This is a genomic window from Amycolatopsis sp. NPDC104819, from assembly GCF_055583145.1.
The window spans coordinates 223,445-280,800 of sequence record NZ_JBVJON010000009.1 but is presented as its reverse complement, the minus strand read 5'-3'; the positions used below and the strand labels follow the sequence as shown (position 1 = coordinate 280,800).

General features: G+C 72.2%; 47 protein-coding genes (2 of these 47 running past the window's edge). 22 read left to right on the top strand and 25 right to left on the bottom strand.

What is annotated here, in order from left to right; all coding sequences use genetic code 11:
• On the top strand, positions 1-302 hold the end of the coding sequence (locus tag ACZ63E_RS29435; protein WP_465339359.1) for an adenylate/guanylate cyclase domain-containing protein. Its footprint begins 1,189 nt before the window's first position; only the last 302 of its 1,491 coding nucleotides appear in the window; its start codon lies beyond the left edge, outside the window; its stop codon occupies positions 300-302.
• Here the strand turns inward: ACZ63E_RS29435 and ACZ63E_RS29430 are convergent.
• Positions 299-1,294: a zinc-dependent alcohol dehydrogenase gene (locus ACZ63E_RS29430; RefSeq protein ID WP_465339466.1), complete on the bottom strand. Its 996-nt coding sequence runs from the start codon at positions 1,292-1,294 to the stop codon at positions 299-301. The genes ACZ63E_RS29435 and ACZ63E_RS29430 overlap by 4 nt on opposite strands.
• A gap of 217 nt (positions 1,295-1,511) precedes the next feature.
• Between ACZ63E_RS29430 and ACZ63E_RS29425 the strand changes: the two genes are divergently transcribed.
• Positions 1,512-3,467 carry a DNA/RNA non-specific endonuclease gene (locus ACZ63E_RS29425; RefSeq protein ID WP_465339358.1) on the top strand — a complete coding sequence of 652 codons (1,956 nt, stop codon included), beginning with the start codon at positions 1,512-1,514 and terminating at the stop codon, positions 3,465-3,467.
• A 5-nt stretch (positions 3,468-3,472) separates the two neighbouring features.
• Here ACZ63E_RS29425 and ACZ63E_RS29420 read toward each other — a convergent pair whose 3' ends face one another.
• Complete coding sequence (locus ACZ63E_RS29420; protein WP_465339357.1) at positions 3,473-4,138, bottom strand: GntR family transcriptional regulator; 666 nt, start codon at positions 4,136-4,138, stop codon at positions 3,473-3,475.
• Positions 4,139-4,160: 22 nt separating this feature from the next.
• Here ACZ63E_RS29420 and ACZ63E_RS29415 point away from each other — a divergent pair, with 22 nt between their 5' ends.
• Positions 4,161-4,577, top strand: coding sequence for a VOC family protein (locus tag ACZ63E_RS29415; RefSeq protein WP_465312258.1), 417 nt, complete (start codon positions 4,161-4,163; stop codon positions 4,575-4,577).
• Here ACZ63E_RS29415 and ACZ63E_RS29410 read toward each other — a convergent pair.
• Positions 4,557-5,567 carry a TerC family protein gene (locus ACZ63E_RS29410; RefSeq protein ID WP_465339356.1) on the bottom strand — a complete coding sequence of 337 codons (1,011 nt, stop codon included), beginning with the start codon at positions 5,565-5,567 and terminating at the stop codon, positions 4,557-4,559. The two genes, ACZ63E_RS29415 and ACZ63E_RS29410, sit on opposite strands and share 21 nt — an antisense overlap.
• Before the next feature lie 213 nt (positions 5,568-5,780).
• Between ACZ63E_RS29410 and ACZ63E_RS29405 the strand changes: the two genes are divergently transcribed.
• Positions 5,781-6,956: a GAF domain-containing protein gene (locus ACZ63E_RS29405; RefSeq protein WP_465339355.1), complete on the top strand. Its 1,176-nt coding sequence runs from the start codon at positions 5,781-5,783 to the stop codon at positions 6,954-6,956.
• Positions 6,957-7,046: 90 nt separating this feature from the next.
• Positions 7,047-8,861, top strand: coding sequence for a flavin-containing monooxygenase (locus tag ACZ63E_RS29400; protein ID WP_465339354.1), 1,815 nt, complete (start codon positions 7,047-7,049; stop codon positions 8,859-8,861).
• Here the strand turns inward: ACZ63E_RS29400 and ACZ63E_RS29395 are convergent.
• From ACZ63E_RS29395 to ACZ63E_RS29375, 5 genes are read right to left on the bottom strand one after another with little or no spacing between them, the layout of a single operon-like run.
• Positions 8,858-9,895, bottom strand: a complete 1,038-nt coding sequence (locus ACZ63E_RS29395; RefSeq protein WP_465339352.1) for an acyl-CoA dehydrogenase family protein — start codon at positions 9,893-9,895, stop codon at positions 8,858-8,860. The genes ACZ63E_RS29400 and ACZ63E_RS29395 overlap by 4 nt on opposite strands.
• A complete protein-coding gene (locus ACZ63E_RS29390) occupies positions 9,892-10,827 on the bottom strand; it encodes an acyl-CoA dehydrogenase family protein (RefSeq protein ID WP_465339350.1) in 936 nt (311 codons plus the stop codon). Before ACZ63E_RS29390 ends, ACZ63E_RS29395 begins: the two co-directional genes overlap by 4 nt.
• Positions 10,824-11,954 (bottom strand): acyl-CoA dehydrogenase family protein, encoded by a 1,131-nt coding sequence (locus ACZ63E_RS29385; protein WP_465339348.1) that lies wholly within the window; start codon positions 11,952-11,954, stop codon positions 10,824-10,826. The genes ACZ63E_RS29390 and ACZ63E_RS29385 overlap by 4 nt, the downstream gene beginning before the upstream one ends.
• Positions 11,954-12,799, bottom strand: coding sequence for an enoyl-CoA hydratase (locus ACZ63E_RS29380; RefSeq protein WP_465339346.1), 846 nt, complete (start codon positions 12,797-12,799; stop codon positions 11,954-11,956). The genes ACZ63E_RS29385 and ACZ63E_RS29380 overlap by 1 nt, the downstream gene beginning before the upstream one ends.
• Positions 12,796-14,319: a FadD3 family acyl-CoA ligase gene (locus tag ACZ63E_RS29375; protein ID WP_465339345.1), complete on the bottom strand. Its 1,524-nt coding sequence runs from the start codon at positions 14,317-14,319 to the stop codon at positions 12,796-12,798. The genes ACZ63E_RS29380 and ACZ63E_RS29375 overlap by 4 nt, the downstream gene beginning before the upstream one ends.
• 82 nt (positions 14,320-14,401) lie before the next feature.
• Here ACZ63E_RS29375 and ACZ63E_RS29370 point away from each other — a divergent pair, with 82 nt between their 5' ends.
• From ACZ63E_RS29370 to ACZ63E_RS29360, 3 genes are read left to right on the top strand one after another with little or no spacing between them, the layout of a single operon-like run.
• A complete protein-coding gene (locus ACZ63E_RS29370) occupies positions 14,402-15,547 on the top strand; it encodes an acyl-CoA dehydrogenase family protein (RefSeq protein ID WP_465339344.1) in 1,146 nt (381 codons plus the stop codon).
• Complete coding sequence (locus ACZ63E_RS29365; RefSeq protein WP_465339342.1) at positions 15,544-16,314, top strand: SDR family oxidoreductase; 771 nt, start codon at positions 15,544-15,546, stop codon at positions 16,312-16,314. Before ACZ63E_RS29370 ends, ACZ63E_RS29365 begins: the two co-directional genes overlap by 4 nt.
• Positions 16,315-16,322: 8 nt before the next feature.
• On the top strand, positions 16,323-17,474 hold the full coding sequence (locus tag ACZ63E_RS29360) for an acetyl-CoA C-acetyltransferase (protein WP_465339341.1): 1,152 nt from the start codon (positions 16,323-16,325) through the stop codon (positions 17,472-17,474).
• Positions 17,475-17,930: 456 nt separating this feature from the next.
• On the opposite strand, the gene fgd is transcribed toward ACZ63E_RS29360, so the two are convergent.
• The 7 genes from fgd to ACZ63E_RS29325 are packed head-to-tail and all read right to left on the bottom strand — an operon-like array spanning position 17,931 to position 23,957.
• Positions 17,931-18,935 carry a glucose-6-phosphate dehydrogenase (coenzyme-F420) gene (gene fgd / locus ACZ63E_RS29355; protein WP_465312270.1) on the bottom strand — a complete coding sequence of 335 codons (1,005 nt, stop codon included), beginning with the start codon at positions 18,933-18,935 and terminating at the stop codon, positions 17,931-17,933.
• A 6-nt stretch (positions 18,936-18,941) separates the two neighbouring features.
• Positions 18,942-19,997: an NAD(P)H-dependent flavin oxidoreductase gene (locus tag ACZ63E_RS29350; protein ID WP_465339340.1), complete on the bottom strand. Its 1,056-nt coding sequence runs from the start codon at positions 19,995-19,997 to the stop codon at positions 18,942-18,944.
• Positions 19,994-20,725: a CoA-transferase subunit beta gene (locus ACZ63E_RS29345; RefSeq protein WP_465339339.1), complete on the bottom strand. Its 732-nt coding sequence runs from the start codon at positions 20,723-20,725 to the stop codon at positions 19,994-19,996. Before ACZ63E_RS29345 ends, ACZ63E_RS29350 begins: the two co-directional genes overlap by 4 nt.
• Positions 20,722-21,585 carry a CoA transferase subunit A gene (locus tag ACZ63E_RS29340; protein ID WP_465339337.1) on the bottom strand — a complete coding sequence of 288 codons (864 nt, stop codon included), beginning with the start codon at positions 21,583-21,585 and terminating at the stop codon, positions 20,722-20,724. Before ACZ63E_RS29340 ends, ACZ63E_RS29345 begins: the two co-directional genes overlap by 4 nt.
• Positions 21,575-22,315, bottom strand: coding sequence for an enoyl-CoA hydratase family protein (locus ACZ63E_RS29335; RefSeq protein ID WP_465339336.1), 741 nt, complete (start codon positions 22,313-22,315; stop codon positions 21,575-21,577). The genes ACZ63E_RS29340 and ACZ63E_RS29335 overlap by 11 nt, the downstream gene beginning before the upstream one ends.
• The gene (locus ACZ63E_RS29330) at positions 22,315-23,193 is read right to left on the bottom strand and encodes an SDR family oxidoreductase (protein ID WP_465339335.1); all 879 of its coding nucleotides are present in this window, start codon (positions 23,191-23,193) and stop codon (positions 22,315-22,317) included. The genes ACZ63E_RS29335 and ACZ63E_RS29330 overlap by 1 nt, the downstream gene beginning before the upstream one ends.
• Positions 23,190-23,957, bottom strand: coding sequence for an SDR family oxidoreductase (locus ACZ63E_RS29325; protein WP_465339333.1), 768 nt, complete (start codon positions 23,955-23,957; stop codon positions 23,190-23,192). Before ACZ63E_RS29325 ends, ACZ63E_RS29330 begins: the two co-directional genes overlap by 4 nt.
• A gap of 601 nt (positions 23,958-24,558) precedes the next feature.
• Here ACZ63E_RS29325 and ACZ63E_RS29320 point away from each other — a divergent pair.
• The gene (locus ACZ63E_RS29320) at positions 24,559-24,738 is read left to right on the top strand and encodes a hypothetical protein (RefSeq protein ID WP_465339332.1); all 180 of its coding nucleotides are present in this window, start codon (positions 24,559-24,561) and stop codon (positions 24,736-24,738) included.
• Between the two features lie 6 nt (positions 24,739-24,744).
• Here the strand turns inward: ACZ63E_RS29320 and ACZ63E_RS29315 are convergent, their stop codons facing one another.
• On the bottom strand, positions 24,745-25,149 hold the full coding sequence (locus ACZ63E_RS29315) for a winged helix-turn-helix transcriptional regulator (RefSeq protein ID WP_465339331.1): 405 nt from the start codon (positions 25,147-25,149) through the stop codon (positions 24,745-24,747).
• 117 nt (positions 25,150-25,266) lie between these two features.
• Between ACZ63E_RS29315 and ACZ63E_RS29310 the strand changes: the two genes are divergently transcribed.
• Complete coding sequence (locus tag ACZ63E_RS29310; protein WP_465339465.1) at positions 25,267-26,142, top strand: SDR family oxidoreductase; 876 nt, start codon at positions 25,267-25,269, stop codon at positions 26,140-26,142.
• Here ACZ63E_RS29310 and ACZ63E_RS29305 read toward each other — a convergent pair.
• The 7 genes from ACZ63E_RS29305 to ACZ63E_RS29275 all read right to left on the bottom strand — a co-directional run bounded on the left by ACZ63E_RS29305 (position 26,111) and on the right by ACZ63E_RS29275 (position 41,380).
• On the bottom strand, positions 26,111-27,325 hold the full coding sequence (locus tag ACZ63E_RS29305; RefSeq protein WP_465339330.1) for a lipase family protein: 1,215 nt from the start codon (positions 27,323-27,325) through the stop codon (positions 26,111-26,113). The genes ACZ63E_RS29310 and ACZ63E_RS29305 overlap by 32 nt on opposite strands.
• Positions 27,326-27,369: 44 nt before the next feature.
• Positions 27,370-28,338 (bottom strand): alpha/beta hydrolase, encoded by a 969-nt coding sequence (locus ACZ63E_RS29300; RefSeq protein WP_465339329.1) that lies wholly within the window; start codon positions 28,336-28,338, stop codon positions 27,370-27,372.
• Between the two features lie 11 nt (positions 28,339-28,349).
• Entirely contained in the window at positions 28,350-29,927 is a 1,578-nt protein-coding gene (locus ACZ63E_RS29295) for an acyl-CoA carboxylase subunit beta (protein WP_465339328.1), read from the bottom strand.
• Positions 29,927-36,169 (bottom strand): SDR family NAD(P)-dependent oxidoreductase, encoded by a 6,243-nt coding sequence (locus tag ACZ63E_RS29290; RefSeq protein WP_465339327.1) that lies wholly within the window; start codon positions 36,167-36,169, stop codon positions 29,927-29,929. Before ACZ63E_RS29290 ends, ACZ63E_RS29295 begins: the two co-directional genes overlap by 1 nt.
• The gene (locus ACZ63E_RS29285; protein WP_465339326.1) at positions 36,166-37,899 is read right to left on the bottom strand and encodes a fatty acyl-AMP ligase; all 1,734 of its coding nucleotides are present in this window, start codon (positions 37,897-37,899) and stop codon (positions 36,166-36,168) included. Before ACZ63E_RS29285 ends, ACZ63E_RS29290 begins: the two co-directional genes overlap by 4 nt.
• Before the next feature lie 92 nt (positions 37,900-37,991).
• The gene (locus ACZ63E_RS29280) at positions 37,992-39,389 is read right to left on the bottom strand and encodes an MFS transporter (protein WP_465339325.1); all 1,398 of its coding nucleotides are present in this window, start codon (positions 39,387-39,389) and stop codon (positions 37,992-37,994) included.
• Entirely contained in the window at positions 39,386-41,380 is a 1,995-nt protein-coding gene (locus ACZ63E_RS29275; RefSeq protein ID WP_465339324.1) for an MMPL family transporter, read from the bottom strand. The genes ACZ63E_RS29280 and ACZ63E_RS29275 overlap by 4 nt, the downstream gene beginning before the upstream one ends.
• Positions 41,381-41,626: 246 nt before the next feature.
• Here ACZ63E_RS29275 and ACZ63E_RS29270 point away from each other — a divergent pair, with 246 nt between their 5' ends.
• The 9 genes from ACZ63E_RS29270 (at position 41,627) to ACZ63E_RS29230 (ending at position 51,168) form a co-directional block, all read left to right on the top strand.
• Complete coding sequence (locus ACZ63E_RS29270) at positions 41,627-42,856, top strand: PucR-like N-terminal domain-containing protein (protein ID WP_465339323.1); 1,230 nt, start codon at positions 41,627-41,629, stop codon at positions 42,854-42,856.
• Positions 42,857-42,926: 70 nt separating this feature from the next.
• Complete coding sequence (locus ACZ63E_RS29265; protein WP_465339322.1) at positions 42,927-43,274, top strand: aldose epimerase family protein; 348 nt, start codon at positions 42,927-42,929, stop codon at positions 43,272-43,274.
• A complete protein-coding gene (locus ACZ63E_RS29260; protein ID WP_465339321.1) occupies positions 43,223-43,633 on the top strand; it encodes an aldose epimerase family protein in 411 nt (136 codons plus the stop codon). Before ACZ63E_RS29265 ends, ACZ63E_RS29260 begins: the two co-directional genes overlap by 52 nt.
• 2 nt (positions 43,634-43,635) lie before the next feature.
• The gene (locus tag ACZ63E_RS29255) at positions 43,636-43,845 is read left to right on the top strand and encodes an aldose epimerase family protein (protein ID WP_465339320.1); all 210 of its coding nucleotides are present in this window, start codon (positions 43,636-43,638) and stop codon (positions 43,843-43,845) included.
• Positions 43,846-43,921: 76 nt separating this feature from the next.
• Complete coding sequence (locus ACZ63E_RS29250) at positions 43,922-46,216, top strand: P-loop NTPase fold protein (RefSeq protein ID WP_465339319.1); 2,295 nt, start codon at positions 43,922-43,924, stop codon at positions 46,214-46,216.
• A gap of 49 nt (positions 46,217-46,265) precedes the next feature.
• Positions 46,266-47,003 (top strand): transporter substrate-binding domain-containing protein, encoded by a 738-nt coding sequence (locus ACZ63E_RS29245; RefSeq protein WP_465339318.1) that lies wholly within the window; start codon positions 46,266-46,268, stop codon positions 47,001-47,003.
• 163 nt (positions 47,004-47,166) lie between these two features.
• Positions 47,167-48,750, top strand: a complete 1,584-nt coding sequence (locus tag ACZ63E_RS29240; protein WP_465339317.1) for an AMP-binding protein — start codon at positions 47,167-47,169, stop codon at positions 48,748-48,750.
• Positions 48,751-49,188: 438 nt separating this feature from the next.
• On the top strand, positions 49,189-50,280 hold the full coding sequence (locus tag ACZ63E_RS29235) for a J domain-containing protein (protein ID WP_465339316.1): 1,092 nt from the start codon (positions 49,189-49,191) through the stop codon (positions 50,278-50,280).
• Positions 50,281-50,562: 282 nt separating this feature from the next.
• Entirely contained in the window at positions 50,563-51,168 is a 606-nt protein-coding gene (locus ACZ63E_RS29230) for a LysE family translocator (protein WP_465339315.1), read from the top strand.
• A 43-nt stretch (positions 51,169-51,211) separates the two neighbouring features.
• Here ACZ63E_RS29230 and ACZ63E_RS29225 read toward each other — a convergent pair whose 3' ends face one another.
• Positions 51,212-53,671 (bottom strand): M14 family zinc carboxypeptidase, encoded by a 2,460-nt coding sequence (locus tag ACZ63E_RS29225; protein WP_465339463.1) that lies wholly within the window; start codon positions 53,669-53,671, stop codon positions 51,212-51,214.
• A 196-nt stretch (positions 53,672-53,867) separates the two neighbouring features.
• Between ACZ63E_RS29225 and ACZ63E_RS29220 the strand changes: the two genes are divergently transcribed.
• A complete protein-coding gene (locus ACZ63E_RS29220; RefSeq protein ID WP_465339314.1) occupies positions 53,868-54,530 on the top strand; it encodes a DUF998 domain-containing protein in 663 nt (220 codons plus the stop codon).
• Between the two features lie 76 nt (positions 54,531-54,606).
• Positions 54,607-55,626: a hypothetical protein gene (locus ACZ63E_RS29215; protein ID WP_465339313.1), complete on the top strand. Its 1,020-nt coding sequence runs from the start codon at positions 54,607-54,609 to the stop codon at positions 55,624-55,626.
• 45 nt (positions 55,627-55,671) lie between these two features.
• Here the strand turns inward: ACZ63E_RS29215 and ACZ63E_RS29210 are convergent, their stop codons facing one another.
• Positions 55,672-56,229 carry an ester cyclase gene (locus ACZ63E_RS29210; RefSeq protein ID WP_465339312.1) on the bottom strand — a complete coding sequence of 186 codons (558 nt, stop codon included), beginning with the start codon at positions 56,227-56,229 and terminating at the stop codon, positions 55,672-55,674.
• 81 nt (positions 56,230-56,310) lie between these two features.
• On the opposite strand from ACZ63E_RS29210, the gene ACZ63E_RS29205 reads away from it, so the two are divergent.
• Positions 56,311-57,356 carry the 5' portion of a cytochrome P450 gene (locus ACZ63E_RS29205; RefSeq protein WP_465339462.1) on the top strand. 259 nt of this gene lie beyond the right edge of the window, so 1,046 of the gene's 1,305 nt are visible here — the first part of the coding sequence; the start codon lies at positions 56,311-56,313; its stop codon lies off the right edge, out of view.

Here is a 57,356-nt window from a genome sequence, read left to right as displayed (position 1 = left end):
CGATCGCCCGCCGGCTGGCCGCCGAGGTGCCCGACGGCCCGGCCGGCATCGGCGTCGCGACCGGCGACGCGGTCGCGGGCAACGTCGGCGACCCGCGCCGGTTCGAGTACACGGTGATCGGCGACCCGGTCAACGAAGCCGCCCGGCTCACCGAGCTCGCGAAGAACGCACCAGGCCGGCTGCTGGCCTCGTGGACGGCGGTTTCCTCGGCGGCGGAAGAAGAAACGGCCCGGTGGGTCGCGACCGAAGACGTCACACTGCGCGGCCGCAGCCGCCCGACGACCCTCGCCTCACCCCGCTAACGCAGCGGGTCGACGTGCACCTTCGGTGCGGCGAACCGCTCACCGCCGAGCACCGCGGCCACGCCGTCCAGCCCGACGGTCGCCCCGACCAGCGGCCGCGGGTCGATCGTGCCGGCGGCGTAGGCGGTGATCGTGTCGGCCAGCCCGGGTGACGCGGACAGCACGCCGACCGCCGTGACGTCCTTCATCACCAGGGCGCGGGTGTCGATCGTGCTCGGCCGCGCGGACAGTCCGATGTAGACGATCCGGCCGGCCGGCTCCACCACCTCGACCGCGAGCGCGGGCAGCTCGGCCGCGCCCGAGGCGTCGACCACCGCGTCGAAGGGCAGGTCCGGGAGGGTCTCGCGGGTCCACGTCTCCGCGAAACCGAGGCCGCGGGCGAACGCGAGCGGCTCCTGGCCCAGCAGGTGCACCTCGGCGCCGGCCGCCCGCAGGAACAGCGCGGTCAGCAGCCCGATGGTGCCGGGGCCGAGGACGAGCACGCGGTCACCCTCGCCGGCGTTCGTCGCCCGCGCGGCCCGCAGCGCGTTGCCACCCGGCTCGACGAGCGCGCCGAGCACGGCGTCGACTTCGTCGGGCAGCGCGTGGAGGGACCACGCGGGGACGGCGAGCCGTTCGGCCAGCGCCCCGGCCCGGCCGCCCCGGATCCCGACCTCCTGGCGGTTTTCGCAGGTGTGCTGGTGCCCACGCCGGCAGCGGCGGCAGGTCCGGTCGCCGAGCATGGTGTCGCCCATGACACGGCGGCCGAGCCACCCGGGGTCCACCCCGGCGCCGGCCGCGGACACCCGGCCCGCCCACTCGTGCCCCAGCCGCATCGGGAAGGCGGCGTGCCCCTCGCGCAGGTAGGCCATCTCGCCGGTGAAGAACTCGACGTCGGTGCCGCAGACGCCGGCGCGTTCGACGTCGACGACGACCTCGCCCGGCGCGGGCTCGGGCGAGGGCACCTCGAGGACCTCGCCCCGCCGGGGCCCGGTGAGCACGAAGGCACGCATGGAAGACATACCCGCATGCTCGCACCCCGGTGGTGCGCCCCGCACATCGTGGCGGCGGACGGTTATTTTCCCCATTCTTCGAAATGGCGCAAGAACAACGCCGGGTGCCCTGAAAAGAAACTCCCTCCGACACGCGGGAAATCGTGTAACGCGCTCCGGGCGAACCCGACTAACGCGATGTTTCCGCACCGCCGGAAAAGCCACCCGGGGAGGCACCGTGGACGTGCAGACCGAACGACCGTCCGAACAGCAGGAGGCCGTCGCCGGCCGCGCCGCGCGCCGCACCGGGCAGCGGCAGGCGAAGATCGCGCTGCTGCGGGAAAAGGGCGGGATCGCCCTCGCCGACGAGCCGAGCCGCGTGGCCACCCGGATCGACCGGCTCGGCCGGTACTACCCCGACGTGCGGCCGGTCAGCCCCGCGGCGATCGCCGCCGGCGACCCGGCCGCGATGACCGCCGCGGGCGCGATCCTCGAACGGATCATCCTCACCAACGACCTCCTCGGCATCGGGTACCTCGAAGGCGGCGTCACGGCCTCGGCCGCCGTCGGCCGGGTGAACATCCGCGACGAACGCGGCCGGCTCGTCGGCTACGGCACGGGATCGCTCGTTTCACCGGACCTGCTGCTGACCAACCACCACGTGCTCCCCGACGCCGCGACCGCCGGGTTCAGCCTCATCGAGTTCGACTACCAGGACGGCGTCGACGGCCTGCCCCGGCCGGTGCGGGCGTTCGGCTTCGACCCGGACCGCTTCTTCGTCGCCGACGAAGACCTCGATTTTGCGCTCGTGGCGGTGAAGGCGGCCGCCGACGAGCTGAGCCCCTTCGGGTTCAACCGGCTGATCGGGACCGAGGGCAAGGCGATCGTCGGCGACTTCGTCACGATCATCCAGCACCCCCAGGGCCTGAAGAAGCAGGTCGCCCTGCGGGAGAACCGGATCGTCGACGTCCTCGAGCAGTTCCTGCACTACGAAACCGACACCGAACCGGGCTCGTCGGGCTCGCCGGTGTTCAACGACCAATGGGAGATCGTCGCGCTGCACCACGCCAGCGTCCGCGCCGACGGCCACGCCGAGTTCGGCAACTTCCTCAACGAGGGGATCCGGGTCAGCAGGCTGCTGGGATTCCTGCAGGGCAAGCAGTTCCCGCCCGCGCAGCAGGCCCTCGTCGACCGGCTCTCCACCCGCCCCGAACGCGCGAAGCCGGCCCGGCCGGTGGTGGAGGCGGCGGGCCCGCAGGTGCTCACCCTCACGATGCCGGTCGACATCCGGCTGCGCGCCGAGGCGCCCGCCGCCGTCGCGAGCCCGGCGACCGGCCGGATCGACCCGGACTACTCGAACCGCGAGGGATACGACCCGGACTTCCTGCCCGGGCACACGGTTCCGCTGCCCGAGCTGTCCGACACGATGGTGGCGCTGGCGGCGACCAACCGGCAGGCGGCGAGCGAGCCGCGCTACGTCCTGCCCTACCACCACTTCAGCCTCGTCATGAACAAGGAGCGGGGGCTGGCGTTCTTCACCGCGGTCAACATCGACGGGCGCCACAGCCGGGCACTGCACCGCGAAGCCGACCACTGGTCACTCGACCCGCGCGTGGCCGTCACCGAGCAGATCGGCGAGGAGATCTACCGGGACAACCCGCTCGACCGCGGGCACCTCGTGCGCCGCCTCGACCCGGCGTGGGGCACGACCGAGGCGATCGCCCAGCTCGGCAACGACGACACGTTCCACTTCACGAACTGCTCACCGCAGCACAAGGACTTCAACCAGAACAAGACGACGTGGGCCGGGCTCGAGGACTACGTGCTGAAGAACGCCGACACCGCCGACCTCAAGGTCACGGTGGTCACCGGCCCGGTGCTGGCCGCGGACGACGACGCCTACCGCGGAGTGCGGCTCCCCCGGCAGTTCTGGAAGGTCGTCGTGATGGTGAAGTCCGACGGCACCCTGTCGGCGACGGCGTACCTGCTGAGCCAGGAGGAGCTGATCAAGGGCCTGGAGGCCGCGACCGAGTTCAGCTACGGCGCCTACCGCACGTACCAGGTGCCGGTCCGGCGGATCGCCGACCTCACCGGACTGTCGTTCGGGGAGCTGCCCGCCGCCGACCCGCTGACCGGCCTGGAGTCGACGAACGAGGCCAACGAGATCCGGGACCTGGCCGACCTGGTGCTCTGACCTGGTCAGTCCGGCGCGCGGCCGGCGAGGATGTCGAAGGCGTGGCGGCGGTGCTCGGCGAACAGCTCGAGCGCCGCCTCCTTCTCCCGCGCCCGCAGCGCGTCGGCGAGCTGCCGGTGTTCGGCGGGGATGCCCGCCAGGTACCCCTCGGTGTCGACGCCGATGCGGGTCAGCAGGAACAGGTGCACCTGCGAGCGGATCGCCTCCCAGGCCTCGCGCAGGCGCCGGTGCCCGGAGGCGGCGTAGACCGCGTCGTGGAAACCCAGGTCGCAGCGGACCATCTCGTGCTCGTCGGCCGCGCGCTCCATGCGCCGCACGGCGTCGTCGATCGTGGCCAGCTCGGCGTCGGACGCGCGCTCGGCCACCAGCGCGACGGCGAGCTGTTCGAGCGCCGCCCGCAGGCTGTCCAGCTCGGCGACGTCCTCATCGGACAGTGCGGTGACCGTGGTGCCGCGGTGCCATTCGCCGCGCACCAGGCCTTCGCGCTCCAGCCGCAGCAGTGCCTCCCGCACCGGCCCGCGGCTGACTCCCAGCGCCGCCGCCAGCTCCACCTCCCGCAGCTGGCTGCCGGGCGGGTAGACCCCGTCGAAGACGGCGTCGCGGATGCGGTCGGCGACCTCGTCGGCGAGCCCCCGCCGGCGGGCGGGCGTGACCTGGGCCGTTCTGCTCATGTCGGAATGTTAACATCAGGACATGAGCATCCCCCGCTTCCACCTGGCCGTGCCGGTCGACGACCTCGACGCCGCCCGCCGCTTCTACGGCGAAGTCCTCGGGCTCGAGCAGGGCCGCAGCGCCGAGCGCTGGGTCGACTGGAACCTGCACGGCCACCAGTTCGTCACGCACCTGGCGGCGAGCGCGCCCGAGCGGGCCCACAACCCGGTCGACGGCCACGACGTGCCGGTGCCGCACTTCGGCCTGCTGCTCACCGTCGAGGAGTTCCACACCCTCGCCGAGCGCCTGCGCGCCGCCGGGACGCGGTTCGTGATCGAGCCCTACCTGCGGTTCGAGGGACAGCCCGGCGAGCAGTGGACGATGTTCCTGCTCGACCCGGCCGGGAACGCCCTGGAGTTCAAGGCCTTCGCGGACGACTCACAGGTCTTCGCCGTCTGAACGGCTTGAGGTGTCGGACGCCCGCAGCGAGCCCGGGTGTGCCTTCGCGGCCGGGTCGTTGCGGGTCTTGATGAGACTGGCGACCGTCACGACGGCCAGGACGCCGATGATCACCGCGAGGCTCACCGGCGTGGCGATCTCCGGGACCCGCTCGTCGATGTCGACGTGCGCCCAGTGGAGGATGAGCTTCACGCCGATGAACGCGAGGATCACCGCGAGCCCGGCGGAGAGGTACACGAGCCGGTCGAGCAGGCCCTTCACCAGGAAGTACAGCGCCCGCAGGCCCAGCAGCGCGAACGCGTTCGCGGCGAACACGATGTAGGGCTCTTCGGTCACGCCGAACACGGCCGGGATCGAGTCGAGCGCGAACAGCAGGTCCACCCCGCCGATCGCGACCAGAACCACCACCAGCGGCGTGACCGCCCGGCGGCCCGCCACCGTGGTCGTCAGCCGGCCGCCGTCGTAGCTGTCGGAGACCGGCAGCAGCCGCCGCGCGGTGCGGACCACCAGGTTGGTCTCGATGTCGGGGTCGGCGTCACGGTGGCGGAACAGCTGCACGCCGGTGTAGATCAGCAGCAGGCCGAACAGCAGGAACATGAACGAGAACAACGCCAGCAGCGTCGCGCCGAGCGCGATGAAGATCGCCCGCATGACCAGCGCCAGCACGATGCCGAAGGTGAGCACCTTGTGCTGGTGCTCCTCGGGGACGGCGAACGTCGTCATGATGATCACGAACACGAACAGGTTGTCGACCGACAGGCTCTTCTCGACGATGTAGCCGGCGAAGTACTCGGCGCCGAACTCACCGCCGTGGGCCAGCGTCAGCCAGACTCCGAAGGCGACGGCGACGAGGATGTACCCCACCGACCACGCGACCGCCTCCCCGAACCCGACCCGGTGCGGCCGGAGCGCGGCGACCACGAGGTCGATCGCGAGCAGCGCCAGGATCACGCCGATGGTGAGAACCCAGGTGCCGACGCCGATACCCATCCGCTCCCCTACTTCGGTCGTTTGTCCCGATTGTACGGAAGGTCCGGATCACGCGCCGGTGCCGTCCACTGTGGACCGCCGCGGTGACGGTGGGTGCGGCCCGGTCACGGACCGTACAGTCGGTTGCCGCTGGCCGCCACTCCGGACGTTGCGCCGAGGTTGCCCCACCCCCGTACCTGCGGGTTACCGTGGAGGGCGGCCCTGGAGGTGGCGGTGGACGAAGGAGTCTGCGCGGTCCGGCCCGGCTCCGACGTCGCCGGGCACGCCCGGCTGCTGGCCGGCATCCACGACGCCGTCCTCGCCGGACGGCCGCCCGAGACCGCCCCGCGGCGGCTCGTCGCCCGCTCCTGGCGCCGCGTCGCCGCGCAGGGTGTGGACCCCGACCGGCCGCCCGCGCCCGACCCGGTCGACGCCGCCGAGGTCGAACGGCGGCGGACCCGCAGCCGGCTGCGCGAAGTCCTGCCGGAGCTGCGGGGCGCGCTGACGTCGGTCGCCGAGGACGCGCACCACCTGATGGTCGTCACCGACGCCGACGGTGTTGTGCTGTGGCGCGAAGGGGCGCGCCGGGTGCGGCACCGGGCCGACTCGCTCGGCTTCACCGAAGGCGCCACCTGGTCCGAGCCCGCGATCGGCAGCAACGCGATCGGCACCGCGCTCGCCGAGGCGGCGCCCGTGCAGATGTTCGCGGCCGAGCACTTCGTGCGCTCGCACCACACCTGGGCCTGCACCGCCTACCCCGTGCACGACCCGCGCACCGGCGAGCTGCTCGGGATTGTCGACGTCAGCGGGCCGGCCGAGACGGTCCACCCGATGACCGTCGCGCTGGTCGGGACGTCGGTGCGGCTCGCCGAGGCCGTCCTGCGGCAGCGTCACGAAATGCGGCTGGAAGGTCTCCGGCAGCTGTCCGGGCACGTGCTCGGGGGCGGGCCCGGGCTCGTCGTCGACGACCACGGCTGGGTCGCGGCGCAGAGCGGGGCCCCCGGGATCGACCGGGTCGCCGTTCCCCGCCAGGGTGTGCCGGTCGCGGTCCGCGGCGTCGGGGCGTGCGAACCCGAGCCGGTGCCCGGCGGCTGGCTGCTGCGGCCGAGCCGCGGCGAAGCACTGCGGCTGACACTCGAACTCGATCCGCCGCGCGCGATCGTCGAAGGCTCGATGCGGTGGACGCACCCGCTCGGCCGCCGCCAGGCGGACCTGCTGCGGCTGATCGCGACCGCCGGGCCGGCCGGGGTGTCGGCCGCGCAGCTGTCGGAGACGCTCTACGGCGACCGCACGCACCTGGTGACCGTGCGCGCCGAGCTGTCCCGGCTGCGGAAGGTCGTCGGCGGCCTGCTGCTCGCGCGGCCGTACCGGTTCGCCGACGGCGTCGACGTCGTCCTGATGCAACCCTAGGGCAACCCTTTCCCCGGGCCCGGCCTGCGGTGTTGGCTGCGCAGAACGCGCCGCCGACGAAGACGGTGCCCGAGACGGGGAGGTCCGCTCATGACCCAGACCCTCGAACCGGCCGCGGCGGTCGGCGCCCGGCAGCGCGTCGAAGGCTGGCTCGCCGACTTCGAGGCCGCGCTCGCGGCCCGTGACGCCGACCGGGCCGCCGCCCTCTTCGCCACGACGTCGTTCTGGCGCGACCTCGTCGCGTTCACCTGGAACCTCAAGACCGTCGAGAACCGTGACGGCGTGAAGGACCTCCTCCTCGCCACGATGGACACCGCCGACGCGACCGGCTTCCACCCCACCGACGAGCCCACCGAGAGCGACGGGGTGGTCGAATCCTGGATCGGCTTCGAGACCGCCGCCGGGCGCGGGCGCGGCCACCTGCGGCTCACCGACGAAGGCGCGTTCACCTTCCTCACGACGTTGCACGAGCTCAAGGGCCACGAGGAGCCGCTCGGCACGACCCGGCCGAAGGGCGCCGAGCACGGCATCCACCGCGACCGCGTCACCTGGGCGGAGGCGCGGCGAGCGGAGGCCGAGGAGCTGGGGACGACCACCCAGCCCTACGTCGTGGTCATCGGCGGTGGACAGGGCGGGATCGCGCTGGGCGCCCGGCTGCGCCAGCTCGGCGTGCCGCACGTCGTCGTCGACCGGCACGCCCGCCCCGGCGACCAGTGGCGCGGGCGGTACAAGTCACTGTGCCTGCACGACCCGGTCTGGTACGACCACCTGCCCTACCTCGACTTCCCGCGCACCTGGCCGGTGTTCGCGCCGAAGGACAAGATCGCCGACTGGCTCGAGATGTACACGAAGGTCATGGAGGTGAACTACTGGTCGTCGACGACCTGCAAGAGCGCCTCCTACGACGAAGAAGCGAAGGAATGGACGGTCGTCCTCGACCGCGACGGCGAAGAAGTCGTGCTCAAGCCGAAGCAGCTGGTCTTGGCGACCGGCATGTCGGGCAAGGCGAACGTTCCCGTGCTGCCCGGTCAGGACCGCTTCCGCGGCGACCAGCACCACAGCTCCCAGCACCCGGGGCCGGACGCCTACCGCGGCAAGAAAGCCGTCATCGTCGGGTCCAACAACTCGGCGTTCGACATCTGCGGCGCGCTGTGGGAGGCCGGCGCCGACGTCACGATGGTCCAGCGCAGCTCGACGCACATCGTGCGGTCGGACTCGCTGATGGACCTCGGGCTCGGCGACCTCTATTCGGAGCGCGCGCTCGCCGCGGGCATGACGACGCAGAAGGCCGACCTGACCTTCGCCTCGCTCCCCTACCGGATCATGCACACGTTCCAGCAGCCGGTGTACGCCGCGATCAAGGACCGCGACCAGGAGTTCTACGACCGCCTCGAAGCGGCGGGCTTCCGCCACGACTGGGGTGACGACGACTCCGGCCTGTTCATGAAGTACCTGCGCCGCGGCTCCGGCTACTACATCGACGTCGGCGCGGCCGACCTGGTGGCCAACGGCGACGTCAAGCTGGCGCACGGCCAGGTCACGTCGCTGACCGAGACGTCGGTGGTCCTCGAAGACGGCACGGAGCTGGAGGCGGACCTGGTCGTCTACGCGACGGGCTACGGCTCGATGAACGGCTGGGCGGCGGACCTGATCAGCCAGGAGGTCGCCGACAAGGTCGGCAAGGTCTGGGGCCTGGGCTCGGACACGACGAAGGACCCGGGCCCGTGGGAGGGCGAGCAGCGCAACATGTGGAAGCCCACCCAGCAGGAAGGGCTCTGGTTCCACGGCGGGAACCTGCACCAGTCCCGGCATTACTCGCTGTACCTGGCGCTGCAGTTGAAGGCGCGGGCGGAGGGACTGCCGACGCCGGTCTACGGGTTGCAGGAGGTGCACCACCTGGCCTAGGACAACAGCGCGCTCACGGGGTCGCCGAACAGCAACGCGGTCCCGTGGGCGCGCTTGAAGTACAGGTGCGCATCATGCTCCCAGGTGATCGCTATCCCGCCGTGCAGCTGGATCATCTCCGCCGTCGCGTGCGAAAACGCTTCGCTGCACACGACTTTCGCCGTGATCACGGCTTCCGCGTCCCCGTCCACCAACGCCGCGTACAGCGCCGAGCGGGCCGCCTCGATGTGGACGTGCACGTCCGCCATCCGGTGCTTCAGTGCCTGGAAAGACCCGATCGGACGGCCGAACTGGCGGCGTTGCTTCGTGTACTCCACCGTCAGTTCCAGCGCACGGGCGGCCGCGCCGACCTGCTCGGCCGCGACGGCGATCGTCGCCGTGTCCCGCAGCTTCCGCAAAGGGAAGCCGTTGGTGTCCAGGCGCCGGGCCGGTGTTTTCTCGAAGTCCACCACCGCCAGCCGCCGGGTCGGGTCCAGCGTCGTGACGCGCTCCCGGCGGACGCCCTCGAGCGGCACCTCGAACAGGCCGATCCCGTCCGGGGTGCGGGCCAGCGCAAAGAGCGTGTCCGCGATGTCGCCGTCCAGCACGTAGTGGGCGCGGCCGTCGAGTCCGGTGTCGGACGCGGTCAAGCCCGGCGAGCAGTCTTCGTCGGACCACGCCAGCGCGGCGAGGGTCGTGCCCGCGGCGATCCCCGGCAGCAGGCGCTCGCAAGCTTCGTCGTTTCCCGTGCGCAGCAACGCTTCGCCGCACAGCACCGCGGAGCCGACCATCGGGGCGGGGGTGAGCGTGCGGCCGAGTTCTTGCAGGACAACACACGCTTCGGCCAGGCCGGCGCCCGCGCCGCCGTAGTGCTCGGGGATCGTGAGCGCCGCGACGCCGATCTGCTCGCACAGCGTCGACCAGAGCTTGTCGTCGTACCCGAGCGGTGAGTCCATGGCGGCCCGGACCGCCTCCGGGTCAGACCGGCGGGTCAGCAGCGACCGCACCGCGTCCCGCAGGGCCTGGGCTTCCTCGGTCTCCAGCGGATCGGTCATCGCAGCTCCGCCAGGACTCGCGCCCGGTGGAACGCCCCGGTTCCCCAGGCGCCGACCAACGCACGGACCTTCGTCAGACGGAGGCCCAGGTCGTGTTCGGCGGTGTAGCCGATGGCGCCGTGCACCTGCAGGGCCGTGCGCGCGGCGAGGTACGCGGCGTCGCCCGCCATCACCTTCGCCGCTGAGACGTCACGGGCGAACGTGTCGCCGGCGACGGCCGCGCCGTACAACAGCGGCCGGGCGAGTTCGAGCTGCGTCACGACGTCGGCGAGCAGGTGCTTGACCGCCTGGTATTCGCCGATCGCGCGGCCGTACTGGCTGCGCTGCTTGGCGTAGGCGACCGACGCGTCGAGGAGCCACTGACCCGCCCCGAGCAACTGCGCGGCCACGGCCAGGACACCCCGGTCGAACGCGACCGGATCCGCCGCGGTGGGCCGGGTCGTCCCGGTGATCCGGAACAGCCGCCGGGCCGGGTCGACCGACCGGACGAGCTCGGTCCCGACGCCGGACACCTCGCCCTCGTTGAGGTCGAGGACCACCCCGGCAACGTCGGCGTCCAGAGCGAGCGGCACCTCCGGCGGCGCGACGACCGTGGCCAGCAGGTCACCCTCGGCGAGTGCGGTGAGCCGGTCCCCGGTCAGCACGGAAGGCGCGACGGCCGCCGTTTCGACCAGCGGGCCGGGCACGGCGTGGTACCCGAGCGCTTCGAACGCGACCACCAGGTCGACCGGGGTGCCGCCGAGCCCGCCGTGGTCTTCGCCGACGAGCAGCGCGGGCACCCCGAGGTCGGCCAGTCCGCGCAGGAGCTTCAGGCCGCGGTCGTGGTCCCCGGCCGCCCAGGCGCGGGTGGCGGCCGCGGTGTCGGCGTTGTCCAGGAAGTCGTGCAGGGACGCGGAGAACTGGCGCTGCTCCGGCGACAGCTGGAACCTCATCGGCGCGCCTCCCTCGGCAGTTTCAGCAGCCGTTCGGCGATCGTGGTGCGCTGGATCTGGTCGGTGCCGCCGTAGATCGGCCCGGCCAGGGAGAACAGGTAACCGTCGACCCAGTCCGCGTTCGTCTCCGCGGCCGGGCCGAGCACGTCCAACGCCGTCTCGTGCAGCTCGACGTCCAGGTGGGACCAGAACAGCTTGTTCACACTGGACTCCGGGCCCAGCTCACCGCCGTCGGCGAGGCGGCTCACCGTGCCGAACGTGTAGAGCCGGTACGCGCGGGCGCCGATCCAGGCGTCGGCGACGCGGTCCTGTGTGGACGGTGGACGGTCCTTCGCCCGCCAGAGATCCACGAGCCGGTCGGCCGCGGCGACGAACCGGCCCGGGCTGCGCAGAGACAGGCCACGCTCGTTGTTCGCCGTGGTCATCGCGACCCGCCAGCCCTGCCCCGGCTCGCCGATGACGTCCTCGTCCGGCACGAAGACGTCGTCGAGGAAGATCTCCGCGAACCCCGGCTCGCCGTCCAGCTGCGGGATCGGCCGGACGGTGACGCCGTCGGCACGCAGGTCGAGCATGAAGTACGTCAGGCCGTGGTGCCGCTGCGCTTCCGGGTCGGTCCTGAACAGCCCGAACGCACGATCGGCGAAGGAAGCCCGTGAGCTCCACGTCTTCGCACCCGACAGCCGCCAGCCGCCGTCGGCTCGCACCGCCGTGCTCCGCAGGGCCGCGATGTCGCTGCCCGCCTCGGGTTCCGACCACGCCTGCGCCCACACCTCGTCGCCGCGGGCCATCGCGGGCAGGATCCGGTCACGCTGCTCCTGCGTCCCGTGCGCGAACAGCGTCGGGCCGAGCATGAAGATCCCGTTCTGGCTCACCCGCCCCGGCGCCCGCGCGGCGTAGTACTCCTCCTCGAACAGCAGCCACTGCAGCATCGACGCGTCCCGGCCGTGGTACTCCCGCGGCCACGCCACGACCGACCACCGCGCGTCGGCCAGCTCGGCCTCCCACTCCCGGTGCGCCGCGAAGCCTTCGGCCGTGTCCATCGACGGCAACTCCCGGACGTGCTCGGAAAGCCACGAACGCGCTTCGGCCCGGAAGGCCGCGGAGGCCTCGTCGATGTCGAGGTCCATCAGGCCCCCCTGTTCGCGTCGCGCATCGACCGCGCCGACTGCCCGCCGAGGGAGTCTTCCGACGTCTCCGCGTTGTGGGCGTGCGCCAGGTGGTGCAGCCCGAACACGGAGTCCATTCCGGACCGCATGCCCATCAGGTCTTCGGCCTGGTTGACGGCTTTCTTCGCCAGCGCGAGACCGAACTGCGGCATCCCGCCGATCTTCTCCGCCAGCTCCAGCGTGTGCTGTTCCAGCTCGGCGCGCGGGACGATCCGGTTGATCATCCCCCATTCCTTGGCCTGCTGGACGGTGAAGCGCTCGCCCGTGAACAGCACCTCCTTCGCCGCCCGCGGGCCGAGCACCCACGGGTGCGCGAAGTACTCGACACCGGGAATCCCCATGCGCACCACCGGATCGGCGAAGAACGCGTCGTCGGAGGCGACGATGAGGTCGCAGACCCAGGCGAGCATCAGCCCGCCCGCGATGCACGCGCCCTGCACACTCGCGATCATCGGCTTCGGGAGCTCCCGCCAGCGGCGGCACATGCCGAGGTAGACCTCGGACTCGCGGGCGAACCGCTGGTCACCGCCGGCCCGGTCGGTGTGGTCCCACCACAGCACCGCGCGCCGGTCGAACGGCTGGTCCACGTCCCGGCCCGGGGTGCCGATGTCGTGCCCGGCCGAGAAGTGCTTGCCCTCCCCCGCCAGTACGATCACCTTGACCTCGGCGTCGTTCACCGCGCGGGTGAAGGCGTCGTCGAGGGCGTACGTCATCGCCGAGTTCTGGGCGTTGCGGTACTCGGGCCGGTTCATGGTGACCACGGCGACCGGCCCGCGGCGCTCGTAGCGGACGACGTCCTCGCTCATTTCGTCTCCTCACTGAGCAGCCGCTTCAGCACCTTGCCGGAAGCGTTGCGGGGCAGCTCGTCCAGGAACTCGACGAACCGCGGGGTCTTGTAGTTGGCGAGCCGCTCCCGGCAGAACGCGATGACGTCGGCCGAGGTCAGGCCGTCGCCGACGACGAACGCCTTGCCGACTTCGCCGAGCCGCTCGTCCGGCACACCGATCACGGCGACATCGCGCACGCCGTCGAGCTCGGTCAGCGTGTGTTCGACTTCGGCCGGGTAAACGTTGAAGCCGCCGCAGATGTACATGTCCTTGAGCCGGCCGGTGATCGTGAGGTACCCGTCGGCGTCGAGCTCGCCGACGTCGCCGGTGTGCAGCCAGCCGTCTTCGTCGACGGCCTTCGCGGTGGCTTCGGCGTCGTCGAGGTACCCGAGCATCACGTTGGGTCCGCGGACGACGACCTCGCCGGGCGACCCGTGGATCTCGACCTCGAACCCGGCGGTCGCCCGGCCGGACGTCCTCGCGACCAGCTCGGCGTTGTCGCCTGGCCGGCACATCGTGACGACAACGGCTTCGGTGAGCCCGTACGCCGTCAGGACGATCTCGAAGCCCAGCTCCGCGCGCATGCGCCGGACGAGCGACGCGGGCACGGTCGCCGCGCCGGTGACCGCGAGCCGCAGCGACGAGACGTCCCGGTGAGGCTCGCGCAGCAGCGACTGGAAGATCGTCGGCGCCCCCGGGAGCACCGAGATGCGCTCGCGTTCGATGACGTCGAGGGCCGCACGGACGTCGAAGACCGCCTGCGGGATGATCGTCGCGCCGGTGAGCAGGCCGACCACGATCCCGGCCTTGTAGCCGAAGCTGTGGAAGAACGGGTTGATCACCAGGTAGCGGTCGTCGGCGGTGACCTGGCCGCAGTCCGCCCAGGCCGCGGCGACGTCGACCACCTGGCGGTGCGCCGACAGCACGCCCTTCGAGCGGCCGGTCGTGCCCGAGGTGAAGAGGATGTCGCTGACGTCCTCGGGCCGGACGGCGTCGGCGCGGGTCTCGGCGTCGGCCAGGGGCACGCGGTCGGCTTCGGCGAGGAACTCGTCCCAGCCCAAGGTGCCTGCGACCGCGCGGTGAGGCTGTTCGAGCGGCACGCGGACCACGGTGTCCGGCAGGTCAGCGCCGGTCGCGACGATCGCCGCGTGGCGGTCGGCGCCGAGGAAGTCGGCCGCCACGACCAGGGCCTTCGCCCGGCTCCGGACCAGCAGGTCCACGGTCTCCGCGGCGGTGAACCGGGTGTTGACCGGGATCAGCGTCGCGCCCGCGTAGAGCGCGCCCAAAGCGGTCAGGACCCAGTGGTGGGTGTTCGGGAGGGTGATGGCGACGCGGTCGCCGGGCTCGACGCCGCGTGCGACGAACGCTCGCGCGACCGACTGAACACGTTCCAGAAGATCGTCGAAACCGAGGCGAAGGGGGCCGTCGACGAGCGCCTCGGCGGAGCCGAACTTCGCTGCGGCATCGCGGACGACGGCCGGGATCGTGGTCTGTCCCACCTCACCCTCCTCTGGACCGACAAACTAGAACGTGTTCTCATTACCCTAGGTGCCGGACCGGCCCGGCAGCAAGGAGGCGTGTGTGGAACCGACGCGATTCCGCCGCGAGGTCGCGGGCTGGCTCGCGGACAACCTGACCGGCGAGTTCGCGGAACTGCGCGGCCTCGGCGGGCCGGGACGCGAGCACGAGGCGTTCGACCTGCGCCTGGCCTGGGAACGCCACCTCGCCGCCGCGGGCTGGACGTGCGTCGGCTGGCCTCGCGAGTTCGGTGGGCGTGGCCTGTCCCTCGACGAGCAGGTCGCCTTCCACGAGGAGTACGCCGCCTCGGGCGCGCCGGCGCGGGTCAACCACATCGGCGAGCAGCTGCTCGGGCCGACCCTCATCGCGTTCGGCACCCCTGAGCAGCGGAAACGGTTCCTGCCGCAGATCGTCGCCGTCGAGGAGCTCTGGTGCCAGGGCTACTCCGAGCCCGGCGCCGGTTCCGATCTGGCCGCCGTCTCGACGTCGGCCGTCCTGCGTGACGGCGAGTGGGTGGTGAACGGCCAGAAGATCTGGACGTCCCTGGCTCATGTGGCCGACTGGTGTTTCGCCATCGCCCGCACCGCACCCGGGTCGCAACGCCACCACGGCCTGTCGTATCTGCTGGTGCCGCTGCGCCAGGACGGCGTCACCGTGCGGCCGATCCAGCAGCTGACCGGCACCTCGGAGTTCAACGAAGTCTTCTTCGACGACGCCCGCACGTCCGCGGAGCTGGTCGTCGGCGAGCCCGGCGACGGCTGGAAGATCGCCATGGCCACGCTCGGCTTCGAGCGCGGCGTCTCGACTCTCGGCCAGCAGATCGGCTTCCGCCGCGAGCTCGACGACATCGTCGCCGAAGCGAAGCGCACCGGCACCTACGACGACCCCCTGCTGCGCACCGACCTCACCCGCGCCCGCATCGGCCTGCGCGTGCTGCGCGCGCACGCGCTGCGGACGCTCGGCCGTCCCGCCGGGCCGGAGGTCGCCGTCGGGAAGCTGCTGTGGGCGCAGTGGCACCGCGGGCTCGGCGAGCTGGCGATGCGCGCGCGGGGCGCGCGGTCCCTGGTCGCCGCCGGCGCCGAGCTGGACGACGCCCAGCGGCTTTACCTGTTCACCCGCGCGGACACGATCTACGGCGGGTCGGACGAAATCGAGCGGAATATCATCGCCGAGCGGGTGCTCGGCCTGCCGAGGGAGGCACGCCCGTGATCCCGCAGTACCCACCCGGCCACGACCTGCTGTCCGGGAAGGTCGTCGTGGTCACCGCCGCGGCGGGCACCGGCATCGGCTCGGCCGTGGCCAAGCGATGCCTGGAGGAGGGCGCGAGCGTCGTCGTCTCCGACTGGCACGAACGGCGGCTCGGCGAAAAGGCGGCCGAACTGGCCGCGCTCGGCAAGGTGCACGCGATTCCCTGCGACGTCACGGCCGAGGACCAGGTCCAGGCGCTCATCACCGGCGCGGTGGAGCACTTCGGACGCCTCGACGTGATGGTCAACAACGCCGGGCTCGGCGGGACGAAGTCCGTGCTGGACATGGCCGACGACGAGTGGTCGCGGGTCCTCGACATCACGCTCGCCGGGACCTTCCGCTGCACCCGCGCGGCGCTGAAGCAGTTCGTCGCCCAGGGCGGCGGCGGGTCGATCGTCAACAACGCGTCGGTGATCGGCTGGCGCGCCCAGGCCGGGCAGGCGCACTACGCGGCCGCGAAGGCCGGGGTGATGGCGCTGACGCGGTGTTCGGCGCTCGACGCCGCCGAGCACGGCGTCCGGATCAACGCCGTCGCGCCGAGCCTGGCCATGCATCCGTTCCTCGCCAAGGTGACCAGCGACGAGCTGCTGGAAGACCTGACCAAACGCGAAGCGTTCGGCCGCGCCGCCGAGCCGTGGGAGGTCGCCAACGTGATGGTCTTCCTCGCCAGCGACTACGCGAGCTACCTCACCGGCGAAGTCGTCTCCGTCAGCAGCCAGCACCCCTAGGAGCCCCCGTGCCCGAAGCCTTCCTCCTCGACGCGGTCCGCACGCCGGTGGGACGCCGCGGCGGCGCGCTGTCCGGCTGGCACTCCGCCGACCTCGCCGCGCACGTCATCCGGGCGGTCGTCGAACGCGCCGGCGTCGACCCGGACCTCGTGGACGACGTCATCCTCGGCTGCACGGACACCCTGGGCCCGCAGTCCGGGAACATCGCGCGCACGGCGTGGCTGGCCGCGGGGCTCCCGGACCACGTGCCCGGCGTGACGATCGACCGGCAGTGCGGGTCGAGCCAGCAGGCCGTGCACTTCGCCGCGCAGGCCGTCATGTCCGGCACGCAGGACCTGGTGCTGGCCGGCGGGGTGCAGAACATGAGCCGCATCCCGATCAGCGCGGCGATGCTGGCCGGACGCGAGTACGGCTTCGACGACCCGTTCTCCGGCTCGAAGGGCTGGCAGGAGCGCTACGGCAGTGTCGAGGTGTCGCAGTTCCGCAGCGCCGACATGATCGCCGCGCACTGGGAAATCAGCCGGTCCGCCATGGAGGAATACGCGCTGCGCAGCCACCAGCGCGCGCTCGCGGCGATCGACGAAGGCCGCTTCGACGCCGAAATCGTCCCGGTCGACGGCTTCCGGCAGGACGAGGGCCCGCGTCGCGACACGACGTTGGAGCGGATGCGTGGTTTGAAGCCACTGAGCGAAGGCTCCCGGCTGACGGCGGCGGTGGCCAGCCAGATCTCCGACGGCGCGAGCGCGGCGCTGGTCGCGTCCGACCGCTTCGTCCGCGAGCACGGCCTGACCCCGCGGGCACGCATCCACCACCTGTCGGTGCGCGCGGCCGACCCGGTGTGGATGCTGACCGGCCCGATCCCGGCCACCGCGCAGGCGCTGCGGAAGGCCGGGCTGGGCGTCGAGGACATCGACCTGTTCGAGGTCAACGAGGCGTTCGCGAGCATGGTCCTGGCCTGGCTGGACGAAACCGGCGCGGACCCCGACCGGGTCAACGTGAACGGGGGCGGGATCGCCCTCGGCCACCCGATCGGGGCCACCGGCACCAAGCTCCTGGCGACGCTCCTGCACGAGCTGGAACGCCGCGGCGGCCGCTACGGCCTGCAGACGATGTGCGAAGGCGGCGGCACCGCCAACGTCACCATCATCGAACGGCTCTAGCTCAGCCACCGCCCCGGCTTGGCTGCCCAGGGCGCGGCGGCCGCGCGGGCACCGCTTCCCGCGGCACGTCATGAGTGACTCATTCATGCCATCAGACGCCAGGGTGCCGGCAAAGTCGGGGCGAACGTGGCCGGCGAGCCGCTGCGATGTCGTGAATGACTCATTCACCTCGTCAGAGGTCATGAATGAGTCATTCATGACCTTCCCGGGCCGCTACCGCGACCTCCGGTGTGATGTACCTGGCCGTCCGCGCTACGAGCCGACCGGCGGATCCGACTTTGCCGGCAACCTGCCATCAGACGCCATGAATGGGTCACTCACTACGGGAGCAGCGCACGGAAAGGCATCCTCACCGGCGATCGGGGCCCTGCCGAAGTGTCGCGAATGACCCATTGCAGACGCCAGACGTCCCCAATGGGTCATTCGCGACTCTGTCCGTGCGGAAGGGGGCGCCCCTCAGCCGAGGGCGCGCAGCTTCGGCAGCACGTCCTCGGAGAACTGGCTCAGGAACCGCTCCTGGTCGTGCCCCGGGCCGTGGAAGACGAGGTGGTTGAGCCCCGCGTCCAGGTACGGCTTGATCTGCGCCACGGCCTCGTCCGGGTCCGACGCCACGATCCACCGCTTGGCCACCTGCTCGATCGGCAGCTCGTCGGCCAGCCGTTCCATCTCGTCGGCCGAAGTGACGCTGTGCTTCTGCTCCGCCGACAGCGACAGCGGCGCCCAGAACCGCGTGTTCTCCAGCGCCTTCTCGTGGTCGCGGTCGTAGGACAGCTTGATCTCGATCGTCCGGTCGACGTCCTCGACGGTCTTCTCGGCCGCCTCCGCGCCTTCCTTGACCGCCGGCATCAGCTTCTCGGTGTAGAGGTCCATGCCCTTGCCGGACGTGCAGATGAACCCGTCGCCCGCGCGGCCCGCGTACTTGGCCACCACTGGCCCGCCCGCGGCGATGTACACCGGAACCGGCTGCTCCGGGCGGTCGTAGATGCGCGCGTCGACCAGCTTGTAGTACTCGCCGTCGAAGTTGACGTTGTCGCTGGTCCACAGCTCGCGGATCAGCTTGATCGACTCACGCAGCCGGGCGAAGCGCTCCTTGAACTCCGGCCACTCCCGCCCCGACACGGCGATCTCGTTCAGCGCCTCGCCGGACCCCACGCCGAGGATCACCCGGCCGCCCGACAGCAGCGACATCGTCGCGAACGCCTGGGCGATCACCGCCGGGTTGTACCGGAACGTCGGGGTCAGCACGCTCGTGCCGATCTGCACCCGCTTCGTGCGCTCGGCGACCGCCGGCATCCACGCCAGCGCCCACGGCGCGTGCCCGCCTTCGTGCCGCCACGGCAGGAAGTGATCCGACACCCAGACCGAGTCGAGGCCGGCCTCTTCGGCGCGCACGGCGTATTCGACCAGGTCCCGCGGTCCGAACTGCTCCGCGGAAGCCTTGTAACCGACCTTCAGCGCCACCCTCGCTCATCCTCCCGTTTCCCGGCCGAGGCGGCGAAGGATCTCACCTGCCCCGGCCACTGTGCCCTCGACGATTTCGGCCACCGTGGGCAGGTCGTGGATCATGCCCACCACCTGTCCCGACGCTAGCACTCCCGCGTCCGTCCGGCCGTCGACGAGCCCCGCGCGCAGCAGCATCGGGGTGTTCGCCGCCATGACCAGCTGGCTCCACGTCAGTGCGTTGCCGTGCTTCATCGCCAGGCCTTCTTTGACCATCGCAACCGGGGACAGTCCGGTGATATTCCGGAAGCGGAGCGCGTTTTTCGCCGCCTGCGCGAGCCCGCGCAGCCGGCCGGTGCGCTCCAGCTTGTCGACCAGGTCGGTGCGCAGGACCCGGTGCGGCAGGCCGTCGACGCGCCGGGTGACCACCGTCCCGGTGAGACCCTGCTCGAGGTAGACGCGCTTGACCTCGTCCGGGACGGTGCTCTCCTTGCTGAGCAGGAACCGGGTGCCCATCGCGACACCGGCCGCGCCGTAGGCCAGCGCGGCGGCGAGGCCGCGCCCGTCGAAGAACCCGCCCGCGGCGACGACCGGGATGTCGACGGCGTCCAGCACGCTCGGCAGCAGCAACGTGGTCGCCACTCCCCCGGTGTGCCCGCCGCCTTCGCCGCCCTGGACGATGACGGCGTCCGCACCCCAGGCCGCGACCTTCTCGGCGTGCCGGGCGGCCCCGACCGACGGGATCACGACGATCCCGTGGTCGCGCAGCTTCGCGATCATCTCCTTGCGCGGCGCGAGCGCGAACGACGCGACCTTGACACCCTCGCGGATCAGCAGGTCGACGCGGTCGCCTGCGTCGGCCGCGTCGGCGCGCAGGTTGACGCCGAACGGTTTCTCCGTCCGTTTCTTGACCTCCGCGACCGCCGCTTCCAGCTCGGGGTAGGTCATCGTGGCCGACGCCAGGATGCCGAGCGCGCCCGCTTCCGCGGTCGCCGACACCAGCCGCGGCCCGGCGACCCAGCCCATCCCCGTCTGGACGACGGGGTGGTCGATCCCGGTGAGCTCGGTCAGCGCCGTCTTCACGTCGGGACTTCCTTGTCGCGCAGGCCTTTCGGGTCCAGCACTTCGCGGACGATCCGCAGTTCTTCGTCCGTGGGCTCACGGCTCGTTTCCGCATCGCCGAAGTCGATCTCGAACGCGGTCGCCGCCGTGACCTCCTCGCGGGTGACGCCGGGGTGCAGCGACACCGCCCGCATCGAGTGGTCCGGCGTGCCGAAGTCGAACACGCCGAGATTCGAGACGACCCGGTGCACGTCGTGGAACTTCTCGGCCGACGGGCCCGCCTTCGCGGCGTTGTCGTACCCCACGCCCGACACGACGTCCACGGTGTCCACGAAAACCCGGGGGCTGTGCCGGGGAACCCAGTAGCTGGTGCGGTGGTTGACGGTGTTGCCCGGCGCGCCGCGCACCCCGAGCAGCTGCTTCTTCGGCCGGGTGTGATCGCCGATGGCGGAGATGTTCTGGTTGCCGTACCGGTCGACCTGGTTGGCGCCCATCACGACGTGCCGCCGTCCGTGCGGGACGATCGTGTCGAGCATCTTGCGGAACGGTTGCCAGCCCTCGACTTCCCCGCCGGTCGTGACCAGAAACGCCTCGCCGTCGGACATGAGCAGGTCGGGTTCGAAGGTCAGCCGGGCGAGCTTCGCGCCCAGCTGCGGGACCAGGCCCATCGGGCTGACGACGATCTCGCCGTCGCCGCGGAACAGCTCGGCCACCGCCACGACGGCGATCTCGGCCCGGGTCGCACTCATGCCGCCTCCGCTTCGAACTTGTCCACTTCGGACAGATAGCGCGGCTCGTCTCCGGACAGGAACCGGTCGACGAACCCCAGCCACGCCTCGGGATCCTTCGCACAGGCGGCGTAGTGGCGCTGGAACCGTTCGTCGCGGCCGTAGTCCGGTACGGCGGTGGTGAAGTGCGCGCCGCGCGGCGCCTCGACGACACCGTCCACGCTGCCGCGGTTGAGCAGCAGCGACTGCACCGGCCCGCCCGCCATCAGGTCCGGAGTCTCGACGACTTTTTCGACCGAGACGAACCGCTTCGCCGCGGCCAGGCAGAACAGGTCGTCGAAGTACGGGTCCGGGCCGAGGTACTGGGCGTTGCCGCGGGCGTCGGCCCGGTTGAGGTGCACCAGCGCGACGTCCAAGTGCTGCGCGGGCACCGCGACCAGCTCCTCACCGTCGGCGTAGGGCGACCGGACGGTCCGCAGGTCCGGGTTGGCCCGCATCACCTCCGAGCCGAGCCCGGCCCGCATCGGCAGGAACGGAAGCCGTTGCGCCGCAGCGGAAAGCGCCGCGCCGAACATGCCCTCGTCGTACTCGGTGACGGCGATCGCGCCGGTCTCGCGGGCGCGGCCGAACCACGGGTCGTACGGGATCGAGTCGAGCGTGACGAACCCGAACACGACCCGCTTCACCTTCCCGGCCGCGCACAGCAGGCCGACGTCGGGACCGCCGTAGGAGACCACGGTCAGGTCCTTCACGGGCGTGCGCAGGAGCGCGCGGACCAGCGCCATCGGCTTGCGACGGGAGCCCCAGCCGCCGATGCCGATCGTCATGCCGTCGCGGATCTCCGCCACGGCGTCGTCGGCGGTCGTGCGCTTATCGGCCATTCAAGAACTCCTCGCGGGCTTCGTCGGACGCGCCGAGCAGGTTGAGCTCGAAGGTGAAGCCCTGCTCGAAGCGGTAGCTGCGGTGCACCTGCTGGGTGTCGATGCCGTTCAGGGCCTCCTTGGCGGCCCGGATCACCCGCGGGTCCTTCTTCGCGATGTCGCGGGCGACGGCCATGGCCGCGTCGTCGAGCCCGGCACGCGGCACGACCTCGTAGACCGAGCCGTGGGCGTGCAGCTCGGCGGCGGTGATGCGCCGGGCCGTGAAGTAGAGCGTGCGCATGAGGTGCTGCGGCACCAGCCGCGCCAGGTGTGTGGCGGCCCCGAGCGCGCCGCGTTCGACCTCGGGGACACCGAAGGTGGCGTCGTCGGAAGCGATGACGACGTCGGCGTTGCCGACCAGGCCGATGCCGCCGCCGAGGCAGAACCCGTGCACCGCCGCGACGACTGGCACCGCGCAGTCGTAGACCGCGCCGAAAGCGGCGTAACAGCCCTTGTTCGCGCCGACGAGCGCGTCGTACCCGGCGCTGCGCTGGATCTCCTTGATGTCGACGCCGGCGTTGAAGCCCCGGCCTTCCGCGCGGAGCACGACGACGTGGACGTCCTGGTCGTCACCGGCCTTCTTGAGCGCGTCGGCCAGGTCGAACCACCCCTGCACGGGCAGCGCGTTGACCGGCGGATAGTCGACGGTGATCACTTCGACGTGGCCGTCGCGCTTGGTGAGGATGCCCATCAGCTCGCTCCGTAGACGGGTTCGGGCTCGGGCGCACGCTCGAGTAGGTCCTTCACGACCGGGCCGAGCTCGGCCGGGTCCCACCGGCCGCCCTTGTCGACGGCCGGGCCGTGCCGCCAGCTCTCCGCCACGGAGACCCTGCCACCCTCGACCTCGAAGACGCGCCCGGTGACGTGCGCGGACTCTTCGCTGCCCAGCCAGACGACCAGCGGCGAGACGTTTTCCGGCGCCATCGCGTCGAAGCCTTCGTCGGGACGGGCCATCGACGCGAACACCGCCTCGGTCATCCGGGTCCGCGCGGCCGGCGCGATCGCGTTGACGGTGATGCCGTACCGCGCCAGCTCGGCTGCCGCCACGACGGTGAGCCCGGCGATCCCGGCCTTCGCCGCCGAGTAGTTGCCCTGGCCGACGCTGCCCAGCAGCCCCGCGCCCGAGCTCGTGTTGATGACGCGCGCGCTCGGCGTCCGCCCGGCTTTGGCTTCGGCGCGCCAATGTTCGGCGGCGTGCCGCAAGGGCGCGAAGTGTCCCTTCAGGTGGACGCGGACCACCGCGTCCCACTCGTCCTCGCCGAGGTTGACCAGCATGCGGTCCCGGACGAAGCCCGCGTTGTTGACCAGCACGTCGAGGCGGCCGAAGGTGCCCAGCGCCGTCCCGATCAGGTCTTTCGCCCCGGCCCAGTCGGCGATGTCGTCGGTGTTCGCGACGGCCTTCCCGCCCAGCGCCTCGATCTCGGCGACAACTCCGGCGGCCGCGTCCCCGTCCACGTCGTTCACCACGACCGGCGCGCCTTCGGCGGCGAAGGCGAGCGCGTGGGCCCGCCCGATGCCGCGGCCGGCGCCGGTCACCACGGCCACGCGGTCCTGGCACAACCTGCTCACGAATCCTCCTGGTGGTTGACGTCGGCCGCGGCGAGGAACGCCGGGACCTCCCCGCCGCCGTGGACGCGCAGGGTGGCGCCGGAGACGTAGGAGGCGAGGCCGGACGCGAGGAACGCGGCGCAGGCGCCGACCTCCTCGGGCTCGGCGAGGCGGCCCAGCGGCACGGTCTTGCCGACCGCCTCGATCGCGGCTTCGCCGCCGTAGTGCAGGTGGGCCTGCTCGGTGCGCACCATGCCGACGTCCAGGGCATTGACCCGCACCTTGGGCGCCCACTCGACGGCGAGGCTGGCGGTGAGGTTGTCGAGCCCGGCCTTGGCGGCGCCGTAGGCCGCGGTCCCCGGCGAGGCGCGGGTCCCGCTGACACTGGAGATCATGACGATGGAGCCACCGCCGTCCTGGCGCTGCATGACGGCGTTGGCTTTCTGGGAGACTAGCAGCGGGGCGAGCAGGTTCAGCTGGACGATCTTCTCGTGCAGCCGCGCCGACGCCTCCGCGGCGGGCGCACACGGGGCGCCGCCGGCGTTGTTGACCACGACGTCGAGGCGGCCGTGGCGTTCGACGATGCCGTCGATCAGGGCGGCGACCTGGGCTTCGTCGCGGACGTCACACCGGACGAACTCGGCGTCGGTGGGGGTTTCGTGCCGGGCGCAGGTGACGACGCGGGCGCCGTGGGCGAGGAAGACCTCGGTGATGCCCCGGCCCACGCCGCGGACGCCGCCGGTGACGAGCACTACGGCGCCGGTCAAGCCCAGATCGGTCTGCACAGCTCAAAACTAGAACACGTTCTCACTTTGGGCAAGGTCGGCGGATCGGCGGCGGCTGAGATCATGGACGCATGGACAAGCAGTGGCCGCCCGCGCCATCCAGCGCCACGGACTGGCTGCGAGATCTGTGCGGCGACGGCCTGACCGGTTTCTCGCCACCGCCGATGCCCGACGCGGCATGGGTTCTCACCACGATGTACGAACACGAGCAAGGGCCGACCGGCACGACACACCACGAGTACCGCCAGGCGCGCTTGGCCGCGGGGGAGGTCGAGCCGATCGCCCTTGGAGGCATCAACCTCGAAGCCACCACCGTGACGACGGGCGGCGGACTGGGCCGCGCCGAGCACCCCGGACCCGGCTGGCGACGGCTGCGCTGGGCGGAGCTCGCGGAGCGCGTCGGCGACCCCGTCGTTCCCCCGGGGACAGCTACCCGGCCATCGGTGCTTCCCGTCGGCCAAAAGGGACGGCAGCTGGCCACTCGACATCATCCCGCCCACCGAAGGAAGCCTCGACCGGGAAACGTGGACACGGCTCGTCGACGTCTTCGCCGAGCACAGTCCCGCCGGGCCGGACCGGACGCCTCGGCGACGCCGGATTCTTGTACGACAACCCCGAGACCGGCTTCAGTCCCTCGAACTTCTGGGCCGAGGACCGCTCCTGGTGCCTGGGCACCGACTACGACCTGTGGGGAACCAAGGTCGCCGGCCCGCCGACCCTGATCGAGGCACTGCTGAACGACCCGCAACTCGAAGCGGTACGACTCCCCTGGGCGGACTAGAACGCGTTACGACTCACTCTTCGCGGCGTCGTACCTCGCGTTGGCTTCCACAACCTCAGGCATCTGCCCCTCGACATCCTCGATGAGCGACAGCAGCAGCGCCGCAGTCCGGCGGCCCCGCGGAGTCAAGCTGTACTCGACCTTAGGCGGGATAGTCGGCTGAGCCTCGCGGTGCACAAAACCGTCGCGCTCAAGGGCCTGCAGGGTCTGGGCGAGCATCTTCTCGCTCACCCCCGACACGCGGCGGCGTAACGCATTGAACCGGAGCGTGCCGTCGTGGAGGGCGGCCATCGCCAGGATCCCCCACCGGCCGGTGATGTGCTCGAGCGTCGCGCGGGAGGTGCAGGCCTGCGCGAAGACGTCGAACATCACCTGCCCGTGCTCGTCCAGCCACTCCGGCGCCTCGCTCATGGGTCAACGGTACCTCGCGACCCCGGGAAACCCAGGTGAGGATGCTCACTAGAAGTTTGCACTTTCTCAAAGTTAGTACACTCTATGGGTAAGCAGTCCAGCAGCGAGGAGAAGCAGATGATCGTGGTCACCGGCGCCACCGGCCAGCTCGGCCGCCTGGTCGTGGAAGGCCTGCTGAAGAAGGTCCCGGCCGCCGAGGTCGTCGCGGCCGTGCGCGACCCGGAGAAGGCCGCCGAGTTCGCCGCGCGCGGGGTGCAGGTGCGGCGTGCCGACTACGACGACCCCGCGAGCCTGGCCGCGGCCTTCGCCGGCGCGGACAAGGTCCTGCTGATCTCCAGCAGCACCCCCGGCCAGCGGCTCGCGCAGCACGAAGCCGTCGTCACGGCCGCTCGCGAAGCCGGCGTCCGGCACCTCGCGTACACGAGCGTCCTGTTCGCCGACACGACGAAGCTGTTCGTCGCGCCGGACCACAAGGCGACCGAGGAGGTCATCCGCGCGTCCGGCCTGCCGTTCACCTTCCTGCGCAACGGCTGGTACACCGAGAACTACGCGCAGACGATCAGCCAGGCCCTCGCGGTCGGCTCCTTCGCCGGCGCCGCGGGTGACGGCCGGCTGGGCGCCGTCCCGCGGGCCGACTTCGCCGAGGCGGCCGTCGAGGTTCTGACCGGCGAGGGGCACGAGGGCCGGGTGTACGAGCTGGCCGGCGACGAGCCGTTCGGGTACGCCGACCTCGCCGCCGCGGTGACGGCCGCGGCGGGCACCGAGGTCACCTACCAGGACCTGCCCGTCGAGCAGTACCGCAAGGTCCTCCTCGGCGCCGGCCTGCCCGAGCCGGCCGCGGCGATGCTGGCCGACGCCGACCGCGGCATCGCGGCCGGCGAGCTGTCCTCGACGTCGGGCGACCTGAGCCGGCTCATCGGCCGGCCGACGACACCCCTGGCCGAGGCCGTCGCCGCGTTCGTCAGCAGTTCGACGGCGCCTGCGCCCCGCTGAACCGCTTGACGATCCACTGGTGCGCGTCCGCGTTCCCGGCGAGGATGCCGGTCGCGTGGTCGGAGACGTACGTCTGCCACTGCTCACGGACACCGGCCGCGCAGTAGGTCCGGTGCAGCGTCTCCGCCTGTGGCGTGTTGACGATTTCGTCGGTGCTCGCGTGGTACTGGAACACCGGCACCCGCGGCGGGCTGGCGCCGAGCTTGTTCTGCGCCAGCCGCGCCTGCCACTGCGGCGTGCTCAGCGGGTTCGTCGTGGTGTAGTCACTGATCTTCTTGAACGAGTAGTTCAGCAACAGCTCGGCGACGCAGGCGTTCTTCTTCGCGTCGCCGAGCTGCTGCCGTCCGGTCGCGTTCAAGAACGAATCCAGCTTCAGGTCCGGGTACGCGGCGTCGAGCCCCACCGCGGCGAAGGCCAGGAACCCGAACCCGACGTACCCGTCGAGTCCCTTGGCGACTTCGGTCAGGTCGGCCGGGACACCGCCGGCGACCACGCCGACGACGTTCAGCTCGGGCGCGTAGGTGGGCTGCTTCTCCCCGGCCCACATCGATCCGCCGCCACCCTGCGAGTACCCCTGGAAGATCACCTTCGCCGACTTCGCCAGCTTCGCGGCCGGCAGATTCTGTGCGGCTCGCACGGAGTCGATCACGGCCGGGCCCATGGACTGGCCGGTGATGTAGGTGGGCACCGTCGTCGGCGAGTAACCCTCGTAGTCGGTCACCGCGACCGCGTACCCGCTGGACAGTGAGTCGTTGATCGCCGGCTGGTCGTAGAGCGTGCCGCGTTCCATCGCCTTCGACGCGGTGCACTTGAACGCCGGGCCCTGCGTGCCCACCGCGTACCCGACGATCGGCGCCGCGGCCGGGTCCTTGCCCTTCGGCACCAGGATCGTCCCGGTCACCGCGTCCGGGCGGCCCTGCGCGTTGGTCGAGAGGTACATGACCTGCCACGCGTCGGCGTTGGCGGCGTTGAGCAGCGGCACCGACGGGCGCCAGCGCAGGACGTCACCGGGTTTTCCGGCCGGCAGCGGTGACGGCGGTGTATAGAACGAGTCGTCGAACGGACCGGGCAGGATCGGGGCCGCCGCCGCGCCGGCGGGCGGGCTCGCGGCCACCACTCCCAGCGCCGCCAGCGAGACGCCGAGGAGCGCCGACAGCACGCGTCGCAAGGGGACAGACTTCACCACAACCTCCATCGGGGAAAGGGCTCTCTCATTCAAAGGAAGGCTCAGGCGGGAAGGCCGAGCGCGCCGGCCAGTACCGGCCACGAGTTGTGCAGGGCCCGCTGCCAGTACGGCCAGCTGTGCGTGCCCGGCCCGTAGTAGTCGACGGTCGCCGGGATGCCGGCCTGCCGCAGCTTGTCGGTGAAGCTCTGCGAAGACAGCAGCGCCGACGGCTCCAGCACGTCGCTCTGCCCGGGCGGGTCGAGCGGCCCGGTCTGGCCGTTGCCGCAGGAGAGGTAGAGCGCGGTGCCGCGCAGGTCCTGGACGTGGTCGTAGGGGTTGTGCGACGACCAGATCGGCTGCATCCCGAAGGAGTCGCCCCAGAGGTTCAGGTAGTTGAAGATCCCGGCGCGGGCCAGGATGCCGCCGATCCAGACCGGGATCCCCGGGAAGAGCGTGTTCGGCACCCCGCTGTAGGACGCCGCCGCGCCGAACATCCCCTTGTGCTGGAAGGCGTACGCGAGCGCGCCGTACCCCCCGATCGACAGCCCGGCGATCGCCCGGCGGGTGCCGCCGTGGTACCCGCGCTCGACGATCTGGCGGACCTCCGCGGTGTGGAAGGTGTCCCAGTCGGGTTTGCTCGACAGCCCGAAGTTCCACCACTTCGTGTACATCCCGGCCGGGCCGTCGGTCGGCATGACGACCAGCGCGTCCTTGGTCGCGGTGAACGCCTTCACGTCGGTGAACTGGTCCCACGACTTGTAGTCGACGGGCTCGCAGCAGCCGTGCAGCAGGAACAGCACCGGCCAGGTCCGCGTGGGCTGCGTGGCCCAGCCGCTCGGCACGATCAGCCGGACCATCCCGGTGGTGCCGAGGGCGGGCGAGTCGATCTTCAGGTCGACGGTCCGGGCGTCGAGCCAGGTCTCCTGGACGACCTTCGCGCCGTCGTCGGCCACGGCGGGGCTCGCCTGGGCGGCAGTGACACCATTGGCGAGCAGGACCACGACGGCCAGCATCAGCAGGGTGGCTCTCATCGAAGTCTCCTTCACAGGGGGATGTTTCCGTGTTTCCTGGCCGGCAGGGTCTGCCGTTTGGTGCGTAACGTCCGCAGGGCGCGGGCCACCAGCAGGCGCGTCTGCGACGGCGTGACGACCTGGTCGACGTACCCGCGTTCGGCCGCCAGGTACGGGCCGGCGTGGCGCTTGCGGTACTCCTCGGTGAGCCGCCGGTGCGCGGCGGCGCGCCGCTCCGGCGGCAGCTCCGCCAGCTCCCGCCGGTAGAGCACCTGCACCGCGCCCTCCGCGCCCATCACCGCGATCTCCGCCGTGGGCCACGCCATGGTGACGTCGGCGCCGAGGTGCTTGGAGCCCATCACCGCGTACCCGCCGCCGTAGGCCTTGCGGACGACCACGGTCACCTTCGGGACCGTCGCCTCGGAGTAGGCGTAGATCAGCTTCGCGCCGCGGCGGATGATCCCGCCGCGCTCCTGGTCCGTGCCCGGCAGGTAACCCGGGACGTCGGCGAGGGTGAGCAGCGGGATGGTGAACGCGTCGCAGAACCGCACGAACCGGGCCGCCTTCTCGGACGCGTTGATGTCGATCACGCCGGCCTGGTGCCGCGGCTGGTTGGCCACCACCCCGACCGTGCGGCCCTGGACCCGGCCGAACGCGCAGATCATGTTGGGCGCGAAGCCGCTGTGCACCTCGGTGTACTCGCCGTCGTCGACCAACCGGACGATCAGCTCGGCCATGTCGTACGTCTGGTTCGGCGAGTCGGGCACCAGCCGGTCGAGCTCGAGGTCGGCCGGGGTGACGGTGGCGCTGGTGTCGTCGGCGTACTCCGGGCCGGTGTCGAGGTTGTTCGACGGCAGGTACCCGAGCAGGGTCTGCACCCACTCGATCGCGTCCTCTTCGTCGGCCGCCCGGTGGTGGGCGTTGCCGGCGACCTCGCTCTGGACGGCCGCGCCGCCGAGCTCCTGCGCGGTGACCCGTTCGCCGGTGACGGCGTGCACGACGTCCGGGCCGGTGACGAACATGTGCGAAGTTCCCTCGACCATCACGGTGAAGTCGGTGATCGCCGGCGCGTAGACCGCGCCGCCGGCACACGGGCCCATGATCATCGAGATCTGCGGAACCACGCCGGACGCGTGCGCGTTGCGCCGGCCCAGCTCGGCGTAGTACGCCAGCGACACGACGCCTTCCTGGATGCGCGCGCCGCCCGAGTCGTTGATCCCGACGACCGGGCAGCCGATGCTCATGGCCAGGTCCATCACCTTGAGGACCTTCTCGCCGGAGACCTCGCCCATGCTGCCGCCGAACACGCTGAAGTCCTGCGAGAACACGCAGATCTGCCGCCCGTCGACGGTCCCGTGCCCGGTGACGACGCCGTCGCCCCACGGCCGGTTGGCGTCCATCCCGAACTCCGCGCACCGGTGCCGCGCGAACTGGTCGAGCTCGACGAACGACCCGGGATCGAGCAGCAGCCCGATCCGTTCCCGCGCGGTCAGCTTGCCCTTGGCGTGCTGCCGGTCGACCGCCCGCTTCTCGGCGATCCGGACGACTTCGTCCTGCCGCGCCGCGAGGTCGGCGATCCGGAAGGCCGTGGTCGGCCTGAGCTCGTCCATCAACGCACCCCCACTTCGAGTCTCTCCGCGAGCGCTCCGGTCAGCTCCGCCACGTGGGGCGGGTCGATCATCGAGACGTGGTCGCCGGGCACCCGCACGACCTCGAGGTCCGCGCAGTGCTCGTCCCAGCCGAGGGCCGGGTCGGTGCGCAGGTAGCGCGGGTCGAGCGCGGTCGTCAGCGGGTGCGGGTCCCGCGCCCGCAGCAGCAGCACCCGGCCGTCGTAGCGGACCGGCGTGTACCGTTCGGCGACCCGGGCGTCCACATAGGACTCGTACTGGTGCCGCAGGACCCCCGGCCCCAGGTCCGGCACCTGCGCGGCCAGCCGATCCATCACCCAGCGGATCTGGGCGTCCTCGTCCAGCCGCGCGAGCTCCTCGCGTGGAACTGCGAACGGCACGCCGTAGGTGCGCGAGACGTGCTCGGCGAACCGGTCGAAGCGGTCGAGCAGCAGCTCTCCCACCGGTTTCCCGGGCGCGGGCAGCGGCAGGATGGTGTCGATCAGGAACACCAGCTCGACCGGCTCACCCGCCGCCGTCAGCACCCGGGCCGTCTCGTAGGCGAGGCAGCCGCCGAACGACCAGCCGCCCAGCCGGTACGGCCCGTGCGGCTGGATCTCCCGGATCAGCTCGGTGTAACACGCCGCCTTGGCCTCGACGGTGTCTTCGTCGTCGATCCGCTCGAACCCGTACACCGGCTGTCCTTCGGGGAGCAGCCGGACGAGCTCGCGGTAGACGCTCGTCGGCCCGCCGGCCGGGTGGAACAGGAACACCGGCTCGCCGACGCCGTCGCGCAGCAGCCGCACCGGGCCGTCGCCGTTGCCTTCCAGCTCGGCGCGCAGCAGGTCGGCCATCGCGGCGACCGTCGGCGTGGCGAACAGCCGATCCACGGCGGGCACGGCGCCGAGCTGCTCGGCGAACACCGTGCGCAGCCGCTGTGCGCGTCCGGGATCCCCGCCCACGGCGAAGAAGTCGTCGTGCACCCCGGGTTCCGGACCACCCAGCTCGGCCTGCCAGTGGCGGGCGACCCAGCGCTCGGCCGGGTCACGCGGCCCCGCTCCCCCGGGCTCGGCCGGGTCCGACGTCCCGAAACCGGCCTGCTCGGCGAGGTGACCGGCCAGCTCGGCCAGGCTCGCCCCGCGCAGCAGCAACGGGATCGGCAGCGGCAGTCCGAAGTCTCGTTCGACCGCGCCCCTCGCTCGCATCGCCGACAGCGAGTCGAGCCCGAGCCGGGTCAGCGGCACGTGCCGGTCGACCTCGGCGTAGCCCAGCAGGCCCGCGACGAGCTCGGCCAGGTGGTCGGTCATCGCGGCCCGCGCGGTTTCCTTCGACCCGGCACGCAACGACTCCAGACCGTCCCAAGTGGACTCCGCGGGCTCCGGTGTGAAGAGGGCGAAGAACGGCCGGTCGGCCAGCCGCGGGAACAGCTCCAGCACCGTCTCGGCGGCCACCCGGGCAACCCCGGTCGCCGCGCGGTCGCGCGCCAGCACGGCGTCGAGCGCGGAGAGCGCTTCCTCGGTGCCGAGCGGTTCGAGGACCGGGTTGCGCGACCCGGCCGCGGCGCCGATCTCACCCCAGGCACCCCACTCGATCGTCGCCGCCGGGAGTCCTTGGGCCCGGCGCCAGGTGACCAGCGCGTCGGTCCACGCGTTCGCCGTGGCGTACGCGGCCTGGCCCGGCGAGCCGAACAACGCGGCCGCGGACGAATAGACCAGCCACCAGTCGAGATCGTGCCCGGCGGTCGCTTCGTGCAGCCGCCAGGCGCCGAGCGCCTTCGGCCGCCAGACGGCTTCGAGCGCGGCCACGTCCAGCGTGATCGCCGCGCCGTCGGCCAGCACACCGGCCGCGTGCAGCACTCCACGCAGCGGCACACCGCCGTCGATGGCGGCCGCGACCAGCGCTTCGGCCGTGCCGGGCTCGGCGATGTCCCCGGCCACCACCCGGACGTCGACACCCAGGTCGTCCAGGCCCGGGTCGGCGGGGTGGCGGCTGCAGAGCACCAGGCGCGTCGCCCCGCGGCCGGCCAGCCACTTCGCCGCGGCCAGCCCGAGACCGCCGAGCCCGCCGGTGATGACGTAGGCGCCGTCGCGGACCGGTTCGCGCAGCGGGTCGCCGAGCTCCGGGCGGACCAGTCGCCGGGTGTGACGGATGCCTTCGCGCCAGGCGACTTCGTCGTCCGGGCCGTCCGCGGTGACCTCGTCCCGCAGCTGGCTCGCCCAGAGCCGGGCCGGGTCCGGTTCGCCGTCGAAGTCGACCTGGCTCACGCGGAGCTCGGGGTGCTCGAAGGCGAGCACGCGCACCAGTCCGCGCACGGCCGCCAGGCCGGGGTCGCCGCGCTCGCCGGGTTCGATGCTCTGCGCACCCGCGGTGACCAGCCACAACCGAGGCGGCGCCGGGAGTTCGGCCAGCTCGGCGGTGATGCCGGACAGCGTCACGACCAGCCGGGCGGCACGGGCCGGGTCCGGCGCGGCCGCCCCGCCGAGCAGCGCGACCACCGCGGCCGGTTCCTTCTCGCGGAGCTGCTTCGCGAGTGCAGCGCGGTCTTCGAGGCTTTCCTCGTCGAGCATGATCCAGTTCGGCTCGTGCCCGGCCGCGGGCAGATCGGCCGGCTGCCAGGTCGCTTCGAACAGCAGCCGGGCCAGGGCCGCGTCCCGGAACCGGCGGCAGTAGACGTCCCGGAACTCCACCAGGACGGCGTCCCCGGCGTCGACCAGCTGGACACTGCCGAGCAGGCCGTCGCCGGAGGGATCAACCGAGCCGAGGACGGCGTCGACCCGCACCCCCTTGCGCGGATCCCCGGCGACGACCACTTCGCCCACGGTGAGCGGCAGGTAGAGCGCGTCCGCCTGGCCGACGGCCGCGGCCAGCGCGTGCAGGCAGGCGTCGGCGAGCGCGGGGTGCAGCACGTAGGCGGGATGGTCGGCTTCCGGCAGCACGATCGCCGCCGACGCGCGTCCGGGCGCGGCGGTCACCCGGCGCAGGCCGCGGAAGGCCGGGCCGTAGGACTGGCCCAGGTCGGCCAGCACGCGGTAGAGGTCGACGGGCTCGCCGGCGACCTCGCCGAACGGCGCCGACGGTGTGCCGCCGCTGCCGAGGCGGGCGGTGGCGTGCCGGACCCACTCGCCGTGGGCGGACTTGGCGTGCACGCTCAGCTCGGCGCCGGTGCGGGTGGTCGTCACCTCGGTGTGCTCGGCCAGCGGAAGGACCTCGCGCAGCTCGAGGTCACGAACGTGCCCGCCGGCGGCGAGCGCCAGTTCGAGGAAGCCGGTGGCCGGGAAGACGGGCGTGCCTCCGACGGTGTGGTCGGCCAGCCAGGGCAGCACGGCCGTGCCGACGTCGGCGCGCCAGAGGTGAGTGCTCCCGCCGGGTTGTTCGATGTGGACACCCAGCAGCGGATGGCCGCCGCCGGTACGCGGAGTGCGTCGCGGCCAGAACCGTTCGTGGCGCCAGACCGGACCAGGCAGTTCAACGGACGGCGTCCGCGGGCGACCGGCGAGGTCCGCTCCACCGCGGACGTACAGCCGGGCGAGGCTGGTGAGGAAGGCGACCCGTTCGTCGACCCGGCGGCTGGCCGAGGGCAGGCACGGTTGCCCGGTGGTCTGCTCGATCGCGGCGGCGGCCACCGGGTGCGGCGAGACTTCGACGAACACCCGGTGCCCATCGACCGCGGCGGCTTCGAGGGCCTGGCTGAACCGCACCGGACGGCGCAGGTTTGCCGCCCAGTACTCGACGTCGAAGGCGGGTGTCTCGCGGGGATCGTCGAGAACGCTGGTGTAGCAGGGGATTTCCGGCTTCCCGGCGGTCAGGCCCGCGAGGGTGCCGCGGAACCGCCCGAGCACGGCATCGACGGCGGCGGAGTGCCCGGCCCCGCCGACGGGCAGCCGCCGGGCAAGCCTGCCGAGGCTTTCGGCGTGGTCGACGAGGGCGTCAACCTGGGCGGCGGCGCCACTGACGGTGCACTGGGTCGGAGAGGCGTAGACGGCGACGGTGACCTCGGGGAACTTGGCCAGCTCAGCCGGGGACAGCTCGACGACGGCCATCGCGCCATCACCACCTTGGTCGAGTTCGGCGAGCAGGCGGGCCCGGGTGGTCATGACGCGCAGGCCGTTCCGGACATCGAGCGCCCCGGCGACAACGGCGGCGGCGACTTCACCCATGGAGTGCCCAAGCACGGCGGCAGGAGTGATGCCGTGGGCGCGCCAGAGTCCGGCGAGGGCGAGGTGCATGCCGAAGAGGGCCAGCTGGGTTTTGGCGAGGTCGGTTCTTTCTTGGGTGAGGAGGTCGTGGAGGGAGGTGCCGGTCTCGGTTCGGAAGACGGGGTCGAGCGATTCGACTTGGGTGCGGAAGGCGGGTTCGGAGTGGAGGAGGTGGTGGCCCATGCCGTCCCATTGGGAGCCGTAGCCGGAGAAGACGAAGACAACACCGGGGTCGGCGGCCGCGCCGCCGGGTTCCTCCCGCCCGGCCACATCACGGATGTCCGCGACCACACCACCACCGGCCGCCAGCTCCCTCAGCGCGCCGACCACGTCCCCGCGGCCCTCACCGACCACCGCGCCACGCACCGGTAGGTGCTCCCGCCGATGAGCCAGCGTCGAAGCCACCGCCCCGAGCGGCGCCTCCCGCGCCTCCACCCAGTCCGACAGCTCCCCCGCCCGCGCCCGCAACGCCTCCGCCGACCGGGCCGAGAGCGCGAACACCTGCGGACCATCCACATCAGACCGCACCGGGAACGAAGCCGCCGGCCACTCCTCCAGCACCACATGCGCGTTCGTCCCGCCGAACCCGAACGCCGACACCCCCGCCCGCGCCACACCCGAATACCGCGGCCACTCCGCCGCCTCGTCGACCACCCGCAACCCACTGAAATCGACATGCGGGTTCGGTGACCGGAAGTGCAAGCTCGCCGGCAGCCGCCGGTTCAGCATGGCCAGCACCACCTTGACCAGCCCCGTGATCCCGGCCGCGCCTTCGAGGTGGCCGAGGTTGCTCTTCACCGAACCGACCAGCAACGGCCGCTCGGGCGGACGCCCGTTCCCGAGCACCGCCGACAGCGCGCCCGCTTCGAGCGGGTCGCCCAGCGGCGTCCCTGTTCCGTGCGCCTCGACGTAGTCCACTGAGGACGGTTCGACGCCCGCCGCCGCGTAGGCGTCGCGTAGCAGGGCCGCCTGGGCTTCCGGGTTGGGCGCCGTCAGGCCGTTGGACCGGCCGTCGGAGTTCACCGCGCTGCCGCGGATCACCGCCAGCACCCGGTCGCCCGCGCGCCGCGCCGCGCGCAGCGGCTTGAGCACCACCACCCCACAGCCCTCACCCCGGACGATGCCGTCGGCGCCGGCGTCGAACGGCTTGCAGTGGCCGTCCGCGGCGAGCACCCCGGCGCGGTGGAAGCCCGCCGTGATGCCGGGTGACAGCAGCACGTTCACGCCGGCGACGAGCGCGGTCTCGCTTTCGCCGAGCCGCAGGCTCTGCACCGCCTGGTGCACGGCCACCAGCGACGACGAACACGCCGTGTCGAGCGTGAGGCTGGGTCCACGCAGGTCGAGCAGGTACGAAAGCCGGTTCGCGGTGATGCTCGCCGCCGCGCCCGGGCCGGACCAGACGTCGACCCCCGCGACGTCGGTCATCGTCAGCGAGCCGTACTCGGTCGCCGACAGCCCGACGAACACCCCGGTCCGGCTCCCCCGCAGGCTCGACGGCGGGATCCCGGCGTGCTCCAGCGCCGCCCAGGCGACCTCCAGGACGATCCGCTGCTGCGGGTCCATCGCCTCGGCCTCACGCGGCGTGATGCCGAAGAACGCGGCGTCGAACCCGGCGACGTCCGCGAGGAAACCCCCGCGCGGCGGCACATCGGCGAAGTCCTCGGCGGGCGCGAACGTCTCCCAGCGCCCCTCCGGGACGTCGCCGATGCCGTCGCCGCCCGCGTCGAGGAACCGCCAGAAAGCGTCCGGGGAGTCGATTCCGCCCGGCAGGCGGCAGCCGAGTCCGACGATCGCGACCGGTTCCCCTTCCGCCACCGGCAAAGCCTCCAACGAAAGAGAATCCACAGTGGACAGATGAGTCGCAAGAGCGTTGATCGTCGGGTACTGCCAGACCAGCGTCACCGGCAACGGGCGGCCCAGCACGTCACCGAGATCGGCGGCGAGGCTCGTCGCGTCCCTCGAGGACAGTCCCGTCTCGCTCAGGGGACGGTCGGGATCCACCGCGCCGACCCGGGCGACGAGCCAGGCGCGGATCTCACCGGCGTTCATCCCAGCCGCCGCGAAGCCAGCGAACCATCCAGATAGGACTCCCGGCACCGCGCCCGGCTGATCTTGCCGCTCGACGTGCGCGGAACTTCGCCGGGTGGCAGGAAAACGACGTCGTGCAGCCGCAGGCCGTGCCCGGCCGACACCGCCGAGCGCAGCGCGGCCGCCGCTTCGGTGACGTCGGCATCGCTGTCCTTGGCCCGTTCCAGCACGGCGACGGCGGCTTCCCCCTCGGCGCCGTCGATCGCGAACACCGCGGCCGAATGCGGGCGCACGACGGGGTTCTCCTCCACGGTCTGCTCGACGTCCTGCGGGTAGTGGTTGCGCCCGTCGACGACCACGAGGTCCTTCAGCCGTCCGGTCACGAACAGCTCACCGTCGACCACCACGCCGAGGTCGCCGGTCGCCAGCCAGCCCGCGCCGGTGTCCGGGTCGAGCGGCGGCAGGCCGAACGTGACCGCCGACGCGGCGGGCCTGCCCCAGTACCCGCGGCCGACGTTCGGGCCGCTGACCCGGATCTCGCCGACCTGGCCCGGCTTGACCTCCGAGCCGGTCTCGAGGTCGGTGACGCGGACACGCTGGCCGACCGGGCGGCCGCACGAGACGAGCGTGGTCGCGGACGCGCCCGGGGCGGCCGGTTCGGCGAACCCGGCGGCCAGCCGGGCCCGGTCGAACGTCGCCTGCCGCGCCGGTTTCCCAGCGCCAGTAACAGAAACGAAGACGGTGGCTTCGGCCAGGCCGTAGGACGACCGGTGCGCCTCGGGCCGCAACCCGCACTCTTCGAAGGCGGCCTGGAACTTCGCGATCGTCGAGGGCAGCACCGGTTCGCTGCCGTTGATCAGCGACACGACCCGGCTCAGGTCCAGATAGCTCTTCTCGGCCTCGGTGACGCGGGAAGCGCTGTAGGCGTAGGCGAAGTTGGGCGCGGCACTGATCGCGCCGGGGCTCGCGGAAAGCGCACGCAGCCACCGCGACGGCCGTTCGAGAAAGGCCAGCGGGTCCAGCAGGAGCGACGCCATGCCGCTGGCCATCGGCGCGCCGATGCCGAGGATCAGGCCCATGTCGTGGAACAACGGCAGCCAGCTGACCGTCGAGGTCGTCCGCGCTTCGGCGCCGTACGCGGCGCACGCCTGACGCGCGTTCGCGAGCACGTTGCGGTGGGTCAGCACAACCCCGGCGGGCGAGCGCGTGGACCCCGACGTGTACTGCAGGTACGCCGGCGCGTCGGGATCCGGCCGGGGCCAGTCGCGCGGCGGGACCGGAGCCAGAGCGTCGACGGCCACCACCGCCGGACCGCCGGTGAACGCCTGCACGACGTCGACCTCGTCGGTCGTGGTGAGCACGACCCGCGGGGTGCAGTCGGCGAGCGCCGCGGTCAGCCGGCCCGCGTGCCCGGGCAGGCCGGGCGCGAACAGCGGCACCGCGACGAGACCCGCCCGGAGCGCGCCGAGAAACCCGACGACGTAGTCGGCGGACTGCCCGGCGAGCACCGCCGAGCGCTCCCCCGGCGCGGCGATTTCGCTCAACCGCGCGGCAACCGCGTCGACGCGCTCGTCGAGCTGACGCCAGGTGAGCGTGTTTGCCCGGCCGTCCGCGGACGTGCGGTGGTCCAGGTGGGTCAGCGCGACCTCGTCGCCGAGGACCCGCGCCCAATGGCTCAACAGGGTTGCGAACGATTCGGCGTCGCCGTCCGTTTCCCCGGTGACGGGAAGCGGCTCGGAAATGGTTTCCATGGTCCCTCGCAGATAGCGTTTACCGGCGCAGTGAAGAGGTTTCCGGCGGACGTTGTCAATCAGGCGATCTCGGATGCTCACGGGGAAACGGGTTACGGCACCGCGCGTTTGTCACGCGGCGACGAGGTTGTGGCGGAAGGGGTTCGCACCACCCGCACGGCCAGCAGCGCGCCGACGAGGGTCAGGGCCGCCGCGGCAAGCAGCCCGGCGGTGTATCCGGCGGCCAACGCCGTCCCGGGCGTCGCACCCGTGTCGAGCCGTACTCCCCGCACCGCGGTCAGCACGGCGCCGATGAGCGCCACCCCCAGTGCGCTCGACAGCTCGCGGGACGCGCTCAGCAGCCCGGACGCCGTGCCGGAATACCGCTCGGCGACAACGTCCAGGGCGTGCGAGGTCAACGGCGTGGTGAACGCCGACCCGGCGCCGATCAGCACCAGTCCGGGCACCCGCGGGGAGATCGCGGGGATGTGGTTCACCGCGGCGAGCGCCAGCAGCCCGGCGCCTACGATCGCGAGCCCGCCCGCGACCGTCCGATGTGGACCGAACCGGGCCACCGCGCCCGGGACCAGCGGGGTCGCGGCCATCACCGCCACCGCCACCGGCACGAGCGGCAGCCCGGCGCCGACCGGGTCGAGCCCGAGGAACTCCTGGTGCAGCAAGGGCGTGAAGAAGAAGACACCGGAGATTCCCAGTCCCCACAGCACTTGCACGGCGAGCGAGCCGGCGAACACCCGGTTGCCGGTCAGGGCCGCCGGCACGAGCCGGTCGTGAGCCCGCCGTTCCCGGACCACCAACCCGGCGCCGAGCGCGACCCCCGCGACGAGCGGCGGCACCGCGAGCGCGGTTCCGGACTGGACCAGCGCCGCCGTGACCAGGACCAGGCTCGCCGTCACGACGACCATGGGTCCGGTCGCCGGTCGCGGGGCGTCGGGGTCCCGGCCGCGGGGCACGGCGGCCGGGACCAGCACGAGCATCACCGCGACGAACGGCAGGTTCACGAAGAAGATCCAGCCCCAGCCGAGCGACGCGCTCAACACGCCGCCGAGCGCCGGGCCGAGCGCCAGCGCTGCGGCCAGGCAGGCCGTCCACACCGCCGCGGCGAGCGTCCGGCCGCGAGCGTCGAGGTTCGTGCGCAGCAGGCTCAGCAGGCCCGGCACGAGGAACGCGGCGGCCGTCCCCTGCAGCACCCGGGCCGCGACGAGCACCTCCACCGAACCGGCCAGCCCGCCGAGGGCCGCGCCGAGGCCGAACGCGAGCAGGCCCGCGACGAGCGTCGCCCGGCGGCCCCAGCGATCCACCAGGGTGCCGGCGACCAGCAGCAGACCGGCGAACGGCAGCATGTACCCGAGCGCGACCCATTGCAGCGCCCCGAGGTCCAGCACGAGGTCCCGCGCGATCGAGGGCGCGCCTGCCGCGACGATCGTGTTGTCGAGGGTGGTGACGAACGCCCCGAGCGCGATCAGCACCAGCGTCGGGAACCGGCGCGTCATCGGGAGCTCCCGATGAGCTCGCGGGTGACCACAGCCCGACGTCGGCGCGGGAACCACCAGTTGGCGGCGCCCAAGCGAGCCATCACCGCGGGCACGAGCACACACCGGACGACGACGGCGTCGAGCAGCACGGCGACGGTCAGTCCCACCCCCGCCTCCCGTACGACCCGGGCGTCCACGAAGGCGAACGACGCGAACACCAGCGCCATGATCAGCGCGGCCGCGGTGATGGTCCGCCCGGTCGCCGCGACGCCGTCGACCACCGCGGCCCGCGTGTCCCCGTGGCGGCGCCACGCCTCCTGGATCCGCGCGATCAGGAAGACCTCGTAGTCCATCGACAGCCCGAACAGCCCGGCGAAGAGGAACACCGGCAGATACGGCTCGACCGGCGCGCCGAACACGGCCACCACCGCGCCCGTCGTCGCCGCGGCGGTCAGCAGGTTCATCACCGCCGCGGTCACCGGGATCAGCACGCTGCGGAACACCCACGCGAGCAGCAGCACCGAAAGGCCGACGACGCTCACGAGGAACAGCGGCAGCCGCGCGGTGATCGCCGCCGAGAAGTCGGCCCGGGCCGCGACGAGCCCGCCGACGTGCGTGTCCGGGCCGCCGAGGGTGGTGGCCATCGTCCGCGTCCAGGCCAGCAGCTCGCCGGTGGCCGGGTCGTCGGACGCGGTCCGCGGGACCACCGTGAGCAGCCAGCCGCCGGGCAGCGGCGTGGGCGGGCCGACGTCGGCCCGGGCCCGCAGCGCTTCCCGGAGCGTCCCGACGGACCCGTCGCCGGTGCCGGTCACCAGCAGCGGAGCGGCGGCGCCCGGGCCGAACCCGGCGTCCAGCAGCTCCGCGGCGGTCTTCGTGACGCTGCCCGGCGGGTCGTGGACGGCGTCCGGCACCCCGAGCCGCAGCCCGGTCATCGGGAGCGCGAGCACGGCGACCACCAGCAGCGCAGCAAGCGTGTACGGGCCGGGCCGCGCGGTCACCGAACGCGCGAGCCGGGCCCAGCGGGCGCCGGTGCCGTCCCCCGCGACGCGCATCCGGCGCGCGACCGGCCGCAGCAACGCGGGCAGCAGCGTCAACGCGGCCGCCGCGGTCAGCAGCACGGAAACCGCGGCGGCCACCGCGATCCCGTCGAGGAACGGCATCCCGACGGTCAGCATCCCGGCCAGCGAGACACTCACGGTGAGCCCGGCGAAAACGACGCTGCGGCCCGACGTCGCCGCCGCGGCGGCCAGCGCCACCGCCGGTTCCGCGCCTTCCCGGCGGCCCTGCCGGAAGCGGGTGAGCACGAACAGCGCGTAGTCGACGCCGACGCCGAGCCCCAGCAGCGCGGCGATCTCGGTGCTGATCTTCGGCACGGTCATGACGTGCGACAACAGCGTCACCACGGCCAGCGCGCAGCCGACCGAAACCGACGCGGTGAGCACCGGCAGTAGTACACAGCTCAGGGACCCGAAGGCGGCCAGCAGCACAAGAGCTGCGGCGAGCAGGCCGATCCCGGCGTTGCCCAGGTCGGGCGCGGCGGCCGTCATCGCGGCCAGCTCGCCCGCGGCGCCGGCGGTGAGGCCGTCCGCGTCACGGACCACGGCGGCCAGCGCGTCGGCCGGGCCCTGGCCGAGGTCCGCGGCCGGCGCGTCGAACCGGACGGTCAGCACCGTGGTCCGCCGGTCGCCGGACACCTCACCGGGCGTGACGGACACGACGTGCGGGAGCGCGGCCAGCCGGGTGACCAAGGCGTCGACCCGGACGCGGACCGTGCCGGAGTCGACCGTGCCGTCCGGCGGGCGGACGACCACCCGTTCCTCGTCGCCGGCCGCTCCGGCGCCGCGCAGCAGGTTCGCCGCCGCGGTGCTGTCCGCGGCGGGCAGCGCCACCGTGTCGCGGAAGGCCGCGCCGGTGTGCAGCACGGCGAAACCGAGCCCGCCGAGTGCGGTCAGCCACAGGAAAACCACCACGCCGGCGCGGCGGAACGACCACGAAACGAGCGTTTTCATCCCGTCTCCTTCCGGTCGCGTGGTTGATCACGCTAACAACCTGACGGCGCAGGAAGATACGGACCGGGACCACAAATCGGCACGCGAAAACCCTTGTGGTGATGAGTGTTCCGCCGCTTGTCGGACAGGTGACAAACCCCGGCGCGGCAGTTGGGTCCCGCGTGACAGAACCGGGACCGGCGGTTGCCAAGCGGTGTTTCCGTGTGAGTACATGGACGTCCGCGCCGATGCGGAAAGGGGTGGGAAATGACCCGGACGGTCACCGTCCCCCACCCGCGGGGCTCCGGCCGCGCGCGGCAGCTGTGGTGTTCGCTGCCGACGGAGTTCGCGCGCCGGTTCCGGCCGCACGCCGACCCGCTCGCCCGCCGGATCCTGGAAGAGATCCAGCGCGCCGTGCCCGAGTACGCCAAGCCCCTCGAAGGCGAGTTCGGCAAGATCATCGTGCTGGCGATCGAGCACGCCGTCGTCAGCTGCCTCGACAGCATCGAGGAGCTCGCGTCCACACAGGACAACTGGGCGCCGCTGTTCATGGAGGTCGGCAAACGCGTCCACCACGACGGCGGCAGCCTGAACTCGCTGCAGGCCGCCTACCGCGCGGGCGGGCGCGCGGCGTGGCGCTACGTCGCGGAACTGGGTCAAGCGCACCGCTTCCCGGCGGCCGTGCTCTGCGTCGGCGCGGAAGCCATTTTTGCTTACGTGGACGAGATTTCGTCGTATTCGGTGGAGGGATACACGCTCGCGCAGGCGATGGCGACGGGCACGCTCGAACGCCGCCGGCGCCGGTTGCTCGAGCTGCTGCTGGCCACTCCGCCGTCGTCGCCGGCGACGATCGTGACGACGGCGAAAGCCGCGAAGTGGACCATGCCGGAGTGGGTCACGGTCGTCGCGCTCGACCCGCGGGCCGACCAGGACCTGACCGCGGGCCCGCACGTCGCCGACGACGTCCTGCTCGACCTCGAAAGCACCGAGCCCTGCCTGCTGACCCCGCATCCCGAACGCGACCTGCGCGGGCTCGAAGGCCGCCTGCCGGGCTGGCGGGCCGCGGTGGGCCCGCGGGTCCGGCCGGCCGACGCGGCGACGTCGCTGCGCTGGGCCCGTCGCACCCTCGATCTGGTGCGCCGCGGGATCGTCGACGATCGCGCCGTGACGCACACGGCCGACCACCTGGCGACGCACTGGCTGCTCGCCGACCGGTTCCTGCTCGACGAGCTGTCGGCGAAGGCGCTCGCGCCGTTCGCGGGCCTGACGGTGAAGCAGCAGGTCCGGCTGGCCGAGACGTTGCTGAGCTGGTTGGAGCACAACGGGAACACGCCCGACATCGCGCAGGCGCTGGGCATCCACCCGCAGACGGTGCGGTACCGGGTGAGCCAGCTGAGCGACCTCTTCGGCGAGCGGCTCGGCGACCCCGCGCACCGGCTGGAGATCCAGATGGCGCTGCGTGCGCACCAGTTGCTCGGCACTCAGCCGGAGGCTTGACCAGGCCGAGGGGCGGAACTTAGAGTTCCGACACGGTGTTAGCGCTAACAGCATGCTGGAGGGCGATCCGATGACTCTGGTGACCCGCGAGCTCTTCGGCCGCGTCGGTGACACCGACGTCCACCGGTACACCCTGACCCGCGGCGAGCTGACCGTGCGCGTGCTCGACTACGGCGGCGTCATCCAGTCGCTGGAGGCACCGGACCGCCGGGGCCGGCCGGGCAACGTCGTCCTGGGCCATCCGGATCTCGCGGGGCACGTCGCGAACAACCGGCCGGGCGCGGCGCGGGTCTTCCTCGGCGCGGTGATCGGCCGGTACGCCAACCGGATCGCCGGCGGCGCCGCCCGGCCGGGTTCGACACGCGCGTGTGGTCCGCGGCCGAGGTCGCCGACGGGCTGCGGCTCACGACCGAGGTGACATACGGCCTCACCGCGGGCGGGCTGACCCTGACCTACCGGGCGGAGACGGACGCGCCGACGGTCGTCAACCTGACCAACCACACGTACTGGAACCTGGCCGGCGCCGGCGACGTCCACGCGCAGTGGCTGAGGCTGAACGCGAGCCGGTTCTGCCCCACGGACACCGGCCAGATCCCGCGCGGCGCCCCGGCTCCGGTCGACGGCACGCCGTTCGACTTCCGCACCCCGGCCCCGATCGGCGCCCGCCTCGACCGGCCCGACCCGCAGCTGGCGATCGCCGGCGGTTACGACCACAACTGGTGCTCGACGGCCCGCGGGCGGCCCAGGCCTGGGACCCGGCATCCGGCCGGCTGCTGACGATGACGACCACCGAGCCGGGACTCCAGTTCTACGCGGGCAACCGGCTGCCCCACCGCGGCGCGGGGTTCGCGCTGGAGCCGCAGCACTTCCCGGACTCGCCGAACCGGCCGGACTTCCCGGGCACGGTCCTGCGCCCGGGCGAGGTCTACCACCAGGAGACGACCTTCGCGCTGACCGTGGCGGAGGAGCCACCGGTCACCACGGGGTGACAACGGCGTTCGGCCAACAGGGCGCACCTGCCGCGGAACCGGCGACCCGCGCCGGGCCCGTTGGCACCATGTCCCGATGAGCGATGAACCGCCCAGAGATCTCGGCCCCAGTGTGCTCCAGGACTGGAACGTCACGACATCGGACGACTTCGAGCTGTGGACCGCGGCCCTCGCTCTCGAGGTCATGCTCGACGACGCGCTCGCCGACCCGGATCTCCGGGCGACGTTGCGTTCGGAGGGACTTCGCGCCGAAGACGCCAAAGCGGCGGTCCTGGCCAGCGAGTCCACCCTCGCCCGCGTGCGCATGGCCCAGGACGAGTACGCCCAGCAGGACCACAGTGGCTCCCGGCGGCCGCGGATCCGGCACCTGGGGCCGGCCAAGGTCCTCTGGCTGGGCGCCGCGGTCGGCCTCACCGCGGCCTACCTGTCCTGCTTCGTCTACAGCTACTCCGCGCTTTCCTGGTCGCTCGCCGCGCTGGGCGCCGCCGGCCTGGCCGGGGTGGTCGCGATGTCCGGCCGGATCGCGTTGCGCCGGGTCCCGGAGCTCTTCCCCGTCACGAGCCTCGGCGAGGTGGGCCGCATCGTCCCGCACGAAGACCTCATCGGTCTCGGCGACCGGCTGGCCGATGTCCGGGCCGAGATCGTCGTGCCGGCGATCCAGGAGTTCATCCGGCGCAACCGCAAGCTCACCTTCGGGACCAAGCTCATCTTCCGCGAGGTCACGGGCCTCTACCAGGAGATCGGCGCCGACATCATCCAGACGGCGGCGACCCGGCGCCTGACCCGCGTGCTCGACCGCGCCGACTCCGTCGCCGTGGCCCTCGCCGGCAACCGCGGGGTCGGCAAGACGACCGCGATCAAGTCGATCACCGCCGGCCTGCACAGCAGCGGCGGAAACCCGGCGCCGTTCCTGGTGCTGGCGTCCGCGCCGGCCAACTACGAGGCGCGCGAGTTCGTTCTGCACCTGCACGCCCTGCTGTGCCGCGCCGTCCTCGCCAACGTCGGCGCCGCGACGGCGCCGGGCCGGCGGCGGCTCGCCCGCCGGGTGTTCGACCAGGCGACCCGGATCGTGGTCCACTTCGCCGTTTCGGCCGCCATCGCGATGCTGCTCTGGGGCTCGCCCGACATTGCCGTGTTCGCGCGCGAGATCGCCGATCTGCTCGACCGCGCTCTTCCCCGCGACCTGTCCCAGCTCGCGGCCGGCCAGTCCCCGATGCGTCTCGCCGCCCTGGCCGTGCTGGCGACGGTCCCGGTGCACATCGGTGTCGTGCTGGTCGCCGTGGTCGCCCGCACCGCGTTCACCGCGGCCCGCCACCGCACCTCCCCCGGCATCACCGCGCTGCGCAAGCAGGCGAAGAAACAGCTCGACCAGATCCGCTTCCTGCAGACCTACACCACCGGCTGGTCCGGGAAGCTGAACATGCCCCTCAAGGGCGAAGCCGGCCGGACCTGGTCCACCCAGCGCGCCGAGCAGCAGCTCACCCACCCCGAGGTGGTCGACAAGTTCCGCGAGTTCGCCACCTCGACCGCGCGGCGGCTGGCGGAAGAGAAGCTCGCCGGCCTGCTCGTCGTCGCGATCGACGAGCTCGACAAGATCGGCGAACCGGAGAAGGCCCACCAGTTCATCAACGACATCAAGGCCATCTTCGACGTCCCGGGCTGCCTGTTCTTCGTGTCCGTCTCCGACGACGCGGTGCTCAACTTCGAGAAACGCGGGCTGGCAGTGCGCGACGCCTTCGACAGCGCCTTCACCGAAATGATCCGCGTCGAGCACTTCACCCTCGAGGAAAGCCGCCTGTGGATCACGTTGCGGCTGCCGGAGCTGCCTGAGCAGTTCGGGTACCTGTGCCACTGCCTGTCCGGCGGGCTGCCGCGCGACCTTCGCCGCTACACCATCGAAATGGTCGACATCGCCAACGAGGTCTACCACCCCACGCTGGAGACGGTCACCCGCCGGCTGATCGGCAGCGAGCTGCGCGGCAAGGCGCACGCCCTGGCCGGCATGGCGGACATGCTGCCGCCCACCGACGAGGTCACGCGCCTCTCGGCGGAGCTCCTCCACCTCAAGGACGTCGACCAGTCCCTCGATCTGGTCGAGTTCGCCCACCGCCTCGCCGACCCCGCCACCGCCGGCGACCCGGGTGACCCGGTCGAACGGCTGCGCCGGCACGCCGCTTGTTTCGCGCTGCTGTGCGCCACGGTGCTCGACGTCTTCACCGACGACCTGCAGGAGGCCGGCCTCGGTCCCGACCTGCACCTGATCGCCCTGGCCCGGCAGCGCATGGCGCTGCACCCCAAGTTCGCCACGGAGACGATCCTCGCCGTCCGCAAGACGCTCGACCTCGACCTCACCCCGCCGGCGGTGGGGTGAGCAACACTTCGGCGCCGGGTCGCCGGTCCCGTGGTTACCCTCGCTGATCATGGGAGACCTTTCCGCTGTCGCCGAAGACCTCGCGCCCACGGGCACGCTGCGGGCCGCCATCAACCTCGGGAACTCCGTGCTCGCCCACGGCACGCCGGACGAGCCGGGCGGGGTCACCGTGGACCTCTCGCGTAAGGTGGCCGCGCGGCTGGGCGTTCCGGTGGAGTTCGCCTGCTTCGACGCCGCCCGCAGGTCGTTCGAGGCGCTGACCTCGGGAGCGGCCGACCTCGGGTTCCTGGCGATCGAGCCGGCGCGCGCGGCCCAGGTCGCCTTCACCGCGCCCTATGTCCTCATCGAGGGCGTGTTCGCTGTCCCGGACGGCTCGGCCTTCCGGTCGCCGGCCGACGTGGACCAGGAGGGTGTCCGGGTCGGCGTCAAGGAGGGGTCCGCCTACGACCTGTACCTGACGCGCACCCTCCGGCACGCCACGGTCGTGCGGGGCAAGGACGGCGTGGACGTCTTCGAGGAGCAGGGTCTGGAGGCGGCGGCCGGGATCCGGCAGCCGATCACCGCCTACGCCGCCGCGCACCCGGGGACGCGGGTGATCGGCGAACGCTTCATGGAGATCCAGCAGGCCGTCGCCACGAGCCCGGACCGCCGCTCGGAGACCGTCGCGTTCCTGCATGAGCTGGTCGAGGAGCTGAAGGCCGGCGGCTTCGTCGCCGAGTCGCTGCGCCGCGCGAACCAGCCGGACGCCACCGTCGCCCCGCCGTCGGGGAGCTCGTCCGTCCACTGAGGACGGACGGTCGTCACCCTGCGCGGTCCCCGGCCGACGGAGTGCTATCGCTTCTTCGTCGTCGCCGTCATGAGTGCGACATAGCGTCTTCTCGACGGTCGCAACGAGTGCTACGTTTCTTGAGGTGCAGGCCGATCCCGTGGCCGAGACCCGAGGAGCTGCGATGCCGCTTACTCCCAGCGCGCACACCGACTCGTTCTGCCGCGACCGGCTGCCGCCGCTCGAGCAGTGGCCCCGGCTCGTGTTCGACCGGCCCGAGCTGCACTACCCCGACCGGCTCAACGCCGCGACGGCACTGCTCGACCACACCGCCGCCCGCCTCGGCCCGGACCGGCCGTGCCTGCGGTCGCCGCACGAGACGTGGACCTACGGCGAGGTCGTGGCGCGCGCCAACCGGATCGCGCACGTGCTCACCGCCGAGCTCGGGGTGGTGCCCGGCAACCGCGTGCTGCTGCGCGGCGCCAACACGCCGTGGCTCGCGGCCTGCTGGCTGGGCGTCCTCAAGGCCGGGGCCGTCGCGGTCACGACGATGCCGATGCTGCGCCGCGGCGAGCTGGACAAGATCGCCGACCGGGCCCGGCCGTCGGTCGCCCTGTGCGACGAGCGCCTGCTCGACGAGCTCCCACCCGGCCTGCCGGTGGTCTCCTTCGGCGCCGAACTGGCCGAACGCTGCGCGCGGCACCCGGCGGCCTTCGCCGACGTGCCCACGGCCGCCGACGACGTCGCCCTGCTAGCCTTCACCTCCGGCACCACCGGGACGCCCAAGGCGACGATGCACTTCCACCGCGACCTGCTCGCCATCGCCGACACGTTCTCCCGGCACGTGCTGCGGCCCGTCGCCGACGACGTGTTCTGCGGGACGCCGCCGCTGGCGTTCACCTTCGGCCTGGGTGGCCTGCTGGTGTTCCCGCTGCACGCCGGCGCGTCCGTGCTCCTGCTGGAGCGCGCCACGCCGAAGGAGCTGGCCTCGATCGTCGCCGAGCAGGCGGTGACCGTGCTGTTCACGGCGCCGACCGCCTACCGCGCGATCCTCGGCGCCGGCGACGGCCCGCTGCTCGCCGGCGTGCGCCGCGCCGTCTCCGCCGGGGAGGCCCTGCCCGCCGCCGTGGCCGAGCGGTACCGCGAGGTCACCGGCCGGCCGCTGATCGACGGGATCGGCAGCACGGAGATGCTGCACGTGTTCATCTCCGCGGCCGACGAGGCGGCCCGCCCCGGCCGGACCGGCACCGTCGTGCCCGGCTTCCGGGCCGCCGTCCTCGACCTCGACGGCGAGCCGGTGCCCGACGGCACGCCCGGCCTGCTCGCGGTCCAGGGCCCGACCGGCTGCCGGTACCTCGGCGACCCGCGGCAGACCGACTACGTCCGCGACGGCTGGAACCTCACCGGCGACACCTACGTGCGCGACGCGGACGGCTACTTCCGCTTCGTCGCGCGCAGCGACGACATGATCGTCTCTTCCGGTTACAACATCGCGGCTCCCGAGGTCGAAGAGGTGCTGCTGACCCACCCGGACGTCGACGAGTGCGCGGTCGTCGGCACGCCCGACCCGGACCGCGGCGCCGTGGTGACCGCCTTCGTCGTGCTGCGCCCGGGCGTCACGCCGGGCCCGGAGGTCGTGCACGCCCTCCAGGAGCACGCCAAAGCCGTTGCGGCGCCGTACAAGTACCCGCGCCGGGTGCGGTTCGTCGACGCGCTGCCGCGCAACGCGAGCGGGAAGCTGCAGCGGTTCCTGCTGCGCGAGCGCTGACAGGGGTGACGGGCCCGCTGCCGAGGTGGGGTGGCGGTGGGCCCGTCACGTTCGCGGGGTGCCGGGGACATGTCTCCATCCTAGCCGCGGATTCGAACATATGTTCACGGCTGTTCAAGTGAATTCCGGTTACCAACCGTCACTGCGAACCCGGCGATCGCCCACGCGGCAACACTTCCGGGCGACAAACAGTCCTCAGTGGACGGTCACGGACCACCTCGAACGCGGCCGTTCGGGCGCGGAGGACGTCGTCACACCTCGGCGGCGACCCCGACGGGCCCAGTGCAACGAACCCGCCGCCGGGAACGGTAAAACTCCTGACACGGCCCTGACCAGCGCCGCGGGAGCATCACCCTGGCGTGCCGCGGAGGCGGTGCCCGGCCCCGCGAGCCGACCCCATAAAGTCTTCGCGCAGCCCATCCGGAGGTGACCGCCCGCGTGCCCGAGGTCGACTACTACGAGGTGCTCGGCGTCCGCCGGGACGCCACGGCGGCCGACGTCAAGACGGCCTACCGCCGGCTGGCGAAGACCATGCACCCGGACGCCGGCGGCACGGTCGGCACGTTCCGCCTGCTCCGCGACGCTTACGACGTCCTCAGCGACCCGGTCCGCCGCGCCCGCTACGACGCCGGCGGCGCCACGGTGGTGCCCGTCCCGGTGCGGCCGCGGCCCCGGCGCCGCTTCGGCGACGAGCCCGGGTTCGTCCCGGACCTGCCCGACCTCGACGCCGAGGACCTGACCTGGTGGCACTTCGCCGGCGAGGACACCCGGATGCGGCACGGCCGCCGCCGCGGGCCGGGGCACATGCCGGTGGTCGCCGCGGTCGGCGGCATGGTGCTGGTGCTGCTTCCGCTGGTCGGCGGGGTGGAGTTCTCGCCGCCGGTGCTCGTCGTCTGGCTGCTGCTGACGGCCGGGACGGCGCTGCTCGTCCAGCGGCTGGCGCGCGGCTACCTGCGGGCCGGCCGGGCCCGCGACGCCTACGCCGAGGAGTTCGGCGGCCGCACGGTCTTCGGCGCCCCCGGCACCGAGCGCGACGAGCTGGCCGAGCGGCTCACGGCCGACCTCCTCGAGGGGTACCTGACCCGCCTGCCGGGCGCGCGCATCTTCCACGGGCTCGCGTGGCCGGGCTCGGTGTTCGCCGACGTCGACCACGCGGTGCTGTGCGGCAAGCGCCTGGTCCTGGTCGAGTCGAAGCTGTGGCTCCCGGGCCACTACGAGACGGCGGAGGACGGCAGGCTGCTGCGCAACGGCCGCCCGTTCCGCGGCGGCGGCAGCCGGCTCGCCGAGAGCCTCGCCGCGTACCGCGAGCTGCTGCCGGGAGTGGCCCTGCGCGGCGCGATGATCGTGTACCCGAGCCGCAGCGGCGACCTGACCACGGCGGATCCGGGCGACGAAGTGGTCGCGCCGATGACGCCGGAGACGTTCCTGCACGAGATCGGCGAGTGGCTCGCGGCGGATCCGTCCACTGTGGACCACGAGGCGCTGCGGACGATGAGGGACCAGGTGGTGGGCGGCGGCCGGGCCGCGTGAGCCCGGCCGGTGCCCGCCGAAGACGCAGGTGGTGGCGCACCGGCGCTCGCCACGAGCACGCCCGCGCCCGGCAGCAGCAGCCTCCGACGATCCCGGCCGAGCCGAGCGGGGTCACACCTGCGCCCCGGCGGTTCGAGGCGGCCCCCGGCCGCTGCCCGCCGCCGTTCACAACGGCCCGGTCGGAGCGCTCCAGCCCCGGCCGCACCAACCCCACAACCTCCCGATCCCCGGCACCAATACCGTGCACAACATGACCCCGACCACCGGAAACCACCACCGAACGTGAGCTCCGCCGCCACGCTCGGGACCGTCCTGCTGGCCTACCTCCCCGCCGCCGTCTCGCCCGGTCCCAACTTCGTCCTCATCGCGCACACCGCCGCGGCCGGGTCGCGCCGGGCCGCCGTCGCCGTCGCGCTCGGGGTGATCGCCGCCGGAGGCCTGCTGGCCGCCGTGGCCGTCTTCGGGCTCGGCAGCCTTCTCGCGCGGGAACCCTGGCTGGCCGCCGCCCTGAGGGTCGTCTGTGGCGGCTACCTGGCCTGGCTCGGCGTCCGGCTCTGGCTCCGCGCCCGCGCGGCCGACGCAGCCCCGCCCGCCGGCCACGGGAGCGCCTTCCGGCAGGGCGTCACCAGCAACCTGACCAACCCGAAGGCCGCGGCCTTCTTCGGCAGCGTGCTCACCGCGACGCTGCCGCCGTCCGAACCCACCGCCGTCAAGGTCGCCGCCGTGGTGCTGATCGTCGCCGTCTCGACCGCGTGGCACCTCAGCGTCGCGCTGCTGTTCTCCTCCCCCGCCACCCAGCGCTGGTACGCCCACGCCAAACCGGCCCTCAACCGCGTTGTCGGCACGGTTCTCGTCGTCCTGGGCGTCACCCTCGCCGTAACGCCGTGAAGGCCCCTCCGCCGCGGCGAAGGGGCCTTCACGAACCACAGAACTACCGGACGCCGCCCGAAGCGCGCTGCTTCTGCGCGTGCGCGGAGCGGGTGCAGACCTCACCGACGTCGATCGTCTGGCCGCGGTCGGCGAACACGTCCGCCACCCCGACGAGCTTGCCGTTCGGCGTCGAGCAGGTCAGCTGGTAGGCCTCCTTCGTGCCGTACGTCGGCGGGATCGGCGACGAGAACGACACGTCCCCGGTCCAGTCGTCGACGGCGTTCGGGTCGGCCTGGTCGTAGTTGACCACCACGGCCTTGTAGTCGCCGGCCGGCGGGTCGAACAGCACGGCGTGCTCGGACGTCGTGCCGCCGTTCGCCGACGAGCTGACCAGGTTGCCGGCCGAGTCGTAGATGAACAGGTCCCAGTCGGTCGCGGTGTTCGCCCAGTTGATGTTGACGCTGAACTTCCCGTTGTCGACCTTCGGCAGGCCGTCGACGTGGAAGGTGAACGAGTCACCCGCCGGGTCGGCCGGGTAGTTCTGGTTGATCGGCGGCACCCCGGCCGGGTTGGTCACCGCGTACCCCTGCTGCGCAGGCCCCTGCGGGTCGCGCCCGTAGCGGCCCGCCACGTACGGCCGGGTCGACGGGTTGACCGACCACGCGAACCGCCCGCCGGTGGTCGTGAGCTTCGAGTTCAGGTCGTCGGTCACGTAGATCGGCGGCTTGGTGGTGCCGTCGGCCTGGATCACCGGTGACGTCGGGGTCTGGAACGTCTTGTGCAGCTTGAGCTGGTAGCCCTTGGGCGCCGAGCCGATCAGCGTCGAGTGCTGCTGCGGGTCGGCCGCGTTGCCCAACATGTCCAGGAACGCCTGGCGGTTGCCACCCTTGCCCGCGCCGGCGGCCGGCGCAAGGCCTTCGTACTCCGCCACCACGCTGTCGGCGAACGGCCCGTGGAAGCCGTTGCCGCCGACCTCGATCGTGAAGCCCCAGCCGCCGGTGGCCCAGTACGACCAGTCTTCGGTGGTGCCAGTGGTGTCGTACAGCGCCCAGCTCGGCTCGCTGGTGTATCCGTTGCGCGACGCCAGCTTGTCGCCGAGGGCCTTGTAGGCCGGCTCCTCCAGCGGCGGGCGGACGTCCGCCACGCCCGGCGGGCGCAGCACCAGCGCGGCGACGGTGTGCATCGTCATCAGGTTGGTCACCTGTCGCGACGACACGATCGAGCGAACGTTGCGCACCTCGGGTTCACTGAACGGCGCGGACCCGCGGAAGGTGTCACCGCTCCAGGCGATCTCGGCCCCGTTGCCGCCCCAGAAGCCCGCGTAGTTGCGGTTCGGGTCGGTGCCGCGGACGCGGCCGCCGGGGTTGGCCTTGCAGACGCCGGTGGCGTACTGCGGCGGCGAGTCGTTGACGTTGCAGTTCTTGCGCTTCATCTCGTAGTCGAACCGGGTGAAGTCACCCTTCGGCTCGGCTTCGCGAGAGATCTCGAAGCCGTCCGGGTTGATGATCGGCACGACGATGTTGCGGGTCTTGCCGACCAGGCTCCGGATCGCGGGGTCATGGGCGTACCCGTTGACCAGCTCGTACGCCCACTCCATGACGTGCTCGCCGGCCGGCCACTCCCGGGCATGGTGCACACCCATGGTGAAGTTCACCGGCTTGCCGTCGGTGATGTTCTTGACGTCCGTGGCGATCTCGACACCGACGACGTCACGGCCTTCCCAAGTCTGCTCCGGCATGGTGAACGCCGAAACCAGGCCCGGATTCTTCCTGGCCAGCTCTTTCATCTCGTAGTTGTACTCGTAAAGGTGCCGGTAGCTGGTGCGCTCGGACGGCAGCGCCGAGGCGGCGGTCTTCGCGGCGTACTGGCGGTCGGTCTTCGCGTCCTGGACCGACTTGGCGGAGAGGTCGGCCTCGATCACCGTCGACTTGAAGCCGCTCTTGGTGAGCGTCTGGCGGTCGGTGTCGTCGGCGAGCACCACCTCGACGCCGGTCGCGTCACCCTTCTCGGTGACGTCGAGGCCGAGCCCGGTGAGCTTGGCCTTGTCGGCGCGGGTCGGGGTCTGGACGCGGACCAGCTGCGCCTTCTGCGCGGTGGTCGGCGTGCCCTGCGGGGTCAGCGCCAGGAAGTCGACACCGAGCTGGGCCTGGCCGGCCGAGCCGCCGTACCGGCAGCCCTGAACGACGAGCTCCTGGCCCTTTTTCACGAAGCTTTCGGCGAGTTCGCGGGTTCGCAACGCCGTCGAGGCGGCGACCACCGCGCCGGTGGCCTTGTCGAACACGGCGACGTCCCAGTCGCCTTCGGCGCCCTGCACCGGCTTGAGACGGGCCTGGACGAGACCGTCCACCGTGGACGTGACGTCCCGGCGGTCGGTGCCCGCGGTGCCCTTGGGCTGCACCTTTGCGAAGCAGGAGCGGGGTACCGACTTGTCGGCACGCAAAATGTTCTGCGCCGCGCCCGCCGTTCCGGCAGGCAGCGCTACGAACGTGGCGGCCAGTGCCACGGCCGAAGCCAGCAGCACCAGTCGTCTTGGTGAATTCCCCACAGGACAGGACCTCCTTGACGAGGCCGGCAGCACGGACGTACCGGTAGCGAGTGACCATAATGGAGGAAATCCGGCCGCGGTAACCGCCGTAAGTCGTACTACCGGCCCGTTCCGCCTGCCCGAAAGGCCCGTTTCACCGGGAGTTCAACCGGGGACCGGCTACTGTCGGAGCATGGTCACGATCCCTGCGCGACGGGTGTCCGCCGCGATCTCGCTGACCGGCGTGGCCGCGCTCGTGCTCGGTGCCGGCCTGGTGCTGCTGCTGCAGGTCATCCCGCCGACCGACGAGATCAGCGCGACCCGCCGCACGATCAGCGAATACGGCCTGTCCGACCACAAGCGGCTGTTCGACCTGGCCGTGGTCCTGGTCGCGCTCGGCTCGGCCGCCGGGCTCGCCGTGCTGGCCCGGCAACGGCGGCTGCCCGCGCCCGCGGCCGTCCTGGGTGCATTGTGGACGGTCGGGCTGCTGGTGATCGTCGCGTTCCCGAAACCCGACTGGGCCACGGTTTCCCGCTCGGACTTCGGCGGCACGCTGCACCGGATCGCGAGTGTCGTCGCGTTCGTCGCGCTCCCGCTGGCGGTGCTGGTGGCGGCGCGCACGGCGCTGCCGGGCTCCCCCGTGCGCCGGTGGCTCGCGCGCGTGCTGGCGATCGTGTCGCTGGGCTGGTTCGCCGTGATCCTCGGCGCGGTGGTGGTCGCCGCGGCCGAAGGCGGCCGCTGGTGGACGCTCATCCCGCTCGGCCTGGTCGAACGCGGGATGGCGCTGACCGAGCTGGTCGCGCTCGGCGTGCTGCTCGCCCCGGTCGGCGACCGGGCCGCTAGGCCGATCGGGTAGCAGCCCCGCCGACGGCCCAACCGGCGGCGGGCGCCGGGCGTGCAGCGTGCGTTCACCGACCTCAGGGGGAGATCGCATGTCTCGACGTGCTGCCGTACTCACGGCCGTGGCGCTCGCGCTCGGCACCGTCCTCACCGCTCCGGCCGCCGCGACCGCGGCCGCACCGTGCACCTGGACCGCGCACAAGGTCGTCCCGCCGGACGGGTACGACGCCGAATTCACCGACGTCAGGGGGACCGACAGCCACGGCAACTACGTCGGCACCGTGGCCGACCTGTCGGTCGACATGGGCCGGGTCGTGCTCTGGACCGACGGCAAGCCCCGCATCCCGGACGCGCTCGCGTCGTTCGTCTACCCGAACATCGCCGGCGAGAACTCCGCCGGGACAGTGCTGCTCTCCGGCGGCCTGCCGACGTCCACCGAAATGGGCGTCTACCTGTTCAGCGGCGGGCACCGCGGGCCGGGCACGCTGACGCAGCTGCCCACCCCGGCCGGTTACCGCATCGGTTCGGCCACCGCCCTCAACGAGCGGGGTGACGTCCTGGCCAGCGCCTACACCCTCCGAGACGACCACCCCGTCAGCATCCTGTGGTCGAACCTTTCCGCCGGGCCGCTCGTCATCGACAGCCCGGCCGGGTACGGGATCGACCTCGACGACGACGGCACGGTGCTGCTCAACGCCCCGGACAACAAGCTGGGCGCGCTCTGGCGCCACGGGCAGGTCATCCCGCTGACCGGCGAAGACCGGCCGGTGCTCATCCGCGAGCTCCGCAACGGCGTGGTGGTCGGCACGGCGATCGACTCCCCGTGGCCGGCTTCGCGCGCCCTGGCCTGGCACGGCCCCGCCGACCCGCGGCCCCTCGAGCGGGGCGGGACCGCGGAAGCGATCAACGCGCACGGGCTCATCGCGGGCAGCCTGGACAGCCTGACCGGGCACGCGGCCGTCTGGCAGGACACCAAGCTGCTCGGCGCGCTCCCGGCCCCGGACGGGGTCGACGCGGACGTCTTCGTGGTCGGGGACGACGGCACGGTCTTCGGCAACACGGGCAGCGATTACGGCCCGCTGCGCTGGACGTGCACGGCGGCCGGCTCCTGACCGGCGGGCGCCGACGTCGTCCACAAAGGACGGACGTCGGCGCCCTCAGCCGAGGTTCGGCTCGGTGGTGTGGACCAGCCGCGGGTCGGGCGTTTCGCCGGACATGGCCAGCAGCCCGCGCACGACCTTGACCAGCAGCGGCCAGTTCTTCGGGTTCTTCTTGTCCACCCCGCCGACGAGCTGCTTGAGCATCGAGAGCGTGTCGAAGTAGATGCGTTCGCAGACGAGGTTTTCCCGCGCGTCGAAGACGAAGTACGCCGACATCCGCACCCGGAACGGGGACCCGGTGGCCGGGATCTTCCCGAACGGCCCGAGGTGGGTCCCCAGCAGCCAGAACTCCACGATCACCGCGTCGGCGCTGTGCCGCAGCGCGATCAGCTCGTGGTGCTGGTCGGGGAACGCGGTGCGCGTGTCGTGGTAGTAGCCGCGGACGGCGCTGTCGCCGTCGTGCACCGTCATGGTCGCGACGACCTCGTAGTGCGGGTGCGGGAACGTCGAGAGGGTCGCGTCCCAGTCCTGGGCGACCTCGTCGCGGAAGTGGTCGAGCACCAGTTTCTGCCGGGCTTCGAGGACGGCCGGGCCAGGGATGGCGAACGCGGTCATCGGGGCTCCCTTAAATCTACGGCGTAGGTTTCGACGATAACCTACACTGTAGGCACGCCGTGGGAAGGGGACACCGTGACCGTGCTCGACACCGCTCTGGCCCGGGCGAAGCCCGCCATCCGCTGGAGCCTCGGCCACGCGCTCCCCCGCACGGTGCTGCGCCGCGAGGCCCGGCGCGGCGACCTCCAGGGCCGGATGGTCGTCGACGCCGCCGAAGGCCGGGACCTGACCGGCCTGTTCGACGAGATCCGCGCCGCCGGCCCGCTCGCCCGCACCCGCTTCGGCTGGATGACCACCCACCACGGCGCGGTCCGCGAAGTGCTGGCCAGCGAAGACTTCCGCGTCGGCGTCGTCGGGGGTGACGGCTCGGCGCTCGGGCGGCTGGTGGAGTGGTCGGCCGGCGAGCACCTGCACCCGGTGCGGCCGCCGTCGCTGCTGGCCGTCAACCCGCCCGAGCACACCCGGTACCGCAAGCTGGTCACCGGCGTGTTCACCGCCCGCGCCGTCGAGCAGCTGCGCGGCCGGGTCCAGCAGATCGCCGACGGCCTGCTCGAGCGCCTCGAGCCCGGGAGCGAGACCGACCTCGTCGAGGCCTACTGCGGACTGCTCCCGGTCACCGTCATCAGCGAGATCCTGGGCGTCCCGCCGGAGCAGCTCGGCAAGGTGCTGTCGCTGGGCGCGGCGGCCGCGCCCAGCCTCGACCTCGGGCTCGGGTGGCGCACCTTCCGCGACGTCGAGACCGCGCTCGCCGAGTTCGACGCCTGGCTCGGCGAACACCTCGACCACCTGCGCCGCCACCCCGGGAACGACCTGTTCAGCCGGCTCGTCGCGGCGCGCGACGACGGTGTCGGGCTGACCGAGACCGAGCTGAAGTCCACCGCGGGGCTGGTGCTGGCGGCCGGCTTCGAGACGACCGTCAACCTGCTCGGCAGCGGCATCGCCCTGCTGAGCGAGCACCCGGAGCAGCTCGCGGTGCTGCGCGAGCGGCCCGAGCTGTGGGGCAACACCGTCGAGGAGGTGCTGCGCCACGACCCGCCGGTGCTGCTGACCGGCCGCCTGGCGGTGCGCGACACCGAGATCACCGGCGTCCGGCTGCCGCGCGGGGCGCTGGTGACCACCGTGCTGGC

What these genes read in the sequence shown, in the direction of transcription:
- ACZ63E_RS29430 (WP_465339466.1), bottom strand. Translation starts at nt 1,294, where the DNA reads ATGCGTGCCTTCGTGCTCACCGGGCCCCGGCGGGGCGAGGTCCTCGAG.
- ACZ63E_RS29420 (WP_465339357.1), bottom strand. Translation starts at nt 4,138, where the DNA reads ATGAGCAGAACGGCCCAGGTCACGCCCGCCCGCCGGCGGGGGCTCGCC.
- ACZ63E_RS29415 (WP_465312258.1), top strand. Translation starts at nt 4,161, where the DNA reads ATGAGCATCCCCCGCTTCCACCTGGCCGTGCCGGTCGACGACCTCGAC.
- ACZ63E_RS29410 (WP_465339356.1), bottom strand. Translation starts at nt 5,567, where the DNA reads ATGGGTATCGGCGTCGGCACCTGGGTTCTCACCATCGGCGTGATCCTG.
- ACZ63E_RS29400 (WP_465339354.1), top strand. Translation starts at nt 7,047, where the DNA reads ATGACCCAGACCCTCGAACCGGCCGCGGCGGTCGGCGCCCGGCAGCGC.
- ACZ63E_RS29395 (WP_465339352.1), bottom strand. Translation starts at nt 9,895, where the DNA reads ATGACCGATCCGCTGGAGACCGAGGAAGCCCAGGCCCTGCGGGACGCG.
- ACZ63E_RS29390 (WP_465339350.1), bottom strand. Translation starts at nt 10,827, where the DNA reads ATGAGGTTCCAGCTGTCGCCGGAGCAGCGCCAGTTCTCCGCGTCCCTG.
- ACZ63E_RS29385 (WP_465339348.1), bottom strand. Translation starts at nt 11,954, where the DNA reads ATGGACCTCGACATCGACGAGGCCTCCGCGGCCTTCCGGGCCGAAGCG.
- ACZ63E_RS29380 (WP_465339346.1), bottom strand. Translation starts at nt 12,799, where the DNA reads ATGAGCGAGGACGTCGTCCGCTACGAGCGCCGCGGGCCGGTCGCCGTG.
- ACZ63E_RS29345 (WP_465339339.1), bottom strand. Translation starts at nt 20,725, where the DNA reads ATGAGTGCGACCCGGGCCGAGATCGCCGTCGTGGCGGTGGCCGAGCTG.
- ACZ63E_RS29340 (WP_465339337.1), bottom strand. Translation starts at nt 21,585, where the DNA reads ATGGCCGATAAGCGCACGACCGCCGACGACGCCGTGGCGGAGATCCGC.
- ACZ63E_RS29335 (WP_465339336.1), bottom strand. Translation starts at nt 22,315, where the DNA reads ATGGGCATCCTCACCAAGCGCGACGGCCACGTCGAAGTGATCACCGTC.
- ACZ63E_RS29315 (WP_465339331.1), bottom strand. Translation starts at nt 25,149, where the DNA reads ATGAGCGAGGCGCCGGAGTGGCTGGACGAGCACGGGCAGGTGATGTTC.
- ACZ63E_RS29310 (WP_465339465.1), top strand. Translation starts at nt 25,267, where the DNA reads ATGATCGTGGTCACCGGCGCCACCGGCCAGCTCGGCCGCCTGGTCGTG.
- ACZ63E_RS29300 (WP_465339329.1), bottom strand. Translation starts at nt 28,338, where the DNA reads ATGAGAGCCACCCTGCTGATGCTGGCCGTCGTGGTCCTGCTCGCCAAT.
- ACZ63E_RS29295 (WP_465339328.1), bottom strand. Translation starts at nt 29,927, where the DNA reads ATGGACGAGCTCAGGCCGACCACGGCCTTCCGGATCGCCGACCTCGCG.
- ACZ63E_RS29290 (WP_465339327.1), bottom strand. Translation starts at nt 36,169, where the DNA reads ATGAACGCCGGTGAGATCCGCGCCTGGCTCGTCGCCCGGGTCGGCGCG.
- ACZ63E_RS29285 (WP_465339326.1), bottom strand. Translation starts at nt 37,899, where the DNA reads ATGGAAACCATTTCCGAGCCGCTTCCCGTCACCGGGGAAACGGACGGC.
- ACZ63E_RS29280 (WP_465339325.1), bottom strand. Translation starts at nt 39,389, where the DNA reads ATGACGCGCCGGTTCCCGACGCTGGTGCTGATCGCGCTCGGGGCGTTC.
- ACZ63E_RS29275 (WP_465339324.1), bottom strand. Translation starts at nt 41,380, where the DNA reads ATGAAAACGCTCGTTTCGTGGTCGTTCCGCCGCGCCGGCGTGGTGGTT.
- ACZ63E_RS29270 (WP_465339323.1), top strand. Translation starts at nt 41,627, where the DNA reads ATGACCCGGACGGTCACCGTCCCCCACCCGCGGGGCTCCGGCCGCGCG.
- ACZ63E_RS29265 (WP_465339322.1), top strand. Translation starts at nt 42,927, where the DNA reads ATGACTCTGGTGACCCGCGAGCTCTTCGGCCGCGTCGGTGACACCGAC.
- ACZ63E_RS29255 (WP_465339320.1), top strand. Translation starts at nt 43,636, where the DNA reads ATGACGACCACCGAGCCGGGACTCCAGTTCTACGCGGGCAACCGGCTG.
- ACZ63E_RS29250 (WP_465339319.1), top strand. Translation starts at nt 43,922, where the DNA reads ATGAGCGATGAACCGCCCAGAGATCTCGGCCCCAGTGTGCTCCAGGAC.
- ACZ63E_RS29245 (WP_465339318.1), top strand. Translation starts at nt 46,266, where the DNA reads ATGGGAGACCTTTCCGCTGTCGCCGAAGACCTCGCGCCCACGGGCACG.
- ACZ63E_RS29240 (WP_465339317.1), top strand. Translation starts at nt 47,167, where the DNA reads ATGCCGCTTACTCCCAGCGCGCACACCGACTCGTTCTGCCGCGACCGG.
- ACZ63E_RS29220 (WP_465339314.1), top strand. Translation starts at nt 53,868, where the DNA reads ATGGTCACGATCCCTGCGCGACGGGTGTCCGCCGCGATCTCGCTGACC.
- ACZ63E_RS29215 (WP_465339313.1), top strand. Translation starts at nt 54,607, where the DNA reads ATGTCTCGACGTGCTGCCGTACTCACGGCCGTGGCGCTCGCGCTCGGC.
- ACZ63E_RS29210 (WP_465339312.1), bottom strand. Translation starts at nt 56,229, where the DNA reads ATGACCGCGTTCGCCATCCCTGGCCCGGCCGTCCTCGAAGCCCGGCAG.